At 72.7% G+C, this 55142-nt stretch carries 54 protein-coding genes and 7 tRNA genes (1 of these 61 running past the window's edge); 40 read left to right on the forward strand and 21 right to left on the reverse strand.

The genetic code is table 11. The features are described 5' to 3' along the window. Positions 1 to 160 precede the first annotated feature (160 nt). The gene (locus ABTY04_RS25790; protein WP_352215767.1) at positions 161 to 676 is read right to left on the reverse strand and encodes an HAD domain-containing protein; all 516 of its coding nucleotides are present in this window, start codon (positions 674 to 676) and stop codon (positions 161 to 163) included. An 84-nt stretch (positions 677 to 760) separates the two neighbouring features. On the opposite strand from ABTY04_RS25790, the gene ABTY04_RS25795 reads away from it, so the two are divergent. The 3 genes from ABTY04_RS25795 (at position 761) to ABTY04_RS25805 (ending at position 4410) form a co-directional block, all read left to right on the forward strand. Beyond that, positions 761 to 1312 carry a TetR/AcrR family transcriptional regulator gene (locus ABTY04_RS25795; protein WP_352215768.1) on the forward strand — a complete coding sequence of 184 codons (552 nt, stop codon included), beginning with the start codon at positions 761 to 763 and terminating at the stop codon, positions 1310 to 1312. Between the two features lie 5 nt (positions 1313 to 1317). Continuing rightward, positions 1318 to 2865 (forward strand): MFS transporter, encoded by a 1548-nt coding sequence (locus tag ABTY04_RS25800; protein WP_352215861.1) that lies wholly within the window; start codon positions 1318 to 1320, stop codon positions 2863 to 2865. 69 nt (positions 2866 to 2934) lie between these two features. Continuing rightward, positions 2935 to 4410, forward strand: a complete 1476-nt coding sequence (locus ABTY04_RS25805; protein WP_352215769.1) for a membrane-associated oxidoreductase — start codon at positions 2935 to 2937, stop codon at positions 4408 to 4410. A 9-nt stretch (positions 4411 to 4419) separates the two neighbouring features. Here the strand turns inward: ABTY04_RS25805 and ABTY04_RS25810 are convergent, their stop codons facing one another. After that, positions 4420 to 5049, reverse strand: coding sequence for a lysophospholipid acyltransferase family protein (locus ABTY04_RS25810; RefSeq protein WP_352215770.1), 630 nt, complete (start codon positions 5047 to 5049; stop codon positions 4420 to 4422). A 302-nt stretch (positions 5050 to 5351) separates the two neighbouring features. On the opposite strand from ABTY04_RS25810, the gene ABTY04_RS25815 reads away from it, so the two are divergent. The 3 genes from ABTY04_RS25815 (at position 5352) to ABTY04_RS25825 (ending at position 7743) form a co-directional block, all read left to right on the forward strand. After that, positions 5352 to 6566, forward strand: coding sequence for a glycerophosphodiester phosphodiesterase (locus tag ABTY04_RS25815; protein ID WP_352215771.1), 1215 nt, complete (start codon positions 5352 to 5354; stop codon positions 6564 to 6566). 117 nt (positions 6567 to 6683) lie between these two features. Further along, positions 6684 to 7199, forward strand: a complete 516-nt coding sequence (locus ABTY04_RS25820) for an RNA polymerase sigma factor (RefSeq protein WP_352215862.1) — start codon at positions 6684 to 6686, stop codon at positions 7197 to 7199. A 37-nt stretch (positions 7200 to 7236) separates the two neighbouring features. After that, positions 7237 to 7743, forward strand: a complete 507-nt coding sequence (locus tag ABTY04_RS25825) for a GNAT family N-acetyltransferase (RefSeq protein ID WP_352215863.1) — start codon at positions 7237 to 7239, stop codon at positions 7741 to 7743. On the opposite strand, the gene ABTY04_RS25830 is transcribed toward ABTY04_RS25825, so the two are convergent. Then, positions 7733 to 8203 (reverse strand): hypothetical protein, encoded by a 471-nt coding sequence (locus ABTY04_RS25830; protein WP_502996718.1) that lies wholly within the window; start codon positions 8201 to 8203, stop codon positions 7733 to 7735. The genes ABTY04_RS25825 and ABTY04_RS25830 overlap by 11 nt on opposite strands. Before the next feature lie 7 nt (positions 8204 to 8210). After that, positions 8211 to 8579, reverse strand: coding sequence for a hypothetical protein (locus ABTY04_RS25835; protein ID WP_352215773.1), 369 nt, complete (start codon positions 8577 to 8579; stop codon positions 8211 to 8213). Between the two features lie 606 nt (positions 8580 to 9185). On the opposite strand from ABTY04_RS25835, the gene ABTY04_RS25840 reads away from it, so the two are divergent. From ABTY04_RS25840 to ABTY04_RS25875, 8 genes are all read left to right on the forward strand, one after another. Beyond that, a complete protein-coding gene (locus tag ABTY04_RS25840) occupies positions 9186 to 10250 on the forward strand; it encodes a methionine ABC transporter ATP-binding protein (RefSeq protein ID WP_352215774.1) in 1065 nt (354 codons plus the stop codon). Further along, positions 10247 to 10915 carry a methionine ABC transporter permease gene (locus ABTY04_RS25845; protein WP_352215775.1) on the forward strand — a complete coding sequence of 223 codons (669 nt, stop codon included), beginning with the start codon at positions 10247 to 10249 and terminating at the stop codon, positions 10913 to 10915. Before ABTY04_RS25840 ends, ABTY04_RS25845 begins: the two co-directional genes overlap by 4 nt. A 142-nt stretch (positions 10916 to 11057) precedes the next feature. Then, positions 11058 to 11921, forward strand: a complete 864-nt coding sequence (locus tag ABTY04_RS25850; protein WP_352215776.1) for a MetQ/NlpA family ABC transporter substrate-binding protein — start codon at positions 11058 to 11060, stop codon at positions 11919 to 11921. A gap of 238 nt (positions 11922 to 12159) precedes the next feature. Next, entirely contained in the window at positions 12160 to 12834 is a 675-nt protein-coding gene (locus tag ABTY04_RS25855; protein WP_352215777.1) for a GNAT family N-acetyltransferase, read from the forward strand. Between the two features lie 79 nt (positions 12835 to 12913). Continuing rightward, positions 12914 to 14122 (forward strand): precorrin-6y C5,15-methyltransferase (decarboxylating) subunit CbiE, encoded by a 1209-nt coding sequence (gene cbiE, locus ABTY04_RS25860; RefSeq protein ID WP_352215778.1) that lies wholly within the window; start codon positions 12914 to 12916, stop codon positions 14120 to 14122. Positions 14123 to 14409: 287 nt separating this feature from the next. Beyond that, entirely contained in the window at positions 14410 to 17730 is a 3321-nt protein-coding gene (cobT, locus tag ABTY04_RS25865) for a nicotinate-nucleotide--dimethylbenzimidazole phosphoribosyltransferase (protein WP_352215779.1), read from the forward strand. Positions 17731 to 18211: 481 nt separating this feature from the next. After that, a complete protein-coding gene (gene cobA / locus ABTY04_RS25870; protein ID WP_352215780.1) occupies positions 18212 to 19429 on the forward strand; it encodes a uroporphyrinogen-III C-methyltransferase in 1218 nt (405 codons plus the stop codon). A gap of 59 nt (positions 19430 to 19488) precedes the next feature. After that, positions 19489 to 20334, forward strand: a complete 846-nt coding sequence (locus ABTY04_RS25875) for a TrmH family RNA methyltransferase (protein ID WP_352215781.1) — start codon at positions 19489 to 19491, stop codon at positions 20332 to 20334. Here ABTY04_RS25875 and ABTY04_RS25880 read toward each other — a convergent pair. After that, a complete protein-coding gene (locus ABTY04_RS25880) occupies positions 20331 to 21605 on the reverse strand; it encodes a serine/threonine-protein kinase (RefSeq protein ID WP_352215864.1) in 1275 nt (424 codons plus the stop codon). The genes ABTY04_RS25875 and ABTY04_RS25880 overlap by 4 nt on opposite strands. A gap of 556 nt (positions 21606 to 22161) precedes the next feature. Here ABTY04_RS25880 and ABTY04_RS25885 point away from each other — a divergent pair. From ABTY04_RS25885 to ABTY04_RS25895, 3 genes are all read left to right on the forward strand, one after another. After that, positions 22162 to 22347, forward strand: a complete 186-nt coding sequence (locus tag ABTY04_RS25885) for a hypothetical protein (protein ID WP_352215782.1) — start codon at positions 22162 to 22164, stop codon at positions 22345 to 22347. A 372-nt stretch (positions 22348 to 22719) separates the two neighbouring features. After that, a complete protein-coding gene (locus ABTY04_RS25890) occupies positions 22720 to 23646 on the forward strand; it encodes a phosphotransferase family protein (protein WP_502996719.1) in 927 nt (308 codons plus the stop codon). 65 nt (positions 23647 to 23711) lie between these two features. Further along, complete coding sequence (locus ABTY04_RS25895; RefSeq protein WP_352215784.1) at positions 23712 to 24020, forward strand: TFIIB-type zinc ribbon-containing protein; 309 nt, start codon at positions 23712 to 23714, stop codon at positions 24018 to 24020. Between the two features lie 117 nt (positions 24021 to 24137). Here ABTY04_RS25895 and ABTY04_RS25900 read toward each other — a convergent pair. The 5 genes from ABTY04_RS25900 to ABTY04_RS25920 all read right to left on the reverse strand — a co-directional run bounded on the left by ABTY04_RS25900 (position 24138) and on the right by ABTY04_RS25920 (position 24610). After that, positions 24138 to 24212 (reverse strand) — tRNA-Val (locus ABTY04_RS25900). Positions 24213 to 24260: 48 nt separating this feature from the next. Beyond that, a tRNA-Val gene (locus tag ABTY04_RS25905) sits at positions 24261 to 24332 on the reverse strand. Between the two features lie 19 nt (positions 24333 to 24351). Next, positions 24352 to 24423, reverse strand: a tRNA-Val gene (locus ABTY04_RS25910). A 1-nt stretch (position 24424) separates the two neighbouring features. Beyond that, a tRNA-Cys gene (locus ABTY04_RS25915) sits at positions 24425 to 24498 on the reverse strand. Between the two features lie 39 nt (positions 24499 to 24537). After that, a tRNA-Gly gene (locus ABTY04_RS25920) sits at positions 24538 to 24610 on the reverse strand. 180 nt (positions 24611 to 24790) lie between these two features. On the opposite strand from ABTY04_RS25920, the gene ABTY04_RS25925 reads away from it, so the two are divergent. The 3 genes from ABTY04_RS25925 to ABTY04_RS25935 all read left to right on the forward strand — a co-directional run bounded on the left by ABTY04_RS25925 (position 24791) and on the right by ABTY04_RS25935 (position 27598). Next, complete coding sequence (locus tag ABTY04_RS25925) at positions 24791 to 25846, forward strand: chorismate-binding protein (RefSeq protein WP_352215785.1); 1056 nt, start codon at positions 24791 to 24793, stop codon at positions 25844 to 25846. A 16-nt stretch (positions 25847 to 25862) separates the two neighbouring features. Continuing rightward, the gene (locus ABTY04_RS25930) at positions 25863 to 26684 is read left to right on the forward strand and encodes an aminotransferase class IV (protein ID WP_352215786.1); all 822 of its coding nucleotides are present in this window, start codon (positions 25863 to 25865) and stop codon (positions 26682 to 26684) included. Positions 26685 to 26773: 89 nt separating this feature from the next. Beyond that, the gene (locus tag ABTY04_RS25935; RefSeq protein ID WP_352215787.1) at positions 26774 to 27598 is read left to right on the forward strand and encodes a GNAT family N-acetyltransferase; all 825 of its coding nucleotides are present in this window, start codon (positions 26774 to 26776) and stop codon (positions 27596 to 27598) included. Here ABTY04_RS25935 and ABTY04_RS25940 read toward each other — a convergent pair. Next, positions 27595 to 28089 (reverse strand): DsbA family protein, encoded by a 495-nt coding sequence (locus tag ABTY04_RS25940; RefSeq protein WP_352215788.1) that lies wholly within the window; start codon positions 28087 to 28089, stop codon positions 27595 to 27597. The genes ABTY04_RS25935 and ABTY04_RS25940 overlap by 4 nt on opposite strands. A 171-nt stretch (positions 28090 to 28260) precedes the next feature. Here ABTY04_RS25940 and ABTY04_RS25945 point away from each other — a divergent pair, with 171 nt between their 5' ends. Both ABTY04_RS25945 and ABTY04_RS25950 read left to right on the forward strand, forming a co-directional pair. Beyond that, positions 28261 to 28737 (forward strand): hypothetical protein, encoded by a 477-nt coding sequence (locus tag ABTY04_RS25945; RefSeq protein WP_352215789.1) that lies wholly within the window; start codon positions 28261 to 28263, stop codon positions 28735 to 28737. A gap of 108 nt (positions 28738 to 28845) precedes the next feature. Beyond that, positions 28846 to 29025: a hypothetical protein gene (locus ABTY04_RS25950; protein ID WP_352215790.1), complete on the forward strand. Its 180-nt coding sequence runs from the start codon at positions 28846 to 28848 to the stop codon at positions 29023 to 29025. Here ABTY04_RS25950 and ABTY04_RS25955 read toward each other — a convergent pair. Both ABTY04_RS25955 and ABTY04_RS25960 read right to left on the reverse strand, forming a co-directional pair. Next, complete coding sequence (locus ABTY04_RS25955) at positions 28966 to 29586, reverse strand: CGNR zinc finger domain-containing protein (RefSeq protein ID WP_352215791.1); 621 nt, start codon at positions 29584 to 29586, stop codon at positions 28966 to 28968. The two genes, ABTY04_RS25950 and ABTY04_RS25955, sit on opposite strands and share 60 nt — an antisense overlap. 264 nt (positions 29587 to 29850) lie before the next feature. After that, positions 29851 to 30264 (reverse strand): SsgA family sporulation/cell division regulator, encoded by a 414-nt coding sequence (locus ABTY04_RS25960; RefSeq protein WP_030011909.1) that lies wholly within the window; start codon positions 30262 to 30264, stop codon positions 29851 to 29853. Positions 30265 to 30441: 177 nt separating this feature from the next. Between ABTY04_RS25960 and ABTY04_RS25965 the strand changes: the two genes are divergently transcribed. Together ABTY04_RS25965 and ABTY04_RS25970 are read left to right on the forward strand one after the other, a co-directional pair. Next, the gene (locus ABTY04_RS25965; protein WP_352215792.1) at positions 30442 to 30888 is read left to right on the forward strand and encodes a TIGR02611 family protein; all 447 of its coding nucleotides are present in this window, start codon (positions 30442 to 30444) and stop codon (positions 30886 to 30888) included. Positions 30889 to 30933: 45 nt separating this feature from the next. Continuing rightward, positions 30934 to 31005: transfer RNA gene (locus tag ABTY04_RS25970), tRNA-Val, on the forward strand. Between the two features lie 64 nt (positions 31006 to 31069). Here ABTY04_RS25970 and ABTY04_RS25975 read toward each other — a convergent pair. After that, positions 31070 to 33460 carry an SCO7613 C-terminal domain-containing membrane protein gene (locus tag ABTY04_RS25975; protein WP_352215793.1) on the reverse strand — a complete coding sequence of 797 codons (2391 nt, stop codon included), beginning with the start codon at positions 33458 to 33460 and terminating at the stop codon, positions 31070 to 31072. Between the two features lie 133 nt (positions 33461 to 33593). On the opposite strand from ABTY04_RS25975, the gene ABTY04_RS25980 reads away from it, so the two are divergent. Together ABTY04_RS25980 and ABTY04_RS25985 are read left to right on the forward strand one after the other, a co-directional pair. Further along, positions 33594 to 34082, forward strand: a complete 489-nt coding sequence (locus ABTY04_RS25980) for an SRPBCC family protein (protein WP_352215794.1) — start codon at positions 33594 to 33596, stop codon at positions 34080 to 34082. A 39-nt stretch (positions 34083 to 34121) separates the two neighbouring features. Beyond that, a tRNA-Val gene (locus ABTY04_RS25985) sits at positions 34122 to 34193 on the forward strand. A 61-nt stretch (positions 34194 to 34254) separates the two neighbouring features. On the opposite strand, the gene ABTY04_RS25990 is transcribed toward ABTY04_RS25985, so the two are convergent. Then, the gene (locus tag ABTY04_RS25990; protein ID WP_352215795.1) at positions 34255 to 34980 is read right to left on the reverse strand and encodes a 3'-5' exonuclease; all 726 of its coding nucleotides are present in this window, start codon (positions 34978 to 34980) and stop codon (positions 34255 to 34257) included. Between the two features lie 221 nt (positions 34981 to 35201). Between ABTY04_RS25990 and ABTY04_RS25995 the strand changes: the two genes are divergently transcribed. Both ABTY04_RS25995 and ABTY04_RS26000 read left to right on the forward strand, forming a co-directional pair. Continuing rightward, the gene (locus ABTY04_RS25995) at positions 35202 to 35792 is read left to right on the forward strand and encodes a DUF4365 domain-containing protein (RefSeq protein ID WP_352215796.1); all 591 of its coding nucleotides are present in this window, start codon (positions 35202 to 35204) and stop codon (positions 35790 to 35792) included. After that, complete coding sequence (locus ABTY04_RS26000) at positions 35792 to 37012, forward strand: hypothetical protein (RefSeq protein ID WP_352215797.1); 1221 nt, start codon at positions 35792 to 35794, stop codon at positions 37010 to 37012. Before ABTY04_RS25995 ends, ABTY04_RS26000 begins: the two co-directional genes overlap by 1 nt. A 29-nt stretch (positions 37013 to 37041) precedes the next feature. Here the strand turns inward: ABTY04_RS26000 and ABTY04_RS26005 are convergent, their stop codons facing one another. The 3 genes from ABTY04_RS26005 to ABTY04_RS26015 form a co-directional block, all read right to left on the reverse strand. Continuing rightward, positions 37042 to 38370 (reverse strand): caspase family protein, encoded by a 1329-nt coding sequence (locus ABTY04_RS26005; protein WP_352215798.1) that lies wholly within the window; start codon positions 38368 to 38370, stop codon positions 37042 to 37044. Beyond that, complete coding sequence (locus ABTY04_RS26010; RefSeq protein WP_352215799.1) at positions 38367 to 38717, reverse strand: effector-associated constant component EACC1; 351 nt, start codon at positions 38715 to 38717, stop codon at positions 38367 to 38369. The genes ABTY04_RS26005 and ABTY04_RS26010 overlap by 4 nt, the downstream gene beginning before the upstream one ends. An 88-nt stretch (positions 38718 to 38805) precedes the next feature. After that, complete coding sequence (locus tag ABTY04_RS26015) at positions 38806 to 39474, reverse strand: hypothetical protein (protein ID WP_352215800.1); 669 nt, start codon at positions 39472 to 39474, stop codon at positions 38806 to 38808. A 347-nt stretch (positions 39475 to 39821) separates the two neighbouring features. Between ABTY04_RS26015 and thrS the strand changes: the two genes are divergently transcribed. After that, positions 39822 to 41798 carry a threonine--tRNA ligase gene (gene thrS / locus ABTY04_RS26020; protein ID WP_352215801.1) on the forward strand — a complete coding sequence of 659 codons (1977 nt, stop codon included), beginning with the start codon at positions 39822 to 39824 and terminating at the stop codon, positions 41796 to 41798. 13 nt (positions 41799 to 41811) lie between these two features. On the opposite strand, the gene ABTY04_RS26025 is transcribed toward thrS, so the two are convergent. After that, positions 41812 to 42495, reverse strand: coding sequence for a potassium channel family protein (locus tag ABTY04_RS26025; RefSeq protein WP_352215802.1), 684 nt, complete (start codon positions 42493 to 42495; stop codon positions 41812 to 41814). A 67-nt stretch (positions 42496 to 42562) separates the two neighbouring features. Here ABTY04_RS26025 and ABTY04_RS26030 point away from each other — a divergent pair, with 67 nt between their 5' ends. Continuing rightward, positions 42563 to 43123 carry an HIT family protein gene (locus ABTY04_RS26030; protein ID WP_352215803.1) on the forward strand — a complete coding sequence of 187 codons (561 nt, stop codon included), beginning with the start codon at positions 42563 to 42565 and terminating at the stop codon, positions 43121 to 43123. 56 nt (positions 43124 to 43179) lie between these two features. On the opposite strand, the gene ABTY04_RS26035 is transcribed toward ABTY04_RS26030, so the two are convergent. Beyond that, positions 43180 to 44847 (reverse strand): AbeC-like domain-containing protein, encoded by a 1668-nt coding sequence (locus tag ABTY04_RS26035; RefSeq protein ID WP_352215804.1) that lies wholly within the window; start codon positions 44845 to 44847, stop codon positions 43180 to 43182. 138 nt (positions 44848 to 44985) lie between these two features. Then, positions 44986 to 47181: an elongation factor G-like protein EF-G2 gene (locus ABTY04_RS26040; RefSeq protein ID WP_352215805.1), complete on the reverse strand. Its 2196-nt coding sequence runs from the start codon at positions 47179 to 47181 to the stop codon at positions 44986 to 44988. 242 nt (positions 47182 to 47423) lie between these two features. On the opposite strand from ABTY04_RS26040, the gene pgsA reads away from it, so the two are divergent. The 10 genes from pgsA to ruvB all read left to right on the forward strand — a co-directional run. Then, positions 47424 to 48086 carry a phosphatidylinositol phosphate synthase gene (gene pgsA / locus ABTY04_RS26045; RefSeq protein WP_352215806.1) on the forward strand — a complete coding sequence of 221 codons (663 nt, stop codon included), beginning with the start codon at positions 47424 to 47426 and terminating at the stop codon, positions 48084 to 48086. After that, on the forward strand, positions 48086 to 48991 hold the full coding sequence (locus ABTY04_RS26050; protein ID WP_352215807.1) for a phosphatidylinositol mannoside acyltransferase: 906 nt from the start codon (positions 48086 to 48088) through the stop codon (positions 48989 to 48991). The genes pgsA and ABTY04_RS26050 overlap by 1 nt, the downstream gene beginning before the upstream one ends. Then, on the forward strand, positions 48988 to 50157 hold the full coding sequence (locus ABTY04_RS26055; RefSeq protein WP_352215808.1) for a glycosyltransferase family 4 protein: 1170 nt from the start codon (positions 48988 to 48990) through the stop codon (positions 50155 to 50157). The genes ABTY04_RS26050 and ABTY04_RS26055 overlap by 4 nt, the downstream gene beginning before the upstream one ends. Before the next feature lie 132 nt (positions 50158 to 50289). Next, positions 50290 to 50829 (forward strand): hypothetical protein, encoded by a 540-nt coding sequence (locus tag ABTY04_RS26060; protein ID WP_352215809.1) that lies wholly within the window; start codon positions 50290 to 50292, stop codon positions 50827 to 50829. A 129-nt stretch (positions 50830 to 50958) separates the two neighbouring features. Beyond that, positions 50959 to 51876 carry a pyridoxal 5'-phosphate synthase lyase subunit PdxS gene (gene pdxS, locus ABTY04_RS26065; RefSeq protein WP_030157377.1) on the forward strand — a complete coding sequence of 306 codons (918 nt, stop codon included), beginning with the start codon at positions 50959 to 50961 and terminating at the stop codon, positions 51874 to 51876. A 6-nt stretch (positions 51877 to 51882) separates the two neighbouring features. Continuing rightward, a complete protein-coding gene (pdxT, locus tag ABTY04_RS26070; protein ID WP_352215810.1) occupies positions 51883 to 52473 on the forward strand; it encodes a pyridoxal 5'-phosphate synthase glutaminase subunit PdxT in 591 nt (196 codons plus the stop codon). Positions 52474 to 52530: 57 nt separating this feature from the next. Next, positions 52531 to 53283, forward strand: a complete 753-nt coding sequence (locus tag ABTY04_RS26075; protein WP_352215811.1) for a YebC/PmpR family DNA-binding transcriptional regulator — start codon at positions 52531 to 52533, stop codon at positions 53281 to 53283. A 103-nt stretch (positions 53284 to 53386) separates the two neighbouring features. Then, the gene (ruvC, locus tag ABTY04_RS26080) at positions 53387 to 53917 is read left to right on the forward strand and encodes a crossover junction endodeoxyribonuclease RuvC (RefSeq protein WP_352215812.1); all 531 of its coding nucleotides are present in this window, start codon (positions 53387 to 53389) and stop codon (positions 53915 to 53917) included. Continuing rightward, entirely contained in the window at positions 53914 to 54546 is a 633-nt protein-coding gene (gene ruvA / locus ABTY04_RS26085) for a Holliday junction branch migration protein RuvA (RefSeq protein WP_352215813.1), read from the forward strand. The genes ruvC and ruvA overlap by 4 nt, the downstream gene beginning before the upstream one ends. 324 nt (positions 54547 to 54870) lie before the next feature. Next, a protein-coding gene (gene ruvB / locus ABTY04_RS26090; protein ID WP_030294538.1) for a Holliday junction branch migration DNA helicase RuvB crosses the window boundary here: on the forward strand, positions 54871 to 55142 show its 5' portion. It continues 790 nt past the right edge of the window; 272 of the gene's 1062 nt are visible here — the first part of the coding sequence; its start codon is at positions 54871 to 54873; the stop codon falls past the right edge of the window.

Genomic DNA, 55142 nt, shown 5'->3' on the forward strand with positions numbered 1-55142 from the left:
CGGCATGTTCGTGCAGAGCGGCAAGTTCGTCGCGAAGCGCCGCGGCAAGGACCACACTCACGACATCGCGGTGTATGGCCAGGGCGGCCGGAGCCCACGCTCCGGCCGCCCCTCCGTCGTGTCCGTGCCCGCGTGTTCAGCTCGTCGTCCGGGCCCGCCGTCACGCCGCCCAGTCGGCGAGCCTGTCGAAGTCCGGCCGGGTCAGGCCGATCTGCTCGTCGATGCGCATCAGCAGCGCCCGCGCCGGGTGCCGTTGGTCCACGTACTCCCCGTCCATCGCCGTGATGTCGTCGTCGATCCACGCGAACTCCCGTGCGCCCGCGTACTCCAGGACGTATTGCGTCTTCCAGATGGTGCCGCGCGGGGCCCGCCCGTGCATCTGCGGCCAGTCGATGAAGGGGAGCCGCGGCAGGCCGAGGTGCGGGCCTATCCAGTCGTTCGCCTCGTCCTTCCATGTGGTGGCCCAGACCAGCTCGTACGAGTGCGCCAGCGCGAGCAGCTCCGCGCCGTGGGCGCGGTTCAGCCAGACCCGCAGCGGTTTCCGGCTCTCCGCCTCCGTCCAGCCGGTCGGGCGCATCCGATGGGTGGAGTACCCCTCCGGGCGGCGCTGGGCCCGGGCCGCGTAGGGGTTCAGCGGGCCGTCCACGTCGATCAGGAGCAGGGGCTTGGGTGTCATTCCGGCAGCCTTCCGTTCCGGGCGCCCGAGGGCATCCGATTTTTGAATGAGACATCAACGTCTCATTCGGGGTATGCTTGTCTCATGGCCATGGACCGTGACCAGGTGCTCCGCGACGCCGCAGCCCTGCTCTCCCGCAAATCGACCGCCACGATGGACGAGGTCGCCCGCGCCGCCGGTATCGGGCGCGCGACCCTCCACCGGCACTTCGCCGGGCGCGACGCCCTCGTACGGGCCCTCGAAGAGCTCGGCATCCGCGAGTTCGAGGTGGCCTTCGACAAGGCCCGCCTCGACGAGGGCACGGCCGTCGAAGCGCTGCGCCGGCTCGTCGCCGAGACGGAGCCCGACGCCCAGCTGCTCGCCTTCCTCGTCACCGAGAACCAGCTCTTCGAGGGCGACCAGGTCAACGAGGGATGGGCCCGGCTCGACGCCCGCGTCAGCGCGCTCTTCCGGCGCGGCCAGGAGGAGGGCGACATCCGGATCGACCTGAGCCCCGCCTGGCTCACCGAGGCCCTCTACGGCCTCATCGGCACCTGCGCCTGGGCCGTCATGGACGGCCGGGTCGCCGCCAAGGACTTCCAATACATGATCATCGAGCTGCTGCTCGGTGGCGCACGACGGAGTGTGGAGAAATGAGCCGCATGGAACAGCTGACCCGGGAGAAGGGGACGGAGGCGATCAGCGACAGGGGCGTCAGGGGGCGCTGGCTGGCGCTCTCCGTACTCGTCCTGGCCGTCCTGCTGGTCGCGGTCGACGCCACCGTACTCGGTCTCGCCACGCCCTCGCTCAGCGAGGACCTCAAGCCGTCCGGCACCCAGTTGCTGTGGATCGGCGACATCTACTCGTTCGTCATCGCCGGCCTGCTCGTGTCCATGGGCTCCCTCGGCGACCGGATGGGCCGCAAGAAGCTGCTGCTGCTCGGCGCGACCGCCTTCGGAGCCGTCTCCGTCCTCAGCGCCTACGCCGCCAGCCCCGAGATGATGATCGTGGCCCGGGCCCTGCTCGGCGTGGCCGGCGCGACGCTGATGCCGTCCACCCTCGCGCTGATCCGGAACATATTCCACGACCCCAAGGAGCGCAGCCTCGCCATCGGCATCTGGGGCGCCACCGCCTCGGCCGGCGCCGCCATCGGGCCCGTCGTCGGCGGAGCCCTGCTCCAGCACTTCTGGTGGGGCTCGGTCTTCCTCATCAACCTGCCGGTGATGATCGCCCTGGTCCTCGTCGGCAGCAAGCTGCTGCCCGAATCCAAGAACCCGGTCGCCGGCCCCTGGGACCTGGTCAGCGTCGCCCTCTCGCTCGTCGGGGTCATCGGCGTCGTCTACGCCGTCAAGGAAGTCGCCACCCACGGCGTGACCTGGAGTGTCGCGGCTGCCGCCGTCATCGGCGGGGCGTGCCTGTACGCCTTCGTCCGCCGCCAGTTCAGCCTGCCGTCGCCGCTCCTGGACATGCGGCTCTTCAAGCACCGCGGCTTCTCCGGCGCGGTCCTCGCCGACCTGCTGACCGTCTTCGGCCTCTCCGGCCTCGTCTTCTTCCTCTCCCAGTTCCTCCAGCTCGTCCAGGGCCGCGACCCGCTGGAGGCGGGCCTGGCCGAACTGCCCGCCGCCATCGGTGCAGTGGTCACCGGGCTGATCGCCGGCCGGTACGCCCGCCGCTACTCGGTGCGGTCGATCGTGACCGGCGGCCTCGCGGCCATCGGCCTCGCCCTCGGCGCGCTCACCCTGATCCACAAGGAGAGCGGGTACCCGCTGCTCGGCGCGGCCCTGCTGGCCGTCGGTCTCGGCGCAGGCTTCTCCTTCACCGTCACCGCCGACGTGATCCTCTCCAGCGTCCCGAAGGAGCAGGCGGGCTCGGCCTCGGCCGTCTCCGAGACCGCGTACGAACTCGGCGCGGCCCTCGGCATCGCCCTGCTCGGCTCCGTGGTCACGGGCGTCTACCAGGGCTTCACCGCCCCGGCCCCGGTCCCCGGACCCGTCGCCGAGGCCGCGCACGAATCGCTGGGCGGCGCCGTGGAAGCCGCCAGGGCGGTGGACCCGGCGACCGCGCAGACCATGGTCGGCGCCGCCCAGGACGCCTTCGTGGACGGCCTGCGGCTCGCCTCCGGGGTGGGCGCGGCCGTACTGCTGGCCACGGCGGTGGCCGCCTGGTTCCTGCTCAAGGGGCAGAAGCTCCAGGACGGCATCGCGCACTGATGTCCCGCCAGGGGAGCTCGTCCCGCACGCAGTTGACACCGCGTCGGCGTGCGGGACACCATCCCGGCGATGGAGATCACCGAACTGACCCCGGCCGAACGCCGCGTATGGGATGCCTTCCCGCGGGGCGAAGGCATCGACTTCCGGGAGGGCCCCGACGAGGACGCCTCCGACGGACACGACTGGGGGCCCGAGCGGACCGTGCGCGCCGAGGTGCTCGCCGCCCTCCTGCTCAGCAACCCCGCCCCGTCAGGGCAGGTCCCCGGGGTCAACGTGCGCGGCGTCCGGATCATCGGCAAGCTGGACCTCAAGTACGCGGTCATCGAGCATCCGATCCGGCTGCGCGCCTGCTGGTTCGAGCGCAAACCGCAGCTGTACGGGGCCCGGCTGCGGGCCCTGGTCCTGACCGACTCGGCGCTGCCCGGACTGACCGCTTCCACTCTCAGCGTGGACATCACCCTGCGGCTGAACTGCGCTCGCGTCAGCGGTCCGGTCCGCCTCACGGGGGCCCGGATAGCCGGCGGCCTCTTCCTCCAGGGAGCGGTGATCCGGCCCGGCACCCTCCCCGACGAGGACGGCGAAACCCCGCTCCAGCTCAACCACGCCGAAATAGGCACCGACGTCATCGCCGACGACCTCACCGTCCACGGTCAACTCCGCATCAACGGTGCCACCATCGCCGGCCTGATCAGCCTGGACCGGGCCAAGCTGATCAATCCCGGCGGGATCGCCCTCCACGCCGAGACCGTCTCCGTCGGCACCGATCTGCGCGGCAACCGGCTGGAAGCCGAGGGGATGGTCAACCTCACCGGTGCCCGGATCCCCGGCCAGCTGATCCTCACCCGCGCGCGGCTGTCCAACCCGGACGGGGTGGCGCTGCGTGCCAGCAGCTGCGCGATCGGCGAGTTCTGGCTCCGCAAGTGCCCGCCCATCGAGGGCATCGTCAACCTGCGCCGCAGCCAGCTGGACATGCTCTACGCCGAACCCGACGCCTGGCCGCCCGTGGTCCGCACCGACGGGCTCACTTACCGGGTGCTGCACCCGCACCTGCCCGCCGAGCAGCGGCTGCCCGCCCTGGAGCGGGAGGAGTCGGGCTACCTCCCGTACGCGTACGAGCAGCTCGCCGCGGCCTACCGCATGGTGGGCGACGAGGCGGCGGCCCGTACGGTCCAGCTCGCCAAGCTGCGCCGGCACCGGCGTACGCTGCCCCGCCACGCCAGGCTCTGGGGGCTGCTCCAGGACGCCACCGTCGGCTACGGCTTCCGGCCGCTGCGCGCCGCGGGCTGGTTGCTGGCGCTGCTGCTGACGGGGACCATCGCCTACGGTCTCCACCCGCCGAGGGAGCTCAAGGCGGGGGAGGCGCCGGAATTCAACCCGGTGTTCTACACGATCGACCTGATGCTGCCGATCATCGGCTTCGGCCAGGAGGGGGCCTTCGCGCCGCGCGGCTGGTACCAGTGGCTGTCGTACGTGCTGATCGTGACCGGCTGGGTCCTCGCCACGACGACCGTGGCGGGCGTCAGCCGGTCACTCCAGCGGCAGTAGCCTGCGCGGTCAGGCGGCCTTGGCCTTGGTGGCGTACATGTCGACGTACTCCTGGCCGGAGAGCCGCATGACCTCGGCCATCACCGAGTCGGTGACGGCGCGCAGCACGTAGCGGTCGCGGTCCATGCCCTCGTAGCGGGAGAACTCCATCGGCTCGCCGAAGCGGACGGTGACCCGGCCCGGGCGCGGCATGCCCGCGCCGCCCGGCTGGAGCTTGTCGGTGCCGATCATCGCGAAGGGGACCACGGGGGCGCCGGTCATCAGGGTCAGGCGGGCGATACCGGTGCGGCCGCGGTAGAGGCGGCCGTCGGGGGAGCGGGTGCCCTCGGGGTAGATCCCGAAGATCTTGCCCTCTTCGAGGATCCGGCGGCCGGTCATCAGGGCGGCGACGCCGCCGTTGGCGCCGTCACGGTCGACCGGGATCATGCCGGCCCCGGTGAAGAACCAGGCCATGGCGCGGCCCTTGATGCCCTTGCCCGTCACGTACTCGTCCTTGCCGATGAAGTGGACCGTGCGGTCGCACAACAGCGGAAGGATCATGGAGTCGATGAAGGTGAGGTGGTTGCCCGCCAGGATCACCGGTCCGGACCCCGGAATGTTCTCGATGCCCTCCACCCGGGTGCGGAACATCATGCGCATGACCGGTCCGACAGTGGCCTTGATGAGCGATGTACGGAACAACGTGAGCCCTCCGGCATCGAAACGCGATTTTCGCACCACACGGCGGTAGTGCAGGTGAGGACGATACTCGCGGGTCGGCTCCGAGTGCACATCGGGTTCACGAGATGGATACGCAGTGTTGACTCACGTTTCCGCCATGTTCCCCACAGTCCCACCCCCGCGCCACCCGCCGCTGTCTACGATCGCCGGGCCGAATCGGGCCGCAGCACCCGGAGATCCCGGGTACCGCCCGGCCCTTTCAGACGACAGGAGTGGCACTCATGACGCAGGGTGGGGCAGCACGGCGCACGGTCCTGGGGGCGGCCGTCCTGGCAGCGGGCGGCGCCATGGCCGGACTCCCGGCGGGATCCGCGTCCGCGGCCGGAGCGGCCGGGCCGTCGGACACGGCGGCGGCGGAGGCGGCGGCGGAGGCGGCGTACGCGGCCGACGTGCGCCACGGCGGCGGCTACCGGGACCTCCCCGTCCCGCTGGTCATCGGCCACCGCGGCGCCTGCGGCTACCGGCCCGAGCACACCCTCGGCTCGTACCGGCTCGCCCTCGACCTGGGCGCGGACGTCGTCGAGCAGGACCTGGTGCCCACCAAGGACGGCCACCTGGTGTGCCGTCACGAGAACGAGATCGGCGGCACCACCGATGTCGCCGACCACCCCGAATTCGCCTCCCGGCGGACGACCAAGTCGATCGACGGGGTCGCGGTCACGGGCTGGTTCACCGAGGACTTCACCCTCGCCGAGCTCAAGACCCTGCGGGCGAAGGAACGCATCCCCGCCGTCCGCCAGCGGAACACCCTCTACGACGGCCGGTGGGACGTGCCCACCTTCGAAGAGGTGCTGCGCTGGGCGGACCGGGAGGGCAAGCGGCGCGGCAAGCGGGTCTGGCTGCACGTCGAGACGAAGCACCCCACGTACTTCCGGTCCCTGGGCCTGGGCCTCGAAGAGCCCCTCGCCAAGCTGCTGCGCCGCTACGGCCGCGACGGGCTGGGCGCTCCCCTCTTCCTCCAGTCCTTCGAGCCCTCCAGCATCCAGCGGCTCTCCCGCCTGGTCTCCGCGCCGCGGGTGGTCCTGCTGGGCGCCGCCGGCACCCGGCCCTGGGACTTCGAGCAGGCCAAGGACCCGCGGACGGTGTCGGACCTGGTCAAGCCCGAGGGCCTGAAGTGGATTTCCGGGTTCGCCCAGGGCATCGGCCCCACCATGGACCTGATCCTCCCGCGCGACGCGGCCGGGAAGCTCACCGCCCCGACCGCCCTGGTCAAGGACGCGCACGCCCACGGGCTCGTGCTGCACCCCTACACCGCGCGCAACGAGAACACCTTCCTGCCGGCCGAGTACCGCAAGGGCACCGACCCGGCCGCGTACGGGGACGCCTTCGCGGCCTTCCGGACGTACTTCGAACAGGGCATCGACGGCATCTTCACGGACAACGCGGACACCGGTCTGCTCGCGGCGGAGGCCTTCCGCCCGGGCCGCGGCCGGTAGGCGCGCCTTTCGGACACAACTGCGTCCCACGCGTCAACAGATAAGCGGAATATCACGTACGGGTGGGCTGTGCCGGGCGGGGAAACCGCCGGGCACGGCGCGCGCGTCCCGCCCGGCATGGACCTGCTGAAGGACTCCGACCTCCTGAACGAACTGGGCCCACTCCTCTCCGCCGAGGCGGCCGCGGAGGCCCCGGGTGCCGGCGTGGAGGCGGCCGACCTGGAACAAGCCGTCTGGGTCAGGCTGCTGGAACACGACCCCGCCCCCGCCGAGCCGGCCCGCTGGCTGCGCCGGGCGGTGCGCGCCGAGGCCCGCCTCGCCCGGCGGCGGGCGAGGCGGGAGATCCCGTACGGCTGCCGCCCCGGGAGCGCGGGTGCCGAACCCGAAGACGCCCTGCTGCACGGTGAGGAGAACCGGGCCCTGCGGTCGGCGGTTGCCCGATTGCCCGGACGGTGTCCCGAGCTCATGAGGGCACTTCTTTCGCCCAGAGACCTCACTTACCGTGAAATCGCAGGAGAGTTGGGTATCTCACAAGGAAGTTTGGGACCCGTCCGTTCCCGCTGCCTGGGATGTCTGCGCAGAATGCTCGCGTCAGAGGTTGCGGCTCCCCGCCTTCGGGGAAGGGAGCGGTAGACCAATGGGCTACCAGGTGAGCGGGAGGCATGCGCACATGGGCATGAGCGTGACCATTTCGGCGGCAGTTGCCGAGGACACCGAGCAGATCCTCAAACTGCAGTACCTGGCGTTCCAGCGCGAGGCCGAGCTGTACGGCAACTACCGCATCCAGCCGCTCACCCAGACCCTGGACTCCCTCAAGGCGGAGCTCGAGTCGGACACGGTGCTGGTGGCCCGGCTCGGCGACGAGGTGGTCGGCACCGTGCGCGGCAGCATCGACGAGGACGGCACCGGCAAGATCGCCAAGCTCTGCGTCCACCCGCGCATGCAGGGCCACGGGCTCGGCGCCCGGCTGCTGCGCGCCGTGGAGGAGGCCCTCGCCGGCCGCGGCGAGACGACCCGCTTCCGCCTGCACACGGGCCACAAGAGCGAGTCCAACCTGCGCCTCTACCGCAAGGCCGGCTACGTACAGGTCGGCGGCCGCACGGCTTCCGACGGTGTACGCCTGGTGATCCTGGAGAAGGAGGCCGCCGAGGCGGCCGACTTCGCGGTCAGCGCCTGACGCGCAGCCAGAGCATCCCGGTGATCGGCAGGATCACCGGGATGAACAGGTAGCCCATCCCGAAGTCCGACCAGACCGTCGCGTCCGGGAAGGCCTCGGGGCGCACCAGCGTCCAAGTGCCCACGGCCAGTACGCCGGTCAGCTCGGCGGCGCAGCAGACGCGTGCCGCCTTGCGGGCCGTCTCCCCGCCGCGCACCAGCGAGTACGTGATGAAGGCGTACACGAGGGCGGCCACCGCGGACAGCGAGTAGGCCAGCGGCGCCCGGTCGAACTCGGTGGAGATCTGGTACAGCGAGCGCGAGACCGCGCCGACCGTGATCACCCCGTACAGCCAGACCAGCAGCAGCCCGGGCCCGGAGACCAGCCGCTCGCGCCCACCGGGAGCGCCGGGAGTGGCGGGAATGGCGGGGGAGCCGGGAGTGGCGGGGGAGCCGGCGGGGCCGGCCGGGTCCGCGGTCATGTCGGTGTCAGGCACCGGGGGTCCCCCAGATGTCGTAGAGCCGTACTTCGAGGACGGCCAGGACGACCGCGCCCGCGGCCACCGTCACCGAACCCCACTTGGTCCGCTCGCTCAGCGAGAGCAGCCCGGCGGCCGGGACCGCCGCGAAGGCGCCCACCAGATAGGCCACGAAGATCACCGTGCCCTCGTCGGGCTTGCCGCCCTGAGCCAGCTTCACGACGCCGACCACCACCTGGGCAAGGGCCAGCAGGGTCACCACGCCCATGCCGATGAAGTGCCAGTCCTTGGTCGGCTGGTCCCGCAGGGCGGCGAAACCGCACCAGGCGGCAAGGGCGAGTGCGGCCGCGCCGAGGGCGACCGTCAGGGCGTCGAGCATGCAGCGAGGGTATTACGGGCCGAAAGGCCCGGTGCGCGCGCCCCTGGACCACGGGCCGCAGGGTCCGGCCGCCGACCGCGCCGCCGGCCTGCGGACCGTGGTCTTGACCACAGGGCGCAGCGCTGCCGGGCTCGGCGCGGGTCCGCTCGTACCGGCCCTCTCGGCCCTGTCCGCGCAGGTCAGCGACTGTGGCGCAGCGATGCCGAGGGGTGGCCGGGCTGACTGGTGTTGTCCGGTATGTGGCCGGATTCCGTCCGCTATCCGGACGATTTTGATCGGTGACGGGATACGTCTGCTTTACTTGGGCCCATGACCACGACGAGCAGCCGCACCCTTGCGACCGAGGCGACGATGACGCCCGGTGCTCGTTGTATGTGTCGAATGTGCGCCTTCTGAGGGCCCCTCTCCTGAGTCTCGCGCCCCGAAGCGAGACCGGCCGAGCCCGTCCGCCCCGCCACTGCACAGCAGTACGGACCGGATCGCTCCATGCCCCGCGCATGCGTGAAAACCGCCGGTAAATCCCGGTTCGACCCGTATCGCGTCCCAGATGTATGCCCCGTGCCCGGCACTCCGCTGCGCCGCGCACTCGACAGCGACGGAATTCCTGTGATCACCACATCGGGCCTCACGAAGGTCTACCAGTCCCGTGGCCGCGAGGTCACCGCCCTGGACGGCGTCGACCTGCACGTCCGCGAGGGCGAGGTCTACGGAGTCATCGGCCAGAGCGGCGCCGGCAAGTCCTCCCTGATCCGCTGCGTGAACCTGCTGGAGCGCCCCACCACCGGCACCGTGACCGTCGACGGCGTCGACCTCACGGCACTCGCCGGCCGCGGCCGCCGCGCCGGCAAGGAGCTCCGCGAGGCCCGCAGCCGCATCGGCATGGTCTTCCAGCACTTCAACCTGCTGTCCTCGCGCACCGTCCAGGCCAACATCGAACTGCCCCTGGAGATCCTCGGCGTCTCCGGCCGCGAGCGCTCCCGCAAGGCCCTCGAACTCCTCGGCCTCGTCGGCCTCTCCGACAAGGCCAAGGCCTACCCCGGCCAGCTCTCCGGCGGCCAGAAGCAGCGCGTCGGCATCGCCCGTGCCCTGGCCGGCGACCCCAAGGTGCTGCTCTCCGACGAGGCCACCAGCGCTCTGGACCCCGAGACCACCCGCTCGATCCTCCAGCTGCTGCGCGACCTCAACCAGCAGCTCGGCCTGACCGTCCTGCTCATCACCCACGAGATGGACGTCGTCAAAACCGTCTGCGACTCGGCGGCCCTGATGAAGCGGGGCCGGATCATCGAATCCGGCACCGTCGCCGAACTGCTCGCCACCCCCGGCTCGGAGCTGGCCGCCGAACTCTTCCCCGTCAGCGGCGCCGCCACCGGCCCCGACCGCACGGTCGTCGACGTCACCTTCCACGGCGACGCCGCCACCCAGCCGGTCATCTCCCAGCTGGCGCGGACCTACAACATCGACATCTCGATCCTCGGCGCCGCGATGGACACCGTCGCCGGCCGCCAGATCGGCCGCATGCGCATCGAACTGCCCGGCCGCTACGAGGACAACGTCGTCCCGGTGGGCTTCCTGCGCGAGCAGGGCCTCCAGGTCGAGATCGTCGACGACGCCGAATCCCTTGCCGACACCGACGCCGAGCTCGCCCAGCTCGTCAAGGATGGTGCCCAGTGACCTGGTCCGAGATGCAGCCCCTGCTCACCCAGGGCACGTACGACACCCTCTACATGGTGCTGTGGTCCACCCTGGTGACCGTCCTCGGCGGACTGCCCATCGGCATCCTCCTCGTCCTGACCGACAAGGGCGGCCTCCTGCAGAACCAGCCGCTCAACAAGGTCCTCGGCGTGATCGTGAACATAGGCCGCTCGCTGCCGTTCATCATCCTGCTGATCGCCCTGATCCCGGTCACGACCGCCGTCGTCGGCACCTTCATCGGCCCCACCGCCATGATCGTCCCGCTCGCCATCGGTGCCATCCCCTTCTTCGCCCGCCTCGTCGAGACGGCCGTCCGCGAGGTGGACCACGGTCTGATCGAGGCCGTCGAGTCCATGGGCGGCGGCATCCCGACCATCGTCGGCAAGGTGCTGCTCCCGCAGGCGCTGCCCTCGCTGGCCGCCGGCGTCACCACCACCCTGATCACGCTGACCGGCTACTCCGCCATGGCCGGCGCGGTCGGCGGCGAAGGCCTCGGCTCCAAGGCCATCACCTACGGCTTCCAGCGCTTCGAGACCGGCTTCATGCTCGCCACCGTCGTGGTCCTGATCGCCATCGTCACGGTCATCCAGCTCATCGGCGACGGCGCGGTACGCCTCCTCGCCCGACGCGGCCGGACCGCCTGACCGCCCGACCGGAGCCGGCCGCAGGCCGCAGGCCGCACCAGATTTCCCCACCCCAGAGAGCCCGCACTTGTCGTGCTTGGGCCACCACCCGCAAGAACCGCGCACGACCTGCGCACTTGCACCGCAATGAAAGGCACTCTTCGTGCGTAAGAACGTCAAGCTCACCGCTTTCGCCGCCGCCTCCGCCGCGCTCGCCCTCGGCCTCACCGCCTGCGGCAGCTCCTCGGACCCGTCCTCCGCCAAGGCCGACGGCGGCAAGGCCGACGAGAGCAAGCCGCTCGTCATCGCGGCCTCCCCGAGCCCGCACGCCGACATCCTGAACTTCGTCAAGGACAAGCTCGCGGCCAAGGAAGGCCTCAAGCTGGAGGTGAAGGAGTTCACGGACTACGTGCTCCCCAACACCGCCACGGAGCAGGGCCAGGTCGACGGCAACTACTTCCAGCACAAGCCGTACCTCGACGACTTCAACAAGAAGAACGGCACGCACATCGTGCCCGTCGTGAACGTACACCTGGAGCCCCTCGGCCTCTACTCCAAGAAGGTCAAGGCCCTCGCCGACATCAAGGCCGGCCAGACCATCGCCGTCCCCAACGACACCACCAACGAGGGCCGCGCGCTCCAGCTGCTCGCCGCGAACAACCTGATCACCCTCAAGGAAGGCGTCGGCACGGGCGCCAAGCTGTCCGACATCACCGACAAGAAGGGCCTGGAGTTCAAGGAGCTGGAGGCCGCCACGGTCCCGCGCGCCCTGAACGACGTGGACGCCGCGGTCATCAACGGCAACTACGCCCTTGAGTCCAAGCTCTCGCCCGCCAGGGACGCGCTGGTCCTGGAGAAGGCCGAGGGCAACCCGTACGCCAACTTCCTCGCGGTGAAGGCCGGCAACGAGAAGGACCCGCGGGTCGAGAAGCTCGCCAAGCTCCTGAACTCCGACGAGGTCAAGAAGTTCATCGAGGACAAGTACCAGGGCTCGGTCGTCCCGGCCTTCGGCGCCCCGAAGTCCTGACCCGCTTCCGCCCCGCCCCGGCCCACCGGCCACGGCTCCACCCGGCACCACCTGTGCATACGGCCCCGCACGCCCTCCAGGGCGGGCGGGGCCGCTGCCTGCCCGTTCCCGGGCAGGGGCGGCCATGCACATCGACCCGGCGATGCTGCATGCTGTGGCGGGGCGGCCCCGCACCACCACGCCCCGCAACATCGGTCCCGCACCACGGTCGCCCCACCTCTCAGGCATGGAGCTGCGCATGACTACCACCTTCCCGGACGTCACCATCAGCACGGACCGGCTGGTACTGCGCCCCTTCGACGCGGACGACGTCACCGCGCTCGCCGAGATGATGAACGACGAGCACATCACCGCCTGGACCACCGTGGCGCACCCCTACACCCACGCCGACGCCCACGCCTGGGCCACCCGGCAGTCCCACGCCGAGCGCACCGAGGGCAGGGGCATCGTCTTCGCCGTCGCCGAATTCCTCACCCAGCGCCTCGTCGGCATCGTGCACCTCCAGAACACCAACTGGCGCACCCGGAGCACCGAGGTCGGCTACGTCACCGCCCCCTGGGCCCGCGGCGAGGGCTACGCCAGCGAGTCGGTACTCGCCGTCGTCCAGTGGCTCTTCCGCGACCAGGGCTTCGAACGCCTCGAACTGCGCACCGCCGCCGACAACACCGCCTCCCAGCAGGTGGCCCAGAAGATCGGCTGTATCAGCGAGGGCGTCCTGCGCAATGCGTGGATAGTGCGCACCCAGGACCCCGACGGCTCCTGGACGGACACCCGCACCGACCTCATCGTCTGGAGCCTGGTCCCCGAGGACCTTGAGGACCAGGACGGCTACAACGGCCACGACGCCTACGGATACGGCCTCGGCGCATCGGCGGACACGAGCGGCTACGCCGTCGGCGCCGACTGGAGCTGACCCGATGACCAGGTAGTCTCACCGTGCCCGCCCCTGCCGACGAAGCTTCGCCCGCCCCCACCCCAGGAGACTGACGACGATGGCCGACCGGGTCACGGTGATCGGCTGGGACGGCTCGCCCCTGACCGCGGCGGCCCGGTCCGCGCTCTCCGCCGCCACCCTCGTGGCCGGCGCGGCCCACCACCTCGCACTTCCCGAGGTCCCGCCCACCGCCGAACGCATCCGCCTGGGCAGCCTCGGCCTCGCCGCCCGCCGCATCGCAGGCCACCGCGGCACCGCCGTCGTCTTCGCCGACGGGGACCCCGGCTTCTTCGGCGCCGTACGCACCCTGCGCGCCCCGGAGCACGGCCTTGAGGTCGAGGTCGTCCCCGCCGTGTCCTCCGTCGCCGCCGCCTTCGCCCGCGCCGGCATGCCCTGGGACGACGCCCAGGTCGTCGTCGCCCACCCCCGCACCCTGCGCCGCGCCGTCAACGTCTGCCGCGCCCACGGCAAGGTCGCCGTCCTCACCTCACCCGGCGCCGGCCCCGCCGAACTCGCCCTGCTGCTCGGCGGGGTCCACCGCACCTTCGTCATCTGCGAGGAGCTCGGCACCGACAACGAACAGGTGTCCGTCCTCACCTCGGACCGGGCCGCCGACCACGCCTGGCGCGACCCCAACGTCGTCATCGTCATCGGCGGACAGGTCACCGCCTCCTCCACGGCCGCCGAACCGGCATGGCTGCTCGGCCAGAGCCCCGCCCAGACCGGCCCCCGCGGCTGGGCCCGGCCCCAGGCCGACGGCGGGGAAGGGGAGTCGGCGCAACTGCGCGCCGCCCAGCTCGCCCGCCTCGGCCCGCGCACCGGCGACCTCGTCTGGGACATCGGAACCGGCTCCGGCATCTTCGCCGTGGACGCCGCCGCGTTCGGCGCCGCCGTCATCGCGGTCGACGCCGACCCGCACGCCTGCGAACGCGCAACTGCCGCCGCCCGCAAGCGGGGCGTACAGCTCCAGGTCGTCGCCGGCCGGGCGCCGCACGTACTGGAGGACCTCCCCGAACCCGACGTCGTCCGCATCGGCGGCGGGGGAGCCGAGGTCGTCGCGGCGGTCGCCGACCGCCGCCCCGAACGGATCGTCAGCCACGCGTCCACCCGCGACGAGGCGGAGGCGATCGGCCGCGCGCTCGCCGAGGGCGGCTACACCGTCGAGTGCGCCCTGCTCCAGTCCGTGGGCCTGGACCCCCGTACCTGGAGCGAACAGGACCGTTCCGTCGTGTTCCTCCTGGCAGCCGAACGCCCCGTGAACCGCTAGCGCGAAGGCCGCGGTAGGCTGGCCGATCGTCGTACTGCCCTGGCCGTACTGCCCTGGTTTGGCCGAGCGTGACGGCACCGCAAGACGCGCGACGTGGCGCAGTCCACAGCCGACCATGGCGGTTATGGCCGCCATGGTGGCTAACGGGCGCGACAATGCTTACTGGTTGTCGCGCGGGGCGTGCGAGAGACGGACGTCGCACGGCAACCCCGCACGGCAACGCGGTCCGGCGGCCGCGTGGGCGACCGGGCGATCGAAGAGGCAAAACCGATGGGCGAGGGGTACGCATGACTGACACCGGCCAGGTACCGGGCGAGGGTCTCCCGGACAACGCGGGCATGGTGGATCAGCAGGGCATTCCCGCTCCCATACAGGGCGGCTACGCCTTCCAGGACCTCGTGGACAACCCGGCCGAGCCGGACGAGGAGGAGCTGCTGCTGATGCCGAGCGGCCAGGGTGCGTGGAGCGACCCGCAGGTCGTCCCCCAGGCTCCGGTCTTCCCCGCCCCGGCCTCCTACGGCGACGTGCCCTACGCCGAGTACCCCGAGATGCCGGCCGCGTACGCCGAGCCCGGGTACCCCGGCCAGCCGGGCTTCCCCGACCCCTCCTACGGCGACGCCTCGTACAGCGCGGGCGCGCACGAGGCCGGCGGCCGCGACTCCGGCGCGCTCGACCTCGGCGGCCTCGTGGTCCCGCCCCAGGCTGCCGCCCCGGTGGCCCCGGCAGCGCCCGTGGCCCCCGCACCCGCCCGCCGGCCGCTGCACATGGGCCCGCCCGTGCCCGAGGCCACCGGCGGAGTCGTACGCTCCCTCGCCGACCGGGGCCCGGCCGCGGCCCCCGTCGCAGCCGCCGTGCCCGTGGCCCCCGCCGTGCCCGTGGCGCCCGTCGCCGCTGCCGTGAGCGTGCCGGTGGCGCCCGGCGCGCCGGTTCCGGTGCAGGTGGCCGGGCCGCCGACCATCGGTCCCGAATACCTGGACGTTCCGCGCCCCGAGGCCGCCGCCGTACCGGCCGCGCCGCAGCCGGGCGAGGTCCCGCCGCAGGCCGGTGCGGCGTGGACGGCGGAGCCCGAGCCGGTGGCGGCCCCGGAGCCCGTGGCGGTCCCCGAGGCACCCGTGGCGGCACCCGAGGCCCCTATGGCCGCCGAAGCCCCTGCCGCCCCGGAAGCCCCGCAGCCGGAAGCCGCCGCAGTGGCGGAGCCGATCGCCGAGCCGGTCGCCGTGCCGGAGCCCGAGCCGTTTGCCGTCGTGGTGCCCGAGCCGGCCGCGGAGGCCGCTCCCGCGCCCGTCGAGGCCCCGGCGGCGCCCGCCGTCGAGCCGGAGCCGGTCATGGCCGGGGCCGCGCCGGTGGAAGCACCGGTGGTGGAAGCACCGGCCGCGGAGGCACCCGCAGCCGAGGCGCCGGCCGCGGAGGCACCTGCCGCCGAGGTGCCCGCAGCCGAGGCACCTGCCGCCGAGGCACCGGTGGTGGAGGCACCTGCTGCCGAGGTGCCCGCAGTCGAGGCACCTGCCGCCGAGGCACCGGTGGTGGAGGCACCTGCCGCCGAGGCACCGGTGGTGGAGGCACCTGCCGCCGAGCCGGCCCCCGAGGCCCAGCCGACGGAACCGGTGGTCCAGGCTTCCGAGGCCCCCGAAGCCGCCCCGCCCGCCCCCGCGGCCCCCGCCGCCCCGGAGGCCCCCGTAGCCCCGGAGGCCGCCGCGGTGGCACCCGAGGCCGTCATCGCGGTGGAGCCCGAGACGGCTCCCGAGAACGCCCCCGCGCCGCCGGCCGAGCCGGAAGCCGCGACGCCGGCCGAGCCGGTCGTCGAAGCGGTGGCCGAGCCGGTGGCCGAGGCCGTCCCGGCGGCGGCGCCCGGGGCCGCGCCCGAGCCTTCCGCAGGCGAAGCGGCCCCCGGGTACGCCGACGCCGAGCGCGAGGCCGTCCTGCGCGTCATGCGCGAACGCCGCGACATCCGCAACGGCTTCCGCACCGACCCGATCCCGCACGAGGTGCTGCTCCGCGTCCTGGAGGCCGCGCACCACGCGCCGAGCGTGGGCCACTCCCAGCCCTGGGACTTCGTCGTCATCCGTTCGGCCGACACCCGCCGGACGATGCACGAGCTCGCCCAGCGCCAGCGCGAGGCCTACGCGAAGTCGCTGCCCAAGGGCCGGGCGAAGCAGTTCAAGGAACTCAAGATCGAGGCCATCCTCGACACCCCGGTGAACATCGTCGTCACCGCCGACCCCACCCGCGGCGGCCGCCACACCCTCGGCCGGCACACCCAGCCGCAGATGGCCCCGTACTCCTCGGCCCTCGCCGTCGAGAACCTCTGGCTCGCCGCGCGCGCCGAAGGCCTCGGCGTCGGCTGGGTCAGCTTCTTCGACGAGCGCGAGATGGTCCGCGAGCTCGGCCTGCCGGAGCACCTTGAGGTCGTCGCGTACCTGTGCGTCGGCTACGTCGACGAGTTCCCGGAGGAGCCCGAGCTGGCGCAGGCCGGCTGGTCGAAGCGCCGGCCGCTGGCCTGGGTCGTGCACGAGGAGACGTACGGGCGCCGCGCGCTGCCCGGCGAGGAGCCGCACGACCTGCTCTCCGAGACGGTCGCCAGCATCCGCCCGCTCGACGCGAAGGCGCTGGGCGAGGCGTGGGAGCGCCAGAAGCGCATGACCAAGCCCGCCGGGGCCCTGGGCATGCTCGAAATCATCTCCGCCCAGCTCAGCGGCCTGTCCCGGGTCTGTCCGCCGCCGATCCCGGAGCCGGCCGCGGTCGCGATCTTCGCGGGTGACCACGGGGTCCACGCCCAGGGCGTCACCCCGTGGCCCCAGGAGGTCACCACGCAGATGGTGGCCAACTTCCTGGGCGGCGGAGCGGTCTGCAACGCGTTCGCCAACCAGGTGGGCGCCGAGGTCTGTGTCGTCGACGTCGGCGTCGCGGGCGAGCTCCCGGCCACCCCGGGCCTGCTCCCGCGCAAGGTCCGTCCGGGCACGGCAGACCTCTCCACGGGCCCGGCGATGACCCGCGAGGAGGCCGTCGCGGCCATCGAGGTGGGCATCGAGACGGCCCGCGACCTGGTTGCGGCGGGCAACAAGGCGCTGCTCACCGGGGAGATGGGCATCGCCAACACCACGGTGTCGGCGGCCCTCATCTCGGTCTTCACCGGGGTCGACCCGGCGGAGGTCACCGGGCGCGGCACGGGCATCAACGACGAGACCCACGCCCGCAAGGTCGAGGTCGTACGCCGCGCACTGGAGCTCCACCAGCCGGACCCGGCGGACCCCATCGGCGTCCTCGCGGCCATCGGCGGCCTGGAGCACGCGGCGATCGTCGGCCTCCTGCTGGGCGGAGCCTCCCTGCGCACGCCGGTCATCCTGGACGGCGTCAGCGCCGGCGCGGCCGCCCTGGTGGCCCGCGCCATCGCACCGGAGTCCCTGTCGGCGTGCATCGCGGGCCACCGCAGCGCGGAGCCGGGGCACGTGGCGGCCCTGAACAAGCTCGGCCTGCGCCCGCTGGTGGACCTGGACCTCCGTCTCGGCGAGGGCACGGGTGCACTGCTGGCCCTGCCGCTGGTCCAGAGTGCGGCGCGGGCGATGCACGAGGTCGCCACGTTCGACTCCGCAGGCGTCACGGAGAAGTAGCCGGGCGGGCCTGGTCCGGATCCGGACCAGGCCGCGCCCGACTCCCCGGGCCGCGGCGGAGCCGCGGTCGGGGGTGAGCCGCCGGTCCGTCGCCGGTGCGGGACGGGGCGGCCCTCAAGGGCGCTCCCTTCGGTCGCGTCGCTGCGCGATGGCCTTCGGTCACCCGTGCCGCCCACCCCCGGCGGGAGGGACGCACAGGGGGCCACACCGCCGAGCGGGAGCGTCCGGTCGTCCCGCGTGCCCGTCACCCATGACCGGCGACGCGTCGGATCAGCACGTGCTGTCGCTCCGTCTCCGGCCCGGCTGTGGCCGGTCCGACCGTGCGGTGCGCGTCACCGCCCCCCGGCCTTGGCAGGCAGTCGACGAGCCGTATCGTTGACCCGGACAGTAAAACCGCACGTCACACCGCACCAGACAACGCCAAGCCGCTCCAGCGACGCAGCGGCCCGCAGACACCGCCGCATCAGGAGCTGCAACCGCCATGGCACACCCGGCACACCCCGCCTACCCCGTAGGACTCCGCCTCGCCGGCCGCTGCGTCGTCGTCATCGGCGGCGGTCAGGTCGCCCAGCGCCGGCTGCCCGCGCTCGTCGCGGCCGGCGCCGACGTGCTGCTGATCTCCCCCTCCGCCACGCCCTCCGTGGACGCCATGGCGGAGACCGGCGAGATCCGCTGGGAGCGCCGCCGCTACCGGGAAGGCGACCTGGACGGCGCCTGGTACGCGTTGATCGCGACCCGGGACCGCGCCGCCAATGATGCGGCGTCCGCCGAGGCCGAGAGCCGCCGCGTGTGGTGCGTGCGTGCCGACGACGCCGAGGCGGCCACCGCCTGGACCCCGGCCACGGGCCGCGTCGAGGGCGTCACCGTCGCCGTCCTGAGCGGCAACGACCCCCGCCGCTCGGCCGCCGTCCGCGACGCCGTCGTCGAGGGGCTCAGGGACGGCTCCCTCACGGCCGCCCGCCCGCACACCCCCGGCGTCGCCCTCGTCGGCGGCGGCCCCGGCGACCCCGACCTCATCACCGTCCGCGGACGCCGCCTCCTCGCCGAGGCCGACGTGGTCATCGCCGACCGGCTCGGCCCCCGCGACCTGCTCGACGAACTCCCGCCGCACGTCGAGGTCATCGACGCCGCGAAGATCCCGTACGGCCGCTACATGGCCCAGGAGGCCATCAACAACGCCCTGATCGAGCACGCCAAGGCCGGCAAGGCCGTGGTGCGGCTCAAGGGCGGGGACCCGTACGTCTTCGGCCGCGGCATGGAGGAGCTCCAGGCGCTCGCCGCGGCCGGCATCCCCTGCACCGTCGTCCCCGGCATCTCCAGCTCCATCTCGGTGCCCGGCGCCGTCGGCATCCCGGTCACCCACCGCGGTGTGGCCCACGAGTTCACCGTGGTCAGCGGCCACGTCGGCCCCGACGACCCGCGTTCCCTCGTGGACTGGGCCTCCCTCGCCAAGCTCACCGGCACGCTCGTCATCCTCATGGGCGTCGACAAGATCGGCCTGATCGCCGAGGCCCTGGTCCGGCACGGCCGCTCCGCGGACACCCCCGTCGCGATCGTCCAGGAGGGCACCACCGCCACCCAGCGCCGGGTGGACGCCACCCTCGCCACCGTCGGCGAGACCGTACGGGCGGAAGAGATCCGTCCGCCCGCGGTCATCGTCATCGGCGACGTCGTCGGCGTCGGCACCCCCGGCGCCTGAAACACCCACGCCCCGGCACGGCCGTTGGCACCACACCCAGGACAAGGCAGTATCACCCTGTGGCTGATCTCATCACCGTCGAAGACCCCGACGACCCGCGCCTGCGCGACTACACGGGCCTGACCGACGTCGAACTCCGGCGTCGTCGCGAGCCCGAGGAAGGCCTGTTCATCGCCGAGGGCGAGAAGGTCATCAGACGCGCCAAGGACGCCGGGTACGAGATGCGCTCGATGCTGCTCTCCGCGAAGTGGGTCGACGTCATGCGCGACGTCATCGACGAGCTCCCGGCCCCGGTCTACGCCGTCACCCCGGAGCTCGCCGAACGCGTCACCGGCTACCACGTGCACCGCGGGGCCCTCGCCTCGATGCAGCGCAAGCCGCTGCCGTCGGCCGACGAACTGCTCGCGGAGGAGGGGGCGGGCCACCGGATCGCCGTCTTCGAGGGCTTCGTCGACCACGCCAACCTCGGCGCTGCGTTCCGCAGCGCCGCCGCCCTCGGCATCAGCGCGATACTCCTCTCCCCGGACTGCGCGGACCCGCTCTACCGGCGCGCCATCAAGGTCTCGATGGGGTCGGTCTTCTCGGTTCCGTACGCGCGCCTCGACCAGTGGCCCGCCGACCTGGAGAAGGTCCGCGAGGCCGGCTACCGGATCCTGGCCATGACCCCGAGCGCGAAGGCCACGCCGCTGGACCAGGTCCCGCCGGAGCGCTTCGAGCGGTCCGCCATCATGCTCGGGTCCGAGGGGCACGGCCTGTCCACGTACGCGCTGCGGGCCGCCGACGAGTGGGTCCGGATCCCGATGGCCGAGGGAATCGACTCGCTCAACGTGGCCGCGGCCTCGGCGGTGGCGTTCTACGCGACCCGCCCGCCCCGGGACCGGGCCGCCACCACCCAGGAGGCCTAGAGCTTCTGCGCGGCGGCGATCCCCAGCGCGACGATCAGCGTCACCACGACGAACACGATGAGCCGCTGCCGCATCAGCCGGGGGTCCGGCCGCGAAGGGCGCCGCCCCGTACCCGTCGTCCGAGGGACCGGGCGGCCGCCCGTACGCCCCGCCGTGGGCCGGGAGGACGGGCCGCCGGCGTTCCGCGAGGACGAAGGCCGTGAAGACGAGGGCCGTGAGGACGAGGGCCGCGCCTGCGTTCCGCTGTGCGGGCCCTGCCCGTGGCCCTGAACGCCCTGCCCGCGGCCCGGGTCCGCTGCCTGCGGCGCGGGCGTGGCGCCCGTACGGCGCTCCGTGCGCTGGTCTGCGTACGCATCGGCCCGCTCCGCGAGCCGCTCCGCGAGCCGCTCCGTGGGCCGCTCGGCCCGCGCGCGCTGCGCCGGCGGGCGCCCGTCGGACAGCCCCTGCGCCTCGCGGGCCGCGATCTCCTTCAGCCGCATCGACAGCTGGAGCGTGCTGGGCCGCTCCTCGGGATCCTTGGCCAGGCAGGCCTGTACGAGGGGCGCGAGCGCGTCGGGGACCCCGATCAGGTGCGGCTCCTCGTGCACCACGCGGTACAGCATGACCTCGGAACTGCCGTGCCCGAAGGGCGAGTCGGCGGTCGCCGCGTAGGCGAGGGTGGCGCCCAGCGCGAAGACGTCGGTGGCCGGGGTGACGATGGCACCGCGCACCTGTTCGGGCGCGAGGAAGCCGGGGGAGCCGACGGCCGTGCCCACATGGGTGAGCGTGCTCGCGCCGGTGGCCCAGGCGATCCCGAAGTCGATGATCCGGGGGCCCTTGGGGGACAGAAGAATGTTCGAGGGCTTGAGATCGCGGTGCACGACCCCCGCCTCGTGCACGGCGACCAGTCCCTCGGAGAGCGCGGCCCCGATCGCGGCGATCTGCGCGGCCGTGAGGGGACCCTCCTCGGCCACCTTGTCGTGCAGGGACGGGCCGGGCACGTACTGCGTGGCGAACCACGGCCGCTCCGCCTCCAGGTCCGCGGCCACCAGGCGCGCGGTGCACCCGCCCCGGATCCGGCGCGCGGCGGACACCTCGCGCGCGAAACGCGAACGGAACTCCTGGTCCTCGGCCAGGTCCGGCCGGATCACCTTGAGCGCGACACGCTGTCCGCGCCGGTCCGATCCCAGGTAGACCACGCCCATGCCACCGGCGCCGAGCCGTCGGTGCAGCCTGAATGAGCCGACGACACGCGGGTCCTCGCGCCGGAGCCGCATCATCGCCATGTCCACCCCGCTGACCGGTCGTCCTGTTGACGTGCCCAGCTTACGGACCATCCGCCATGAGTGCTCAGAGGCCGCGCCCTCGTCGGAGGATTCGACCGTCAGCGCGGCACGGCCCACTTGAGGGTTCCTCACCCGTACGGACCCGTGTCCGTACGGCACTTGCCGGTACGGCCAAACGGCCCTCGCGCCAAGGGGATTGAGGCGCTGGTGGGGGTGGTGCGCCGGCGCGCGGCGGGCGAGGGGCGCGTGTGCCGGGCGGGCGGTCAGGGTGATCTTGTGCGTACCCCGTCGGCAGACACACATGCGCGAGGGGTGACGGAAGTGAGCGAAGTCACTACCCTCCGGTCACCCCTTCCGGGAAGACCCCCAGTGCGGGGGAGCGGCCTCCACCCAGGGGAGTACGCGGGGGGTGGCCCCGTCATCCTCCCGGAGGCCTGCCAATGGGTACGAGGGCAGGAGGCCAGGCGCCCTCCGCACGCCTAGTGTTGAAGACAAGCGGCGGGCGGCGCACTCGTCCCCCGAGGTCACAAACCCGCCGCTGCCAATCGACAGGGAGAGGACCATGGCGGACATCGCACGGCACGGACGCAGGGCATTCGCGTTCAACGGCCATGAGTCCGGCACGCGCCATCCACTGGTGGCCGCGGCCATGGTGCTCCCCCTGGCCGCCCTCCTGCTCTTCCTCTTCGGAGGATTCGACCAGGTGGCGGCACAGGCGTCGTCCGTGGGCGTGATGCTGGGGCGCTGAGCGGCGCCCCAGGTCCGGGAGAGCGGCCCGGGCCGGGACATCCGCCTGTCGAACCCCGTGGGGACGGGGGCGCGACGGACGGCTGATGAAGGGTGCTGCCCGTCCGACTGGGGAGTCGGACGGGCGGCACCCTTTCTCATGCCGTCCCGCAGTTCCGTAACCTGCTCCCGAGACGCCAGAGACGGGAGCCGTGGAGCCGCGATGACCCAGGAGCCACTGCCCGCCGCCCTCGCGGCGTACGCCGGTGCGGGGGAGCAGGGCGCCCCGTACGAGCTGCTCGCCGAGCGGGAGGACGGGACCGTCGTGCGCTGCGGCGAGATCGTGGCCAAGGCGCACGCCGGGGACAGCGACCGCGAAGGCCTCGCCGTACGGATGCGCATCGCCGCGGACGAGGCGCTGGCCGGGGTCCTGCTGGCCCCGCTGCACCCCGAGGTCGGCTACCTCGGAGGACGGCCCGTGTCCCTGTGGCCGTACGGGGTCCCGGTCGACCCGGAGCGCCCCGAGGACGCCCCCTGGGAGGCCGCTGCGCGACTGCTGGCGGCCCTGCACCAGGTTCCCGTACACCGGCTGCCGGGCCCGGTCCCGCCGATGCGCGGTCCGGCCAAGCTGGCCCGGGCCCTGCGCCGGCTGGCGCGGTCGACGGGGCCGCACCGGACCGCCGGGCCGGCTGCCGGGTCTCCCGGATCCCCCGGGTCTCCCGGATCTCCCGGCTCCGGCGGGATGGCCGGCCGGATCCCGGCCTCCGGTCCCGCGGGAGCCGCCGGGGCCCGGACCGGTCCCGCCCTCGTGCCCAGCCCCACCGAGGGCCGTCCCGCCGCGGACCTCGTCCGGGCCGCCGCGCGGACCCTGCCCGCCTGGGTGCGGGGAGAGGCGCCGGCGCCGCGGGGCGGGGCGCTGTGCCACGGCGACCTGCACCTCGGGCAGTTGGTCCGGGGACCCGGCCCCGACGGGGGCTGGCGGCTCATCGACGTCGACGACCTCGGCATCGGGACCCCCGCCTGGGATCTGGCCCGGCCCGCCGCCTGGTACGCCGCCGGGCTGCTCGACACCGGAACCTGGGTCGGTTTCCTGGAGTCCTACCGTGCGGCCGGCGGCCCCGCGGCCGGTCCGCCGGGCTCCGACCCCTGGCCGGAACTTGACCTCGCCGCCCGGGCCCTGACCGTACAGACCGCCGCCCTCGCTCTGGCCAAATCGGCAGAAAAGCGCCGCCGACTCGACGACGTGGAACGCCTGATGGTGGAATCCTGTGCCCGAATCGCCACACTCCCGCCCGACTTGGAGGCTCAGCCTCCGTCGTAGGGTGGGCTTCACGCCACCGGGTATGCATCCGGTGTCGAAGCAGACGGCGAGGAGTTGATCCGGTCATGCAGTGTCCGAAGTGTCACGCGATGATGCACACCTACAACCGCAACGGTGTCCAGATCGAGCAGTGCAGCGGCTGCCGCGGCATCTTCCTCGACTACGGCGAGCTGGAGGCGCTGACCCGCCTGGAGTCGCAGTACATCGCCGGCCAGTACGGCCAGGTCCCGCCGCCCGCCGCGCCGCCGGCCCCCTACCCGGCCGCGCACGCCGCTCCCGCCCCCGCCTGGGGCGCCCCGCACCACGGCGGTCACGGCCACGGCCACCACAAGCACCACAAGGGCGGCTTCGGCCGGATGCTCTTCTCCTCCTGATCCCGAGGCGCCCCGGGGCCCCGGCCCCGGGGCCTCACCGCTCCGCCGGGGGCCACCGCGCCACGTGCCCCGTACAACGCAGAAGCCCCGGCCGTCGAGACGGCCGGGGCTTGCGAGTGGTGCGCGATACTGGGATTGAACCAGTGACCTCTTCCGTGTCAGGGAAGCGCTCTCCCGCTGAGCTAATCGCGCGGGCACGGCCATGAAGCCGCAGGTGGAACCGGTACTGCAGGTGCTGCGTGCGCGATACTGGGATTGAACCAGTGACCTCTTCCGTGTCAGGGAAGCGCTCTCCCGCTGAGCTAATCGCGCGGGGATCCTTGCGGATCAGTGGACGATACTGGGATTGAACCAGTGACCTCTTCCGTGTCAGGGAAGCGCTCTCCCGCTGAGCTAATCGTCCTTGGAGGTGGAGACGGGATTTGAACCCGTGTAGACGGCTTTGCAGGCCGTTGCCTCGCCTCTCGGCCACTCCACCATGGAACTGCAGGGGTTTTCGGGAAGATCCCCCACTTCGAGCGGACGACGAGACTCGAACTCGCGACATCCACCTTGGCAAGGTGGTGCTCTACCAACTGAGCTACGTCCGCAGGTCACCGTGTTCGCTCCGGGGTTTTTCCCCTTCGCTCCCTGGCGACGTGTTGAACTCTAGCGGATTCCCGGGCCAGCTCAAAAACGCGTTTCCGCAGCGTGCTGCCGCTCGATCACCACCGGTCACCCGGCGGCCACCTCACCGGCGCCGCGGCGCCGGCGGCCATAGACTCGCAGCCGTGCACGACCTGCTTCCCCTGGCCCGCTTCGGCGGCCTCCTCGCGACCGACCTCCGAGACGTCACCAGCGACCCTTCCGCCCTCGACTCGACGGGCTTCTGGGCGGTGTCCGCAGACTTCGAGGGGCGGCTGGTCTGCGCCCGCTTCGGCGACGTACGTCCCGACCCCGTCCCGGCGCCCGTCGCGGGGGCCTGGCGCGGCCCCGCCGCCGACCGGTGGACCTCCTCCCTCGACCGCGCGGCCTACACGGCCGGCGTACGCCGCATCCGCGAGCACATCGCCGCCGGCGAGGTCTACCAGGCCAACCTCTGCCGCGTGATGTCCGCGCCGCTGCCCGACCCGGCCCGCGCCGACGTCGACGCCCTTACGGCGCTGCTCGCGCGCGGCAACCCGGCCCCGTATGCAGGAACGATTCGCCTCCCGGCCCACGGCGTCGAGATCGCCACCGCCTCCCCCGAGCTGTACCTGCGCCGGGCCGGCCGCCACGTGGAGTCCGGCCCCATCAAGGGCACCGGGGCCACCGTCGCGGACCTCCTGCCCAAGGACCACGCCGAGAACGTGATGATCGTGGACCTCGTACGCAACGACCTCGGCCGGGTCTGCGCCACCGGATCCGTCGCCGTGCCCGAGCTGTGCGCCGTCGAGGAGCACCCGGGCCTGGTCCACCTCGTCTCCACCGTCAGCGGTGAACTCGCCGACGGCGCCGGCTGGCCCGAGCTGCTCGCCGCCACCTTCCCCCCCGGGTCCGTCACCGGTGCGCCCAAGTCCTCCGCACTGCGGATCATCGCGGCCCTCGAAACCGCCCCCCGCGGCCCCTACTGCGGAGGCATCGGCTGGGTCGACGCCGACCGCGGCACCGCCGAGCTCGCCGTCGGCATCCGCACCTTCTGGATCGACCGTCAGGGCCCGGGCGGCCCGCGCCTGCTCTTCGGCACCGGAGCGGGCATCACCTGGGGCTCCGACCCCGAGCGCGAATGGGCCGAGACCGAACTGAAGGCCGCCCGCCTGCTCCGGGTAGCGTCGGGAGCCCACGAGGTGACCGGCACCCCTGGGTGAGCGGAGGGATCGTACGGTGAGGATCTGGCTCGACGGCGCACTGCGGGACGCCGACAGTGCACGCGTGTCCGTGTTCGACCACGGCCTGACCGTCGGCGACGGCGTGTTCGAGACGCTGAAGGCGGAGCGCGGCATGCTCTTCGCGCTCACCCGCCACCTGGACCGGCTGACCCGCTCGGCCCGCGGCCTCGGACTGCCCGACCCCGACCCGGACGAGGTGCGCCGGGCCTGCGCGGCCGTCCTGGAGGCCAATCCGGTCCCGCTCGGCCGGCTGCGCATCACCTACACCGGCGGTCTCTCCCCGCTCGGCTCCGACCGCGGCGCATCCGGGCCCACCCTGGTCGTGGCTCTCGGCGAGACCGCCCGCCGGCCGGACTCCACCGCCGTGATCACGGTGCCCTGGGTCCGCAACGAGCGCTCCGCGGTGGCCGGCCTGAAGACCACCTCGTATGCGGAGAACGTCGTCGGGCTGGCCGCCGCACACCGGGGCGGGGCCTCCGAGGCGCTGTTCGCGAACACCCTCGGGCGGCTGTGCGAGGGCACCGGCTCCAACGTGTTCGTCGTTCTCGACGGAGAGCTGTACACGCCGTCCCTGGACTCCGGCTGCCTGGCGGGCATCACCCGAGCCCTCGTCGTGGAGTGGGCCGGGGCCAAGGAGACGGACCTGCCCTTCGAAGCGCTCGACCAGGCCGAGGAGATCTTCCTGACCTCCACGCTCCGCGACGTGCAGGCCGTCCACCGGGTCGACGGGCGCACGGTGTCGGCCGCGCCGGGACCGGTCACGGCCGAGGCGATGCGGGTCTTCGACGCCCGCTCCGGCGAGGACCTGGACCCGTGAGACGGGTGGGACCGTGACCCGCCGCGCAGCGCCCGAACCGCCCGTATAAAGGCTGTCGCAGGGGCCGCAGGACGGGTAGAACTCGGGTGATGACCACCACCCTGCGGCCGAGCGGGCCGCTACAGCAGAGCAGTGGGGGCGCGCGGTCGCGCCCGTACGAGATCCGGGTCAACAGCAGGCGCGTCGGCGCCCTGCTGGTCGCCTGCGACACGCCCTTCGGGCCGACGGTCGGCGAGATCCGCGACCTCGGCGTCGACGAGCCCGACCGGCGGCGCGGCCGCGCCACCGTCGGGGCGCTCGCCGCCGAGGAAGTGCTGCGCAGCTGGGGCTGCCGCCGCGTCCGGGTCTGCGTACCCGCCGCATCGGCGGGCGGACTGCGCATGGCGCAGGCGCTCGGGTACGCCGAGTACAGCCGCAACATGGCCAAGGACCTCCCCGCGGAGCCGCCCTCACTCCGGGAGGGGGTCGCCGGCCGTCCCATGACGGAGGCCGAGTACGAGGGCTGGCTCGCCCTGGCCATCGACGGCTACACCGCCGACTGGACCAGCCGGGGCATGCCGTACGAGGCCGCGCGGGCGAAGTCGGTGGCCGACCACGAACGGCAGCTGCCGGACGGCCTGGCCACCGCGGGTACCACCCTGTGCGTCCTGGAGGCGCAGGGTGCTCCCGTCGGCCACGTGTGGGTGGCGCCGTCCGGAGACGGCGCGTACGTCTTCGACGTCGCCGTCGCCGAGGAACACCGGGGCCGGGGCCACGGCCGCGACCTGATGCTGCTCGCCGAACGTGCGGCCCTGGCCGGGGGCCACCGCGTCCTCGGGCTCCAGGTCTTCGCCGGCAACACCCCGGCCCTGCGCCTGTACGAGTCCCTCGGCTACCGGACGACCACCGTCAACTACGCCAAGGACCTCCTCTAGGAGGCCAGCAGGCGGTCCGCGATCTCCTCGATGCGGGCGCGCAGACCCTCCTGGCTCTTGCCTCCGTCGAGGCGCTCGCCGTCGATCACGTACGTCGGGGTGCCGGTCACGCCGATCGCCTTGCCCTCGGCCTGGTCGGCGTCGACGATCAGGATGTGCCGGCCGTCGATCAGGGCGGTGTCGAACTCCTCGGCGTCGAGGCCGAGTTCACGCGCCACGTCCAGCAGTACGGCCTCGCCGCGCTCGCCGAGCTCCGCGGTGCGGGCCAGTACGGCCTCCACGTAGGGCCAGGCCCGGCCCTGCTCCGCGGCCTCTTCGGCGGCCTGCGCCGCGGCGAAGGCGTGCTTGTGCTTCTCCAGCGGGAAATGGCGCAGCCGGATGTCCAGCCGGTCGCCGTAGCGGGCCCGCAGGGCGTGTACGTCGTCCAGTGCGCGGTGGCAGTCCGGGCACTGGAGTTCGCACCAGACGTCGAGGATCACGGAATCGGTCATGCGGACAGTCTCCCAGCCGCCGGGCGCCGGCGCCCGGACGCACCCCCCTGAGGAGGAGGCGCGACCCCTGGATCTCCCGGAGATCGGTCCGGGATCCGCTGCGGACATGGCCCGTACGGCGGTGCCCGGTGCAGGATGGAAGGGACAGTTCGCCCACTCCTGGAGGACCGCATGCTTGCCGAGACCATTTGTTCCGCGGTGTCCGCCGCGGGCCTGGGCATCGCCGCGGTGACCGCGTACCGCAAGCGCTTCCTCGCCGCCACCCGCATCGCGGCGTACGCGCTGGTGCCGGTCGCCCTGGTGCTGACGGGCTTCGTGGAGTGGGTGTCCGGGATCGCCTTCGACCCGGCGGTCTGGGTCGGCTTCGGCCTGCTCGGGCTGTCCTGGGTGCTGTTCACGACCACGCGCGCCATCGAGCGCCGCGGCCGCGGCGCGGCGCAGGAGCCGGCCGGGGCGGTCGGTCCGGCGAAGGCCGCCAAGGCCGCCAAGGGGCGCGCCGCGCAGGAGGCCGTGGCCCCGGCCGCGTCCGCCCCCTCGCTCGGGCAGGGCGGCCGTCCGCAGTCCGGGTCCCGGCAGAACGCCGCCCCCGTCGGCCCTGCGGACGACTTCTCCGACATCGAAGCGATTCTGAAGAAGCACGGGATCTGAGGTCCGGGCGCGCGGCGCCGCGAATCTGACAGGAAGGGGTGAACTCCCGCGCCAAGGCTGGCGTGTTGAAGGCCGGACGAGGGCGCCCTGCGCCATCATCGCCCCGACATGCTCGACACATCGCAGGGCGACCCGCCGGCTCCCGCACCGGCCCCGGTCCCCGCCCCCGTTGCCGAGGAGCCGCGAGGCTGCCTCTTCGCGCTCTCCCAGCCGCCCCTGATGATCTTCCTAGGGGTGATCGGCACCCTGTTGCTGCTGGCTGCCGTGCACGACCTTTTCCTGCTCTGACGGTCCCGCGTCGGCCTCCTTGCGCCGGGCCCGGTACGCCGCCACGTGCAGCCGGTTCCCGCAGGTGCGGCTGTCGCAGTAGCGCCGCGAGCGGTTGCGGGACAGGTCCACGAAGGCCCGCCGGCAGTCGGGGGCCTCGCAGCGGCGCAGGCGCTCCTGCTCGCCGGAGACCACGATGAAGGCCAGCGCCATGCCGCCGTCGGCCGCCAGGTGGTCGCCCAGCGAGGCGCCCGGCGCGAAGTAGTGGACGTGCCAGTCGTAGCCGTCGTGGTCGGTCAGCTGCGGGGTGGTGCCGGCGGTCGCCACCAGCTCGTTGATCAGTCCGGCCGCGGTCCTGGGGTTGGGCGCCCCGAAGACCTGGGCGAACTTGCCGCGCACCGTCCGCACCCCGGCGAGGTCGCGGGCGCCGAGCTCGCCGACGTCACTGATCTCGTACTCGCGTACGAACTCGCGCAGCGAGCCGATGTCCGCCAGCCCGTCGGGCTGCTCGGCCTCGGCCGCGGTGTTCACCAGCGCGACGACGACGTCGAGCGCGCGACGGGTGTCGTGGGGAATCTGCACGGTGGTCGCTCCCTGGGGCCGGGCCTGCGGCGACGGACCAGTGCCGCCGCTGGGGGCCGACTCTAGCCGTCCCCGGGCGGCGCCGGGAGGCACCGCTGCTGCGACTGCGTCACGCAGACGGGCGCCGTCCTCGCGGGTGGCTCCCGCGAGAACAGCGCCGGCACTGCCGTATGTGGTTTTTGTCCAGCCCGCACCGTCGCCCCGAGTCGGACGGTGCGGAGTGGCCCCCGGCGCGTGCCGGGAGAGGCTCCGTGGGAGCCTGGCTCAGCTTTCGGCCAGGATGTGGGAGAGCTCTTTGTCGAGGTCGAAGTGCCGGTGTTCGGTCCCGGGTGGAACCGCGGCGTCCGTCCGCTTGAGGAACGATTCGAGTGCGCGGGCGGGCGCTTCGAGGAGTGCTTCTCCCTCCGGTGAGCTCAGGGCGATGCAGACGACCCCCTGACCGTGGCTGCGGGACGGCCAGACGCGGACGTCTCCGGTTCCGGTGGGCCGGTGGAGGCCCTCTGCGAGGAGGTCTCGGGCGAATACCCATTCGACCGTCTCCTCGGCGCCGGTGTGGAAGGTGGCGTGCACGGCGTAGGGATCGGCCGTGTCATACCGCAGGCCCGCCGGGACAGGCAGGGAGGACTCGCTCGACACAACGAGGCGCAGGTGCAGCTCGCAGCTGACCGTGGTGTTCATAAGCGCCAGGGCCTTTCGCTCAGTGTGCGCTCGGGGATTCGCACGTCGGCGAAATCGACATGCCACCTACGGTGCCGTTGTAAACCCCTCTGACCGTTTTGCGGACCTCTGGGTCCCTCGGACGGCGGATCCAAACCACCATTCACGTGTGCTTCCGGCTCCGGTAGATTCGGGCCCATGAATACGGGGAGTGACCGCGGGACCGACGAGTCCGCAGCCGAGGACGCCGCTCAGCAGACCACGGAAGAAACGCCGCACGTATCGAAGGCTCCCGCCTTCATCAAGTCGCGCCGCACCCTGCACCTCAGCTGGCAGGTCGGCGTCTTCATCGTCGGCCTCGCCGTCATCGGCGCCGGCGTCGCCATGCTCGTCCTGCCCGGCCCCGGCTGGGTCGCGATCTTCGCGGGCCTGGCGATCTGGGCCACCGAGTTCGCCTGGGCGTCGCTCGTGCTGCGCTGGACCAAGCGCAAGGTCACCGAGGCCGCCCAGAAGGCGCTCGACCCGAAGGTCCGCCGCCGCAACATCATCCTGACCGGCGCCGGGCTCGTCATCGCCGGCGCGCTGATCGGCTTCTACCTGTGGAAGTACGGCCTCACGATGCCCTGGGACCTCAAGGATCAGTGATGGTCGGGACCACCGCTCACATGGGGTAATGTTTGCGGTGCGTCCGGGCGATTAGCTCAGTGGGAGAGCACTTCGTTCACACCGAAGGGGTCACTGGTTCGAACCCAGTATCGCCCACCCGGACCGAGGGCCCGGAGACTTCCAAGTCTCCGGGCCCTCGGCGTTTCCCCCTCGTCCGCCGTCACCGGAGCCGGCGGACGGCCGCCCGCAGCCGCCGCGCGTCCCGCAGCCGCTTCTCGTACGTCGCCCCCACCGCCAGGAGCAGCAGCCCCGCCAGCGCCGGCGGCAGCCAGCGCGGCAGGGCGTCGACGACCTGGACGACGTACGGAGCCAGCTCGTGCAGGGCCACCGCCGCGAGGACGCCGCCGCCGAGCAGCAGCGGGGCCTGCAGCCGCCGGTGCGCCCCCAGCAGGGTCACCGCCAGCGCCGCCACGCCCAGCAGCAGCGGCCGCAGCCAGTGCGGGTCGCCCCAGGCGGCGATCAGGCTCGGCAGCAGGGTCGCGGCCAGCCCCGGCCCGTACGCCGTCCAGGACGAGGCCCCCGCGTCCCGGTGGCGGCGCAGGAAGCCCACCGCGAGCGCGGGCACCGTCACCGGCAGCGTGTACGCCTCCGGCACCCCCACCCCGGACGCCGACAGCCGGATCCACGTCGCCGCCACGAACAGGACCCCGGCCGCCCAGCCGAGCCCGCGCCGCTCCGCACGGACCGCCGCACCCGCGCAGACCACCCCGGCCAGCGCGCACACCAGCGCCGCCCGCGCCGGCTCCCCGACCGGAAGGAGCAGCGCCGCCGCGCCGACCGCCGCCGCCGCGGCCTCCGCCGGGATCCGCACCCGGCCCAGGTGCGGGCCGAGCGCCGCCACCGCCGCCGGGACCGTCAGCAGCGGCAGCGCCCACCAGGACACCGCGAGCCCCCACAAAGCTGCCAGCGCCGCCGCCGTGGCCGCCGCGTACCCGACGGCCAGCACCGCCGCGCCGGCCCGCACGGGCAGCGCAGCGGACCTGTACGCGGCCCCCGCCGCGCAGCCCGCGCCCAGCAGCCCGAACACCGCGAAGGTGGCCGTACGGCCGTCCAGCGCGGCCACCGACAGGTTCAGCGCACCCACCACGGCGCACACCGCGGCCGCGTACCCCGGACCGCCCGCGACCCGCAGCGCGCACACCCCGGCCGCCGCCGTCACCGCCAGCTGCACCGCGAGCACCGCCGCCACCGGCAGCCCGGACAGCAGCGGCGCCGTGAACAGCCCCGCCCAGCCGAGGACCACCGCGATCACACCCGGCTCCGGTCGTGGCAGCACCCGCGCCAGCCACCCGGCCGCCCCTGCCGCGACCAGCAGGGTCACCGCGGCCGCCGGGCCCGGCCCGTACGCCTCCCGGGGCGGGGTCGTCGCCGCCCACACCTCGCCCAGCACCCCGGTCCGGAACCCCAGCGAGCCCACCGCGGGCAGCAGCGCCGACAGCGTGGCGACCGCGGCCACCCCCGCCCCGGCCCGGGCCAGGCCGCGCCGTACCGCCGCCGGGAGCCCGGTCGCCCGTACCGCCGCCAGCAGCGGCAGGGCGAGCAGCAGGAAGACCGCCACGGCCCACTCCCGCGACAGCCCGGGCCGGACCGGGCCGCCGGCCGCCGCCACCGCCGCGAGGCCGCCGGCGACCGCGGCAGCCGTTGCCGCCGCCGTTGCCGCCGTCGCCGACGACTCCCGCCAGGCCACCCCGACGCCCAGCGCCGCACACCCCGCCAGCAGCAGCGCCGGACCGGCCGCCGCGGCCGCCGAACCGGCCTGCGCGGACTCCGCGAGCCCGCTCAGCAGGGCCCCCGCCCCCAGAACGGCCGCGCTCACCGCCGCCGGGCCGCACACCGACGCCCGCGCACGGACCCCCGGCGCCGTCAGCACGAGCGCCGCGTCCAGTGCCGCCGTCGCCAGCAGCGCCCAGCCGACCCCCACCGGGCCCGCCGCCGAGGCCACCGCCGCCACCGGCAGCGGGAGCTGCGCCGTCAGCACCGCCACCGGCAGCGGCACCACCAGCCCCGGCAGCAGCAGGGCGTACCCCGCCCACAGCGCCGCCAGTACCGCCGCCGCCCCCGCTGCGTAAGCGGCGGCGTCGGCCCCCGCCCCGGCGACCGCGTACACCGCGTACGCGTCCAGCACCGTCAGCAGCAGCCCCACCGACGCCACCGCCTCGGCCGTCGACCGCAGCCCCCGGCGCAGCAGCAGCGCAGGCGCGCCCAGCGCGGCCGCCGTCACCACCGCCAGTACCGCCGAGCGTCCGGCGACCCCCAGAGACCCCCAGCTGACCAGGGTGAACGCCAGCGCGGCCACGGCGAGCAGCACCGCACCCAAGGTCAGCAGCACGTTCTGCGCACCCGGAGCCGAGGCCTCCTGCGGGCGGGCGGGGGAGCCCGGCACCGAGCCGTTCGGCGCCCAGGCGCCCGCTGCCGGCACCGGCAGCCGCAGCAGCCAGTCCCGCCGGGCCAGCAAATACAGGCGCCGGGCGTCGAGTTGGGCCAGTTCCCGGTCGATGAGCGCCAGCTCCTGGGCGGGCGGCAGGGGCATGCTGGGTGGTGGAGATGCCATGCTCCGCAGTGTGGTGCCCGTCACGCCGTCAGGACATGGGCGTGCGTACTCAGATCCGCCCTGAGTACGCACGGACGGAGTGGATGTGCGAGAGCGGGCCCCGCGCGCCGCCCGGCCGGTCCAGACTGGCGTCATGGACCGCAGCCACGGGGACCGCTGGAACCGCTACCGCTTCCGCAGTGTGTGGGATCTCGACGCCCCGCCCGCGCGGGTCTACTCCGTACTCGAACAGGCCGGCGACTACCCCCGCTGGTGGCCGCAGGTCCGTGCGGTCGAGGAGGTGGACGGGTACGGCGGCACCCTCCGGATCCGCTCCGTCCTTCCGTACGAGATCCGGACGACCGCCACCGAACTGCTCCGCGATCCCGGGCGGGGCCTGCTGGAGGCGGCCCTGCACGGCGACATCGAAGGCTGGGCGCGGTGGACCGTACGAGCGCGCCGGGGACCGGGGAGGAGCGGGACGCGGGCGCTGTACGAGCAGGAGGTCGAAGTGCGCAGCCCCCTGCTGCGGCGCCTCGCGCTCCCCGCGCGGCCCGTGTTCCGGCTCAACCACGCCCTGATGATGCGGGCCGGGCGGCAGGCCCTCGCGGCCCGTTTGGCGGCCCCGCCGGAAGCGGTTTGAACCAGACCCCGTGCCTCTTGTATTGTTCAACCCGTTCCCGGGCGATTAGCTCAGCGGGAGAGCACTTCGTTCACACCGAAGGGGTCACTGGTTCGATCCCAGTATCGCCCACCGGGTCAGGCCGGTCCGTCCTACGACGGACCGGCCTTCCGCATGTCCGGGGGCCGTTGCCCTACGCCGCCGCGGGCAGCTCCGGGCGCAGCGGCCAGTGCGGATCCACCGGCTCCGGCGTCCCCTGGCGCGCGAACCACGCCTGCAGCCCGCGCGCCTGTGCCGCGTGCCACACCGCCTGGAGCGTGTGCAGTTCCGCCGGCGTCAGCCGCTCCAGCCGGGCCGCGAACCGGCGCCCCACCGCCCGTACGACCTCCAGCGAGGCCAGCGCGTCCGCCGCGGCGTCGTGCGCGCCCTCCAGCTCTATCCCGTAGTGCGCGCACAGATCCGTCAGCGTCCGGCGGCCCTTGCGGTACCGGTCCAGGTGCTTGTCCAGCACCCGCGGATCCAGCACCGTCAGCGGCCGGTTGTCCAGATAGCGCGCCAGCGTCGACGCCCGGTGCCGGCGCAACTCCCGGTCCAGCAGCGTCAGGTCGAACGGCGCGTTCATCACCACCACCGGCCGGCCGGCTACCTGCTGCTCCCCGAGTGCACGCGCTATCTCCTCCACGACCGGCGCGGGCCACCGCCCGTTGCGCTGGAGGTGCTCATCCGTCAGACCGTGCACTTCCGTGGCGCCCGGGGGCACCGGAATACCGGGATTGACCAGCCAGCGGGTGGAGCGGACCCGGCCGCCCGCACACTCCTGCACGATGAGAGCGGCGGACACGATCCGGTCCTGCTCCACGTCCACCCCGGTCGTCTCCGTGTCGAATGCGGCCAGCGGCCCCTCGTACCAGCGCGTCATGGCGAACTCCTCGTCCCCGATCGGCAGATGGGGCGCACCCGGGCACCGCCGCCTCGGAACGCCGCCCCTGCCCGAATCGGTGATACCCGGCCTGTTTGCGCCGTACGCCGTTTGCGGGCCGTCCGGTACGGAGACAACCCCCCTGGGGGACCGCACACATGACCGGTCATCACCCCGTCCACCCTCATTCGGCAGAGCCCGGAAGGCATGGGGAGCCGGCCATGGCGCTCGCGCAGCCCGAACCGGGCGGGATGCTGCAAGGGCGGATCGATCCGCGCGGTGAGGCGCGGGCCCGACCGCTGCGCGGCACTCTCGCCACCACCGCCTGCATGGAGACCCTCCAGGTGGGATACCTGCACGCCGTCGCCGCGGCGGCCGGCTGCTCGCTCTCCCAGCCCTTTCCGGACAACGGCATCGACTGGCAGGTCAACCACGGCGCGCCCGAACACGTCGTCGACGACGAGGTCACCATCAAGGTGCAGTTGAAGGCGACCTACCAGATACCGCCCGGACCGCCCGGGCCCACGTTCGCCTTCACCCTGGACAACGAGCACCTGGTGAAACTGGCCCGCACACCGGTCGCCGTCCACAAGATCCTCGTCGTGATGCTCGTTCCGCGGGACCGCGACCAGTGGCTCGCCGCCGGCCACGACCGGCTCGACCTGCGGCACTGCTGCTACTGGACCAACCTCGCCGGGCACCCCGTGACCGGCCGGCGCCGGACCACCGTACGGATCCCGACCGCGCGGATCTTCGACGACCGGGCGCTGTGCGAGATCATGACCCGGGTCGGGTCGGGAGGGACACCCTGATGCACTGGCACCCGCAGCACCTCGAACCGCTGTCGTCCCCGGACTTCGCTCCGGGCGCGCCCGATCCCGCGCAGGTCGATCCCCAGGTGCTGGGGGCACTGCTGCACCGGCACGGGTGGCTGCGGCGCGGCGGCGCCGCGGGCCGCTACGGGCGCTGGACCGCGCCCGGACACGCCGGGACCAGCCTGCTCGTCCCCGAGAACCGGACCTTCCCCGACTGCGCCGACCTGCTGGACGAGGCGCTGACCGCGCTCTCGCGCAGCGCGCTGCCCTCCGCGCGGGAGGTGCTGTACGGACTGGGCGTGCCCAGTGACGAGGTCCGCTGGGAGCGCGAGATCCCGGAGGGGCCGTACGGATTCCAGGGCGAGGCCGCATGGAGCGTGCAGGAGCAGCTGCGCTCGGCCGCCCGCCGGCTGCTGCTGGCCGGAGCCCTGGCCGACCGGGCCCGCGCCGGGTACTACGGCGCCCGCCACCGCGCCCAGGCCGAACGGGCCCTGGACGGCGTCCTGGTGGGGCCCGCCCCGGGCGGGCGGCGGCTCGCTGCGTACGTACCCGTGGACGGCGGCCGGGGGATGGTGACGCGGCTGCACCACGCCCTGCACGCGGCCCGCGAGGCGGTGGACTACCAGCGCGCCACCGGCGGCATGGAGGCCTTCGACGCCGCCGTGGCGGCGGGCGTCAGCCGGGAACTCGCCGACGCGCTGATCGCCCTCGTACGGGGTTCGGAAGGGGCACGGATCGCGTTGGCCTGGGCGCCTGCGGCCGGGATCCCGGCCGGGTGCGCGGCCCGGCCGGAGCCGGTGGAGTTCTCGCCGGGGGACCTGCCGGTGCTGCGCGAGGCGGCGGCGCGATACACCCGGGACGAGCCGGCGGTCCCGGTCCGGGTGGCGGGGGCCGTGGTCCGGATGCGGCGCTCGGCCCCGGGCGGCGGGGGGAGCGTCCGGCTGCGGGTGCTGTCGGGGGCGGAGGTGCCGTACGTGAGGGCCGCGCTCGACGAAGAGGCGTACCGGATCGCCGTCCACGCCCACCTCGCCGGACTTCCCGTCCGGGTCAGCGGCCGGCTGTCGCGGCGCGGCGGCTTCCGCAGGCTGGCGGACGCCTCGGACGTGGCGCCCGTACCGCTGGACGAGGTGGAGCGGGACCGGCTGATGAAGTCCCTGGACGCGGCCTTCGACCCCGAGGACGTACTGCCCTCGGACGACGAGGGGGACAGGACCTGAAGGGGCTGCCGGGACTTTGACGACAGGGCCTAGGCGAACCACCCGGGGTTGCGCTCGCGGAGCCCGACCAGGGCGGGCACGCACTCGGTCAGGGATTTCTGGAGCAGGCACCCGCCGGACTCCGTCAACTTCACCGTGCGGCCTCCGAACGTGGCGGCCGTGGTGACGAGGAGGACGTCCTCGCTGCTTCCTCCCTGATCGGTGACGGTCACCACGCGCTCCGTACGGGTCGAGACGGCCGCGGTGAGGCCGCTGAGCCGGGAGTACGGGACCCTCAGGAGCTCCGGGGAGTTCAGTACGCACAGGTGCGTATCGGTGAAGACCACGTTGTGGGACCTGCTGGTGGTGGCGTACCCGATCAGCTGCTCCCCCTCGGTCATGCCGCACCGCTTCGGCAGCCCGCGCATCCCCCAGCGCAGGCGCCCGGAGCGGGGGGCGCGTGCGAGGCCCTGGAGCGTCAGGACCAGACGCAGGGCCTCCACCCAGCGGTCGGGGCCGGCCGCCACGGCGATGGCCTCGTCCAGAGGCGCGTTGACCCGGGCGGGGGCGGCCGGACGCTCGGGGGCGCGGGGCACCGGAGCCGGCTCCGGGTCCGGGGCCGGAGGCCGGGGGGCTCTGTTGCGTACGAAGGGGTAGGCGCCGGCGCCTGCCGCCTTGCTGCACTCCTCCGGCAGGGGGAGCCCCGCACCCCTCATCCGGCGGCGCACCTCCAGGAAGAGGTCGGTCAGTCCCAGGACCGGCTCGGCACCGGGGACACCGTCGCGCACGGCGGCCAGCAGGAATCCGGTGAAGGCGCTGTACTCGTCCCCCTTGGGTGCCAAGGAGCGCCGGTCCGCCGGAGCCGAGGACAGCGAGTACACGCCTTTGGCCCGCAGCTGTTCGGTGATCAGCCGGGACTCGGAGCCCATCAGGTCGGCGTGCGCCCGGCCGCTGTAACAGCAGTCCGTGATCACGATCTTGACTTTGGCGCGGGACTTCCTGATCGGGTCCGCCACATAGGAGTACGGCAGGCTGGTCCAGGGCTTGTCGGGGTCGCTCGCCGTGAGCGTGACGTGGAAATCGCCGTCGTCCCGGGCGAGCAGTCCGTGGCCGCTGTAGTAGACGAGCAGCGCGTCCTCGGCCTCCTCGGCGGCTGCCGTGACCGGCCGCATGATCTCCTCGGGCTGCAGGGGATCGTCCACCAGCTTCACGTCCCATGCCGTGAGGCCGCCCCGTGCCTCCTCGGCGAGGACGGCCGCGAGGCCGCGGATGTTGCGCCGGGAGTGCGGGATCGGCCTGAGGTCACCCGAGGCGTAGGCGGCGGTGCCGATCAGTACGGCGCGGGCGGAGGGCAGAGCCGGGACGGAGGGGCCGTTCACGGACCGTCCAGCTCGCGCACGATACGCACTGCCACCTCGTCCGGGTCATCGAGACGCGAGGCATCGATCTCGACCGTCTTCTTCCCGTTGCTCACACGGATGCGTACGTGCCTGCGCCGGATGCCGGCCCAGGTGCCCAGGGAGGCCGCGACCGCGGTCAGCACGCCCCGCGGTTCGAGCAGCAGGTGGAGGGCCTCCGTCACCGGGCCCATCTCACCGCCCTGGTCCGGCGCCCGCTGAGCGGTGATGGTGACCCCGCCGAGCTCCTGGTCCCGGCGCAGCCACTCCTCCAGCCGCCGCAGCTCCTCGCCCGTCTCGTCGCCGGCCAGGCCCACCCGCACGTCCATGGAGTCCCCCTGAGGATGCTCAACTCGCAGGCCGCACATGCTAGTCACGCCCGGCGGGGCCGGCGGTGCATTCGCCACAAGAGACCGCCTACGGGTGGGCGGACCGGGTCGCGGGCGGGTCCCCCACGAGAAGGCTGACGGGGTCGCCCCGCTCGACCGTGACCGGGACCCCTCCGGCGATCTGCTCCAGCCGGGCCCTGAACTCCTTCGAGGCGGCGCCCTCGGCGGTACTGGTCACCACGAGCCCGGAGGCGTCCGGCGCGGGCGAGAAGGTGTAGAGGGGGAAGGCGGGCCGGCCCTGGTCGGCGGTGAGCCGGCCGATCGCGGCGTCCAGGGCGCGCCGGGTGTAGCGGGCCACGTAGAGGTCCGCCCGGCCCGGGTCGACGGAGGGGTCGGCCTTCCGGGCGGCCTCCAGCAGCTCGCCGCCGCGCCCGAGGTCGGTGACGCAGAGAGCCACCCGGCCGGGCGGCCGGTCCGTGATCTGGGTGGAGTAGACGTCCGCGAAGGCGCCGCGCCCCTGCGCGCCGACGGCCTGCGAGAGGCGTGTGGCCTCGGGGGTGTTCGCGGGGGTGCCGTTGATCCGGGTGGGCGGGGTGTCGGGCGCACCGGACGCGGGGCCGGGGCACGCGGGGCCCGCCTGGCCGGCCGGGGGCGGCGGAGCCGCCGGGGCAGACCCGGTGGCGGCGCCTCCGCAGCCGGTGAGCAGGGCCGCGGTGGCGGCGGCAAGGCAGGCGAGCGTGACGGCGGCTGGACGCATGATCCCTCGATCCCCTTGGATCCCGGGTGCTTCGGGCACCTCTGGGACGCACCGGACCGCGAACCGGTTCCCGCGCCCGTACCCGCCTCCGCCGCCTCCGCGGCGCGGCCCGGGAAGACCTCCCCCGGCGCGGGGATGCCGCCGAAGCGGATCAGCTCCGCCTCCACGGCGTACGCGGCCCGGCCGATCCGGTGCGCGGCGGACGCCGGGGCGTCCGGGATTTCCCCAGGCCCCGCACGCGGGGCACGGATGCCCGGCGGATATCCGTTTAGCGGCCCGGCCGCTCGGCTCGGTACGATTCAGACGCGCAGCGTTTGCTGTCGCGTTCCCTGAGTCAGGAGAGTCCGGTGTCAGACGTCCGTGTGATCATCCAACGCGATTCCGAGCGGGACGAGCGCGTGGTGGCCACGGGCACTACGGCGGCCGAGCTCTTCGCCGGCGAGCGCACCATCGTCGCCGCGCGCGTTGCGGGCGAGCTGAAGGACCTCTCGTACGAGGTGAAGGACGGCGAGACCGTCGAGCCGGTGGAGATCTCCTCCGAGGACGGCCTGAACATCCTGCGCCACTCGACCGCGCACGTCATGGCGCAGGCCGTGCAGGAGCTGTTCCCCGAGGCCAAGCTGGGCATCGGCCCGCCGGTCCAGAACGGCTTCTACTACGACTTCGACGTGGCGAAGCCCTTCACCCCCGATGACCTCAAGGCCATCGAGAAGAAGATGCAGGAGATCCAGAAGCGCGGCCAGCGCTTCGCCCGCCGCGTCGTCACCGACGAGGCTGCCCGCGAGGAGCTCGCCGACGAGCCGTACAAGCTGGAGCTCATCGGCATCAAGGGCTCCGCGTCGACCGACGACGGTGCGAACGTCGAGGTGGGCGGCGGCGAGCTGACCATCTACGACAACCTGGACGCCAAGACCGGCGAGCTGTGCTGGAAGGACCTCTGCCGCGGTCCCCACCTGCCCACCACCCGCAACATCCCGGCGTTCAAGCTGATGCGCAACGCGGCCGCCTACTGGCGCGGCAGCGAGAAGAACCCGATGCTCCAGCGCATCTACGGCACCGCCTGGCCCTCGAAGGACGAGCTGAAGGCCCACCTCGACTTCCTCGCCGAGGCCGAGAAGCGAGACCACCGCAAGCTCGGCAACGAGCTGGACCTCTTCTCCATCCCGGACGAGATCGGCTCCGGTCTGGCCGTTTTCCACCCGCGCGGCGGCATCATCCGCCGCACCATGGAGGACTACTCGCGCCGCCGGCACGAGGAAGAGGGCTACGAGTTCGTCTACTCCCCGCACGCCACCAAGGGCGCCCTCTTCGAGAAGAGCGGCCACCTGGACTGGTACGCGGAGGGCATGTACCCCCCCATGCAGCTCGACGGTGGTACCGACTACTACCTCAAGCCCATGAACTGCCCGATGCACAACCTGATCTTCGACGCGCGCGGCCGCTCCTACCGCGAACTGCCGCTGCGCCTGTTCGAGTTCGGCACCGTGTACCGGTACGAGAAGTCGGGCGTCGTGCACGGCCTGACCCGTGCCCGCGGCTTCACCCAGGACGACGCGCACATCTACTGCACCCGTGAGCAGATGGCCGAGGAGCTCGACCGCACCCTCACCTTCGTGCTGAACCTGCTGCGCGACTACGGTCTGACCGACTTCTACCTGGAGCTGTCCACCAAGGACCCGGAGAAGTTCGTCGGCTCGGACGAGGTCTGGGAGGAGGCCACCGCGGTCCTCCAGCAGGTGGCCGAGAAGCAGGGCCTCCCGCTGACCCCCGACCCGGGCGGCGCGGCCTTCTACGGCCCGAAGATCTCCGTGCAGGCGCGCGACGCCATCGGCCGTACCTGGCAGATGTCGACCGTCCAGCTGGACTTCAACCTGCCGGAGCGGTTCAACCTCGAATACACCGCGCCCGACGGCTCCCGCCAGCGCCCGGTCATGATCCACCGCGCGCTGTTCGGCTCCATCGAGCGGTTCTTCGCGGTGCTGCTGGAGCACTACGCGGGCGCCATGCCGCCGTGGCTGGCCCCGGTCCAGGCCGTCGGCATCCCGATCGGCGACGGGCACGTCGAGTACCTGCAGGAGTTCGCCGCCGAGGCGAAGAAGAAGGGCCTGCGGGTCGAGGTGGACGCCTCCTCCGACCGCATGCAGAAGAAGATCCGCAACCACCAGAAGCTCAAGGTCCCGTTCATGATCATCGTCGGTGACGAGGACATGGCCGCGGGCACCGTCTCCTTCCGCTACCGCGACGGTTCGCAGGAGAACGGCATCGCCAAGGACGAGGCGCTGGCCAAGCTGGTCAAGGTCGTCGAGGACCGCGTCCAGGTCTGATCGGCGCAGGAGCTCATCGAGGGGCCCCCGGGGAACTTTCGTTCCCCGGGGGCCCCTCCTCGCCCTCCCGGCGGAAGACCCCGATGAGCCAGGACGAGAACGAGCCCGTCACGGAGCCCAGCAGGGCCACGCCGAAGCCCATCAGGCCGATCGCGATCATCCTCCCCGCCACGGTCACCGGGGCCACGTCGCCGTAGCCGACGGTCGTCAGCGTCTGGCATACGCACCAGACCGAGTCCCAGAACGTATGGATCGGGGACTGAGGGTCCTGCTGCTCGCTGTGGTAGATGCCGAGCGAGGCGGAGAACCCCAGCAGCACTGTCGAGAGCCCGGTGTACGTCATCACGCGCGGGTACAGGGAGCGGCGCGGGCGGTCCCTCTTGGCCTGGATGGCGTCGTGGACCTTGACCATGCGCAGCGGTCGCAGCGTCGGCAGGAGCACGATCACGGTGTCCAGCCAGTGGCGGCGGACGAACCGCAGGGGTCGCTGCCCGCTCAGCGCGAACCGCACCAGGTAGTCGACGATGAAGCAGAGCCAGGTCAGCAGGACCATGAGACCGCCGATGTCGCGCCAGGGCTCGGTGTGGGCGAGCACGCGGGCCGCGTACCCGGCGAGGAACACCAGAGAGGCGTAGAAGAGGGGTAGCTCGGTACGGTGCTCCCAGGCGACGTCACGGGTTTCGGCTTCTTCGTGCATGGGCCCAGCATCGCGGCCGTGCCACCGGTCCTTGCCCCGGCGACACACCCTCCAGGGGCAAGGTCATATGCTGCATCTCATGACGACTGAGCCGGAGCAGCAGATCGGTGTGGGCACGCAGGACGCGTTCCAGCGTCTGTGGACGCCCCACCGGATGGCGTACATCCAGGGGGAGAACAAGCCGACCGGTCCGGAGGCCGGGGACGGCTGTCCCTTCTGCGGGATTCCGGACATGTCCGACCAGGACGGCCTGATCGTGGCGCGGGGCAGGCACGTCTACGCCGTGCTGAACCTGTACCCGTACAACGGCGGCCACCTGATGGTGGTCCCGTACCGGCACGTCGCGGACTACACGGAGCTGGACGCCGCCGAGACGGCCGAGCTGGCCGACCTGACGAAGCGGGCCATGATCGCGCTGCGCAAGGCGTCCGGGGCGCACGGGTTCAACATCGGCATGAACCAGGGCGCGGCCGCGGGCGCCGGCATCGCCGCGCACCTGCACCAGCACATCGTGCCCCGCTGGGGCGGCGACACGAACTTCATGCCGGTCGTCGGGCACACCAAGGTGCTGCCCCAACTCCTCGCGGACACCCGCCAGATGCTCGCCGACGCCTGGCCCCACGACTAGCAGGACCGGCCCCGGCCGGCCGGCGCTTTCGGCGCCGCCCGGCCGGTACGGGACACCTACGCGTCGTACACGTCGGCCTTGCGCGGGGCCGCGTCCTGTACGAGGCCGCTGACGACCATCGAGCGGTTGCTGAAGCGGTCGATGTCGGCGCCGTTCTCGTCCAGGACCCGCAGCGCGGCCGCGTGCACCGCACGCAGGACCGGGGTCGCGGCGCGCATCGCGTCGTCGGCCATGAAGCGGTGGCGCCAGGGCTGGCCCGCCCAGACGTGGCGCAGGCCGAAGGGCTCGGGCAGGACCAGCTTGCCGCCGAAGAAGTCGAGGACCGGCGGGAACCAGGTCAGCGGAGCACGGACCGCCAGGCGGACCACCTCCTGGGCGTCCACCAGCGGCAGGGGCCGCTCCACGGTCTCCCAGAACCGGACGGACTTGGGGACCTCGACGGTCGGGGCCGCGGACTTGCTGGTGAACAGGCCGTCCACCGGTCCGAGCGCGTGGCCGGTCACCTCCACGCGGAGGGTCTTGTAGAGCACGGTGACCGTCACCAGCATGGTGATCACCAGCTGGCCGTCCCAGAGCGGGTACTGGATGCCGAGGTAGTGCCGGTTGCCGCCGCTGAACTGCTGCTCGTTGCAGATCCGGGTGATCTCGTGCGGCTTGACCAGGAAGGTGTCCACGTCCGCGCCGCTGGGCCGGGCCACTTCCTTGGCGCCTTCGCCGACCGGGGTGACGATCCAGTGCTGGATCGACGCGGGCGGCAGGCCGCCGGTGTGCAGGGGGCCGCGCTCCAGCTTGCGCAGCTCGGTGTCGATCGCCCGTATGACGTCCCAGCTGCGGAACGGGTGGATCTCCATGCCCTCCGTCTTGGGGGCGAGCTCCTCGGCCATCTGCCAGCTGCCCCAGCGGGTGCCCATGCCGAGGATGCCCTTGGGGCCGGCGTAGAACACGGAGTTGCTGCGGTCCTCGGCGGTCAGCTTGGCCAGCGAGTGGCGCAGGTCCTCGCGGGCCTTCTCGTCGGGGTTGCCCGGCACCGCCTCCGGGATCTTGGCGCCGATGCCGCTGCCCGCGAGCAGTCCGTCCCAGCGTGAGCGCATGTCGGCGGCGGTGGCCTCGCAGATCCGGCGGGCGAGGAGCCAGCCGACGGCAGGCACGATGATCATGCCGCGCACGTACAGGCCGGCGAAGCCGGTGAACGGCAGCCGGAACATGAGGACGGCCGCCACGACGGCGATGCCGACGAGGACCAGGGTGCCCAGCCAGGACGCGTGCTTCTCCTGGCTCTTGGCCAGCATCTTGCGGAGCTGGAACAGGCCCAGCCACAGCAGCAGCCCGGGCAGGAACAGCACGCCGGCGACGAGCATGATCAGGCGCAGTTTGCGGTCGCGCTCCTTGCGGATGCGGGAGGCGGCCAGGCAGTGCTCGACGACGGTCTGCGGATCGAGGCCGAAGGACTGGATCAGTGGCTTGCGCCCGGCGGCGAGGGTGCGGGCCTCGACGGCACGGCAGAAAGCCTCGCCCAGGTTGGGCTCGAAGAGCGAGATCTTGGGCGGTTTGACCACCGACTCGTGGTACTCGTTGTTGGCCTTGAGTATCGCCGACAGCTTGGTGTCCTTGCCGCCGTCCCGGTACGCGGCCGAGGCGAGGGCGTTGGTCGCCGCGGTCTGGCCGCCGGCCCCCTGCAGGGGGATCTGTGCCCCGGGCCTGAAGTCGAATCCGTCGTCCGCCACCGCTGCCCCCATCGCTGTGCGTTGTGCTGTTTTGCCGCGCACATGAGCCTATCGGCGTATCCCTTCCCATGGTCATGGGACAGGGAAATGCCGCCCACCGCAAGACCGTTGGGTGGGCGGCTCCTGGCGCTCTCTCGGTCAGGTTCCCTTCTCGGCCTGTTCCCGCACCTTTTCCGCGATCTGCGGCGGCATGGGCTCGTGCCGGGCGTAGGCGCGGGTGAACCGGCCCGTGCCGTGCGACACCGAGCGCAGTTCGACGGCGTACCGGCCGATCTCGATCTCGGGGATCTCCGCGCGGACCCGGGTGCGGCCCGTGCCGGCCTGTTCGGTGCCGACGACGCGGCCCCGGCGGCCGGCCAGGTCGCTCATGACGGGGCCGACGTACTCGTCCGGCACGAGGACGGCGAGCTCGGCGACCGGTTCGAGGAGGTGGATGACGGCCTCGGCGGCGGCTTCGCGCAGGGCGAGGGCGCCGGCGGTCTGGAAGGCGGCGTCGGAGGAGTCCACCGAGTGAGCCTTGCCGTCGAGGAGGGTGATGCGGATGTCGACCAGCGGATAGCCGGCCGAGACCCCGCGGGCGGCCTGGGTGCGGACGCCCTTCTCGACGGACGGGATGAACTGGCGGGGCACGGAGCCGCCGACGACCTTGTCGACGAACTCGATGCCGCTGCCGGGCGGGAGCGGTTCGACCTCGATCTCGCAGATGGCGAACTGGCCGTGCCCGCCGGACTGTTTGACGTGGCGGCCGCGGCCGGCGGCCTTCGCGCCGAAGGTCTCGCGCAGGCTCACCTTGTGCGGGACGGGGTCGACCTGGACCCCGTAGCGGGTGCGCAGCCGTTCGAGGGCGACGTCCTGGTGGGCCTCGCCGAGGCACCACAGGACGACCTGGTGGGTGTGCGGGTTCTGTTCGAGCCGCATCGTCGGGTCCTCGGCGACGAGCCGGGCCAGGCCCTGGGAGAGCTTGTCCTCGTCGGCCTTGCTGTGGGCCTCGATGGCGAGGGGGAGCAGCGGGTCCGGCATCGGCCAGGGAGCCATGAGGAGCGGCCGGTCCTTGTCCGAGAGGGTGTCGCCGGTCTCGGCGCGGGTGAGTTTGGCCACGCAGGCGAGGTCGCCGGCGATGGCCCGGGTGAGGGTGCGCTGCTGTTTGCCGAACGGGGAGGACACGGCGCCGATGCGCTCGTCCACGTCGTGGTCCTCGTGCCCCCGGTCGGCCAGGCCGTGCCCGCTGACGTGCACGGTCTCCTCGGGACGCAGGGTGCCGGAGAAGACCCGGACGAGGGAGACGCGGCCGACGTAGGGGTCGGAGGAGGTCTTGACGACCTCGGCGACGAGCGGCCCGTCGGGGTCGCAGGTGACGGCCGGGCGCTCGGCGCCGTCCGGGGCGGTGACGGCGACGGCGGCGCGTTCCAGGGGGGTGGGGAAGCCGCCGGTGATCAGTTCCAGGAGCTCGACGGTGCCGAGGCCCTGGCGGGCGCCGTCGGTGGTGGGGGCGGCCATCAGGACCGGGTGGAAGGTGCCGCGGGCCACGGCGCGCTCAAGGTCGTCGACGAGCGTCTTGACGTCGATGTCCTCACCGCCGAGGTAGCGGTCCATGAGGCTCTCGTCCTCGCTCTCGGCGATGATCCCCTCGATGAGGCGGGCGCGGGCGTCGGAGATGAGGGCGAGCTCGTCGGGTGCGGGGTCGCGCTCCACACGCTCCCCGGAGGTGTAGTCGTACACGCGCCGGGAGAGCAGCCCGAGGAGTCCCGCGACCGGGGAGTGCCCGTCGGGGCCGGGAGGCCCGTACAGGGGCAGGTAGAGCGGGATGACGGCGTCGGGGTCCTCGGCGCCGAAGATCTCGCCGCAGACGGTGGCCATCTGCGCATAGTCGGCGCGGGCTGCCTCCAGATGGGTGACGACGATGGCGCGGGGCATGCCGACGGCCTCGCACTCGTCCCAGACCATGCGGGTCGCGCCGTCGATGCCGTCGGAGGACGAGACGACGAAAAGGGCCGCGTCCGCGGCGCGCAGACCGGCCCTGAGCTCGCCGACGAAGTCGGCGTATCCGGGGGTGTCCAGGATATTGATCTTGATTCCGCCCCATTCGACGGGGACGAGGGACAGCTGTACGGACCGCTGCTGCCGGTGTTCGATCTCGTCGTAGTCGGAGACGGCGGTGCCGTCCTCGACCCGGCCCGCCCGGTTGACGGCGCCGGCCGTCAGGGCGAGGGCCTCGACCAGCGTGGTCTTGCCGGCTCCACTGTGGCCGACCAGCACGACGTTCCGTACGGACGACGGGCGGTCGGCCGTCGGTGCCCTGCCGGCGGCTCCGGCTTGGTGTGATGTGGCTCCCATGATGCTCGTGCCTCCCGGTGTGACGGTGAGGAGGTTGATCGGGGTCCTTCGAGCTTTGCACTGGCGTCACACTGCGTCCATACGTAGTACCCGGCGCGGTCCGGTGCGTGTCGGGGGCACGGACCGGCGATTGCCTGGCGCGAACCGGTGGGTGCGCGGCGGTGGGCGCCCGGGGCGCTGGCTACGATGGGCCAGCCGGTGGCCGATGGGGCCGTTCGGCCCAGCGACCCTCCGGGAAGGCCATGCTGAACAAGTACGCGCGTGCATTCTTCACGCGTGTTCTCACGCCATTCGCCGCTTTTCTCCTTCGGCGGGGGGTGAGCCCGGACGCGGTCACCCTGATCGGCACGGCCGGAGTGGTGGCGGGAGCGCTGGTCTTCTTCCCCCGGGGAGAGTTCTTCTGGGGCACGATCACCATCACGCTGTTCGTGTTCTCCGACCTGGTGGACGGGAACATGGCCCGCCAGGCGGGCATCTCCAGCCGCTGGGGCGCTTTCCTCGACTCGACGCTCGACCGGGTGGCCGACGCGGCGATCTTCGGCGGCTTCGCGCTCTGGTACGCGGGCTCCGGGAACGACAACGTGCTCTGCGCGGTGGCGATCTTCTGCCTGGCCAGCGGCCAGGTGGTCTCGTACACGAAGGCCCGCGGCGAGTCGATAGGGCTGCCCGTCGCCGTCAACGGGCTCATCGAGCGCGCCGAGCGGCTGGTGATCTCGCTGGTCGCGGCCGGTCTGTCCGGGCTGGCGACCTTCGGGGTGCCCTCGTGGATCGAGGTGCTGCTGCCCGTCGCACTGTGGATCGTCGCCGTGGGCTCGCTGATCACGCTGGTCCAGCGGGTGGTCACCGTACGCCGTGAGGCAGCGGAGGCCGACGCGGCCGCCGTGGCCGAGGGCGGCGCTGCCTGATGGGCGCGGCGCAGGACAAGCTGGTCGACGGCCTGTACGGGCTCGGCTGGGCCGGGGTGAAGAAGCTGCCGGAGCCGGCTGCGGTGGCCCTGGGCCGCCGGATCGCCGACTACGCGTGGAAGAAGCGCGGCAAGAGCGTGCTGCGGCTGGAGTCGAACCTGGCCCGCGTCGTGCCGGACGCCGGGCCGGAGCGGCTGCGGGAGCTCTCGCAGGCCGGCATGCGCTCGTACATGCGCTACTGGATGGAGTCCTTCCGGCTGCCGGCCATGGACCCCGAGCGCTTCGGCACGGATGTCGACCTCACGGACGACCACATCCTGCGCGAGGCCGTGGCCTCCGGGCGCGGTGTGATCGCCGCCCTGCCGCACCTGGCCAACTGGGACCTCGCCGGCGCCTGGGTCACCGGGCACCTGGGCGTCCCGTTCACCACCGTCGCGGAGCGGCTCAAGCCCGAATCGCTGTACGACCGCTTCGTCGCCTACCGGGAGAGCCTGGGCATGGAGGTGCTGCCGCACAACGGCGCCTCCTCCTTCGGGACCCTCGCCCGCCGGCTCCGCTCCGGCGGCCTGATCTGCCTGGTCGCGGACCGGGACCTGTCGGCCTCCGGCGTCGAGGTGGACTTCTTCGGCTCGACGGCGCGGATGCCGGCCGGGCCGGCGCTGCTGGCGCAGCAGACGGGCGCGGTGCTGCTGCCCGTCACGCTGTACTACGGCGAGACGCCGTACCTGCGCGGCCGGATCCACCCCGAGGTGCCGGTCCCGAAGACCGGGACCCGGGCCGAGAAGACGGCCGCCATGACCCAGGCGATGGCCGACGCCTTCGCCCAGGGGATCGCCGAGCACCCGGAGGACTGGCACATGCTGCAGCGGCTGTGGCTGGACGACCTGGAGGAGCGCTCCTCGTGAAGATCGGCATTGTCTGCCCGTACTCCTGGGACGTGCCCGGCGGCGTCCAGTTCCACATCCGGGACCTCGCGGAGCACCTGATCCGCCTCGGCCACGAGGTGTCGGTGCTGGCTCCGGCGGACGACGAGACGCCGCTGCCGCCGTACGTGGTCTCTGCGGGGCGGGCGGTGCCGGTGCCGTACAACGGGTCGGTGGCCCGGCTGAACTTCGGCTTCCTGTCGGCGGCGCGGGTGCGTCGCTGGCTGCACGACGGCGTCTTCGACGTGATCCACATCCACGAACCGACCTCGCCGTCGCTGGGACTGCTGACCTGCTGGGCCGCGCAGGGCCCGATCGTGGCCACGTTCCACACCTCGAACCCGCGCTCGCGGGCCATGATCGCCGCGTACCCGATCCTCCAGCCGGCGCTGGAGAAGATCAGTGCGCGGATCGCGGTGAGCGAGTACGCGCGCCGCACGCTCGTGGAGCACCTGGGCGGGGACGCCGTGGTGATCCCGAACGGGGTGGACGTGGACTTCTTCGCCTCGGCCGAGCCGAAGGCGGAGTGGGGCGGCCGGACCCTCGGCTTCATCGGCCGGATCGACGAGCCCCGCAAGGGCCTCCCGGTCCTCATGGCGGCGTTCCCCAAGATCGTGGAGGCCTGCCCCGACGTACGGCTCCTCGTGGCGGGCCGCGGCGACGAGGAGGAGGCCGTGTCCTCCCTGCCCGCCGACCTGCGCGCGCGGGTGGAGTTCCTCGGCATGGTCTCGGACGAGGACAAGGCGCGGCTGCTGCGCAGCGTTGACGTGTACGTGGCCCCGAACACGGGCGGCGAGAGTTTCGGCATCATCCTGGTCGAGGCGCTGTCGGCGGGTGCCGCGGTGCTGGCCTCCGACCTGGACGCGTTCGCCCAGGTCCTGGACCAGGGGGCGGCGGGGGAGCTGTTCGCCAACGAGGACGCGGACGCGCTCGCCGCCGGCGCGGTGGCCCTGCTGCGCGACCCGGTCCGCCGCGCGGAACTCAGCGCCCACGGCTCCGCGCACGTACGCCGGTTCGACTGGTCGACGGTCGGAGCCGACATCCTGGCGGTCTACGAAACCGTGACGGACGGCGCGGCGGCGGTGGCCACGGACGAACGCGTCCCCCTGCGCACCCGCCTGGGCCTCACCCGGGACCCGTCGGCCTGACGGACCCCCCGCGGCGTCCCCAGGGCCCACCGCGTCCGCAGGGCCCACCGCGTCGGCCCGGCCCGCCGCGTCCGCCCGGCCCGCCAGGGCCGACAGGGGCGGGGGCCGCGGTACGCGGTATTGTCGCGGGCCGTGATCGAAACCCTTGTCTGGACCGCCCTGGCGCTCGGCGTCATCGGGGTCTACCTCAGCTGGACCGCCGGACGGCTGGACCGGCTGCACTCGCGGATGGACGCCGCCCGCGCCGCGCTCGACGCGCAGCTCGTGCGGCGTGCCTCGGTGGTGCTCGAAGTGGCCACCTCAGGAGTACTCGACCCTGCCTCCTCGCTCGTCCTGTACGAGGCCGCCCACGGCGCCCGCCAGGCCGAGGAGGAGCACCGCGAGGTCGCCGAGAGCGAGCTCAGCCAGGCGCTGCGCGCGGTGTTCTCCGATGCCGCCCAGGTCGAGGTGCTCAAGGCCGCCCCGGGCGGCGAGGCCGCCGCCGGGGAGCTGGCCGCGGCCGTCCGGCGGGTGCCCATGGCGCGGCGCTTCCACAACGACGCCGTACGGGCCGCCCGCGCACTGCGCCGGCACCGCAAGGTCCGCTGGTTCCGGCTGGCCGGCCATGCCCCCTTCCCGCTCGCCTTCGAAATGGACGATGAGCCTCCGGTGGATCTTGCCGACCGGCCCTAGTTGTACCCGAAGGCCAAGTCGAAAGGGGCCACCGGCTCCTCATTGGCCCTTGCGGTGGACTGGTCGGGGACGGTTTCCTCGGCGGAGTACCACCGCAGCACCCGTCTTCCCTTCGAGTGAGGTCAATCCGTGAGCACGCTTCCCTCCACCCCGCAGTCCGCTGAGTCCGCGATCGGCACCTCCCGCGTCAAGCGCGGCATGGCCGAGCAGCTCAAGGGCGGCGTGATCATGGACGTGGTCAACGCCGAGCAGGCGAAGATCGCCGAGGACGCCGGCGCCGTGGCCGTCATGGCCCTGGAGCGGGTCCCTGCCGACATCCGCAAGGACGGCGGCGTCGCGCGCATGTCGGACCCGAACATGATCGAAGAGATCATCGAGGCGGTCTCGATCCCCGTCATGGCCAAGTCCCGCATCGGCCACTTCGTCGAGGCGCAGGTCCTGCAGTCCCTCGGTGTCGACTACATCGACGAGTCCGAGGTCCTGACCCCGGCCGACGAGGTCAACCACTCCGACAAGTGGGCGTTCACCACCCCCTTCGTCTGCGGTGCCACCAACCTGGGCGAGGCCCTGCGCCGCATCGCCGAGGGCGCGGCCATGATCCGCTCGAAGGGCGAGGCCGGCACCGGCAACGTCGTCGAGGCCGTCCGCCACCTGCGCCAGATCAAGAACGAGATCGCCAAGCTGCGCGGCTTCGACAACAACGAGCTGTACGCCGCCGCCAAGGAGCTGCGCGCCCCGTACGAGCTCGTCAAGGAGGTCGCCGAGCTCGGCAAGCTCCCGGTGGTGCTGTTCTCCGCCGGTGGCGTCGCCACCCCGGCCGACGCCGCCCTGATGCGCCAGCTCGGTGCCGAGGGCGTCTTCGTCGGCTCCGGCATCTTCAAGTCGGGCGACCCGGCCAAGCGCGCCGCCGCCATCGTGAAGGCCACCACCTTCTACGACGACCCGAAGATCATCGCGGACGCCTCCCGCAACCTGGGCGAGGCCATGGTCGGCATCAACTGCGACACCCTGCCCGAGGCCGAGCGCTACGCCAACCGCGGCTGGTAATCGGACATGACCACCCCCGTTATCGGTGTCCTGGCCCTCCAGGGCGATGTACGGGAGCACCTGATCGCCCTGGCCGCGGCGGACGCCGTGGCCAGGCCGGTCCGGCGTCCCGAGGAGCTCGCCGAGGTCGACGCCCTGGTGATCCCCGGCGGCGAGTCCACGACCATGTCGAAGCTCGCCGTCCTGTTCGGCATGCTGGAGCCGCTGCGCGAGCGCGTGCGGGCCGGGATGCCCGTGTACGGCACCTGCGCCGGCATGATCATGCTCGCCGACAAGCTGCTCGACGGCCGCGAGGACCAGGAGACGCTCGGCGGCATCGACATGATCGTCCGCCGCAACGCCTTCGGCCGCCAGAACGAGTCCTTCGAGGCCCGGATCGACTTCGCCGGCATCGACGGCGGCCCGGTCGAGGGCGTCTTCATCCGCGCCCCGTGGGTCGAGTCGGTCGGCGCCGCCGCCGAGGTGCTCGCCACGTACGACGGCCACACCGTCGCCGTGCGCCAGGGTAATGTCCTCGCCACCTCGTTCCACCCGGAGCTGACCGGCGACGACCGCGTCCACGCGTACTTCGTCGACATGGTGCGCGCGGGGCTGTAATCAGGTCCCGGTAGGATCTGAGGTGAACACTGTTGGTGACGCGAAGGAGACAGGCGGATGTCCGGCCACTCTAAATGGGCTACGACGAAGCACAAGAAGGCCGTGATCGATGCCAAGCGCGGCAAGCTCTTCGCGAAGCTGATCAAGAACATCGAGGTCGCGGCCCGTATGGGCGGTGCCGACATCGAGGGCAACCCGACCCTCTTCGACGCCGTGCAGAAGGCGAAGAAGCAGTCGGTCCCGAACAAGAACATCGACTCCGCGGTCAAGCGCGGCGGCGGCCTCGAGGCCGGCGGCGCCGACTACGAGACGATCATGTACGAAGGCTACGGCCCGAACGGTGTCGCGGTGCTCATCGAGTGCCTCACCGACAACCGCAACCGCGCCGCCTCCGACGTCCGCGTCGCCATGACCCGCAACGGCGGCTCGATGGCCGACCCGGGCTCGGTCTCGTACCTGTTCAACCGCAAGGGCGTCATCCTCCTGCCCAAGGCCGAGCTGTCCGAGGACGACGTGCTCGACGCGGTCCTGGAAGCCGGTGCCGAAGAGGTCAACGACAACGGCGAGACCTGGGAGATCATCAGCGAGGCCACCGACCTGGTCGCGGTCCGCACCGCGCTCCAGGAAGCCGGCATCGACTACGACTCCGCCGACTCCAGCTTCGTCCCGACCATGCAGGTCGAGCTCGACGAGGACGGCGCGCGCAAGATCTTCAAGCTGATCGACGCGCTGGAGGACAGCGACGACGTGCAGAACGTCTTCGCCAACTTCGACGTCTCCGACGAGGTCATGGAGAAGGTCGACGCCTGATCGGGCATCAGCGGCGGGCCGACGGGGACACACCCCGTCGGCCCGCTGCTTTGTCAGTGCCACCGGATAGCCTGCACGCACTGGCGATCGAAGGAGGGGCGGGGTGCGCGTACTCGGCGTGGACCCGGGGCTGACCCGGTGCGGTGTCGGCGTGGTCGAGGGCGTCGCCGGCCGTCCCCTCACCATGATCGGCGTGGGGGTGGTACGCACCGCCGTGGACACGGAGTTGGGGCACCGGCTCGTCGCGATCGAGGCGGGCATCGAGGAATGGCTCGATGAGTACCGGCCCGAAGTCGTCGCCGTGGAGCGGGTGTTCAGCCAGCACAACGTCAGTACGGTGATGGGGACCGCCCAGGCGAGCGCCGTTGCCATGCTGTGCGCGGCGCGCCGCGGGATACCCGTCGCCCTGCACACCCCCAGTGAGGTCAAGGCCGCCGTCACCGGCACCGGCCGGGCCGACAAGGCACAGGTCGGGGCGATGGTGACCCGGCTGCTGCGGCTCTCCGCCCCGCCCAAACCCGCCGACGCCGCGGACGCCCTCGCCCTCGCCGTCTGCCACATCTGGCGGGCCCCCGCCCAGAACCGCCTCCAGCAGGCGGTCGCCCTGCATGCCTCGAAAGGCCGCCCCTCATGATCGCCTTCGTCAGCGGCCCGGTCGCCGCACTCGCCCCCACCCAGGCCGTGATCGAGGTCGGGGGAGTGGGCATGGCCGTGCAGTGCACGCCGGGTACCGTCTCCGGCCTGCGGATCGGGGAGACGGCGCGGCTGGCCACCTCCCTGGTGGTACGGGAGGACTCGCTGACGCTGTACGGCTTCGCCGACGACGACGAGCGGCAGGTCTTCGAACTGCTCCAGACCGCGAGCGGGGTCGGACCGCGCCTCGCCCAGGCGATGCTGGGGGTGCACAGCCCGGACGCGCTGCGCCTCGCCGTCTCCACGGGGGACGAGAAATCCCTGATGGCCGTGCCCGGCATCGGGAAGAAGGGGGCCCAGAAGCTGCTGCTTGAGCTCAAGGACAAGCTGGGCCAGCCGCTCGGTACCGGAGCGCTGGTCGGGGCCCAGCGGGCCGCCGCGTCCGGGCCCGCCCCCTGGACCGAGCAGCTCGCCGCCGCGCTGATCGGCCTCGGCTATGCCTCGCGGGAGGCGGAGGACGCGGTCTCGGCGGTGACGCCGCAGGCGGAGGAGGCCATCGCCGCCGGCGGTTCGGCCCCGGTCCCGCAGCTCCTGCGCGCGGCCCTCCAGTCCTTGAACCGCGCCCGCTGATCCTTGAACCGCGCCCGCTGACCGGCCCGTTGCCCGCGGGCGGGCTGCTGCGCGGGGCCTGCCCCTCCCCGCCCTTCCACCGTTCTCCCCCAGACTCCGTCCGGGGGGACCCCCAGCCTCGATCACCGGCGCGGCTCGGAAGCCGGTACCGGTCACTGCGCGGTGCTCCGCGACCACGCCTCGATCGCCGGCGGGGCCGGATGTGCCCCCGGGAAACGGTAGAGGGCGGGCGGGGAGGGGAGGGGCACCGTGCAGCCGCAGCCACCGCACCCGGCAGGGGACCCGGACCGACCACCGCAACGACGCAGAAGGCAGACTGACACCGTGAACTGGGATGACGAGAGCGACGACCGGATCGTGGCGGCCGCCGCCGACGGGGAGGACACCGCCGTCGAGGCGGCCCTGCGCCCCAAGGACCTCGGCGAGTTCGTCGGTCAGGAGAAGGTCCGCCAGCAGCTGGACCTCGTCCTCAAGGCGGCCCGCCAGCGCGGGGCCACCGCCGACCACGTCCTGCTCTCCGGCGCGCCCGGCCTCGGCAAGACCACACTGTCAATGATCATCGCCGCCGAGATGGGCGCGCCGATCCGGATCACCTC

The organism is Streptomyces sp. NPDC097981 (assembly GCF_040302565.1).
Lineage (GTDB): Bacteria > Actinomycetota > Actinomycetes > Streptomycetales > Streptomycetaceae > Streptomyces.

Coding starts and splice junctions, on each gene's coding strand:
- cbiE (WP_352215778.1), top strand. CDS start 12,914: ATGGCCGACCGGGTCACGGTGATCGGCTGGGACGGCTCGCCCCTGACC.
- ABTY04_RS25835 (WP_352215773.1), bottom strand. CDS start 8,579: ATGCTCGACGCCCTGACGGTCGCCCTCGGCGCGGCCGCACTCGCCCTT.
- ABTY04_RS26010 (WP_352215799.1), bottom strand. CDS start 38,717: ATGGACGTGCGGGTGGGCCTGGCCGGCGACGAGACGGGCGAGGAGCTG.
- ABTY04_RS26025 (WP_352215802.1), bottom strand. CDS start 42,495: ATGCACGAAGAAGCCGAAACCCGTGACGTCGCCTGGGAGCACCGTACC.
- ABTY04_RS25790 (WP_352215767.1), bottom strand. CDS start 676: ATGACACCCAAGCCCCTGCTCCTGATCGACGTGGACGGCCCGCTGAAC.
- ABTY04_RS25975 (WP_352215793.1), bottom strand. CDS start 33,460: ATGGCATCTCCACCACCCAGCATGCCCCTGCCGCCCGCCCAGGAGCTG.
- ABTY04_RS25980 (WP_352215794.1), top strand. CDS start 33,594: ATGGACCGCAGCCACGGGGACCGCTGGAACCGCTACCGCTTCCGCAGT.
- ABTY04_RS25945 (WP_352215789.1), top strand. CDS start 28,261: ATGCTTGCCGAGACCATTTGTTCCGCGGTGTCCGCCGCGGGCCTGGGC.
- ABTY04_RS25990 (WP_352215795.1), bottom strand. CDS start 34,980: ATGACGCGCTGGTACGAGGGGCCGCTGGCCGCATTCGACACGGAGACG.
- pdxT (WP_352215810.1), top strand. CDS start 51,883: ATGACCACCCCCGTTATCGGTGTCCTGGCCCTCCAGGGCGATGTACGG.
- ruvA (WP_352215813.1), top strand. CDS start 53,914: ATGATCGCCTTCGTCAGCGGCCCGGTCGCCGCACTCGCCCCCACCCAG.
- ABTY04_RS25810 (WP_352215770.1), bottom strand. CDS start 5,049: ATGCGCATGATGTTCCGCACCCGGGTGGAGGGCATCGAGAACATTCCG.
- pgsA (WP_352215806.1), top strand. CDS start 47,424: ATGCTGAACAAGTACGCGCGTGCATTCTTCACGCGTGTTCTCACGCCA.
- ABTY04_RS25815 (WP_352215771.1), top strand. CDS start 5,352: ATGACGCAGGGTGGGGCAGCACGGCGCACGGTCCTGGGGGCGGCCGTC.
- ABTY04_RS25950 (WP_352215790.1), top strand. CDS start 28,846: ATGCTCGACACATCGCAGGGCGACCCGCCGGCTCCCGCACCGGCCCCG.
- ABTY04_RS25935 (WP_352215787.1), top strand. CDS start 26,774: ATGACCACCACCCTGCGGCCGAGCGGGCCGCTACAGCAGAGCAGTGGG.
- ABTY04_RS25895 (WP_352215784.1), top strand. CDS start 23,712: ATGCAGTGTCCGAAGTGTCACGCGATGATGCACACCTACAACCGCAAC.
- ABTY04_RS25965 (WP_352215792.1), top strand. CDS start 30,442: ATGAATACGGGGAGTGACCGCGGGACCGACGAGTCCGCAGCCGAGGAC.
- ABTY04_RS25820 (WP_352215862.1), top strand. CDS start 6,684: ATGGACCTGCTGAAGGACTCCGACCTCCTGAACGAACTGGGCCCACTC.
- cobA (WP_352215780.1), top strand. CDS start 18,212: ATGGCACACCCGGCACACCCCGCCTACCCCGTAGGACTCCGCCTCGCC.
- ABTY04_RS25940 (WP_352215788.1), bottom strand. CDS start 28,089: ATGACCGATTCCGTGATCCTCGACGTCTGGTGCGAACTCCAGTGCCCG.
- ABTY04_RS26075 (WP_352215811.1), top strand. CDS start 52,531: ATGTCCGGCCACTCTAAATGGGCTACGACGAAGCACAAGAAGGCCGTG.
- ABTY04_RS25805 (WP_352215769.1), top strand. CDS start 2,935: ATGGAGATCACCGAACTGACCCCGGCCGAACGCCGCGTATGGGATGCC.
- ABTY04_RS25795 (WP_352215768.1), top strand. CDS start 761: ATGGCCATGGACCGTGACCAGGTGCTCCGCGACGCCGCAGCCCTGCTC.
- ABTY04_RS25830 (WP_502996718.1), bottom strand. CDS start 8,203: ATGACCGCGGACCCGGCCGGCCCCGCCGGCTCCCCCGCCACTCCCGGC.
- ABTY04_RS25855 (WP_352215777.1), top strand. CDS start 12,160: ATGACTACCACCTTCCCGGACGTCACCATCAGCACGGACCGGCTGGTA.
- ABTY04_RS25885 (WP_352215782.1), top strand. CDS start 22,162: ATGGCGGACATCGCACGGCACGGACGCAGGGCATTCGCGTTCAACGGC.
- ABTY04_RS26000 (WP_352215797.1), top strand. CDS start 35,792: ATGCACTGGCACCCGCAGCACCTCGAACCGCTGTCGTCCCCGGACTTC.
- ABTY04_RS25800 (WP_352215861.1), top strand. CDS start 1,318: ATGGAACAGCTGACCCGGGAGAAGGGGACGGAGGCGATCAGCGACAGG.
- ABTY04_RS25890 (WP_502996719.1), top strand. CDS start 22,720: ATGCGCATCGCCGCGGACGAGGCGCTGGCCGGGGTCCTGCTGGCCCCG.
- ABTY04_RS26040 (WP_352215805.1), bottom strand. CDS start 47,181: ATGGGAGCCACATCACACCAAGCCGGAGCCGCCGGCAGGGCACCGACG.
- ABTY04_RS26050 (WP_352215807.1), top strand. CDS start 48,086: ATGGGCGCGGCGCAGGACAAGCTGGTCGACGGCCTGTACGGGCTCGGC.
- ABTY04_RS26015 (WP_352215800.1), bottom strand. CDS start 39,474: ATGCGTCCAGCCGCCGTCACGCTCGCCTGCCTTGCCGCCGCCACCGCG.
- ABTY04_RS25960 (WP_030011909.1), bottom strand. CDS start 30,264: ATGAACACCACGGTCAGCTGCGAGCTGCACCTGCGCCTCGTTGTGTCG.
- ABTY04_RS26030 (WP_352215803.1), top strand. CDS start 42,563: ATGCTGCATCTCATGACGACTGAGCCGGAGCAGCAGATCGGTGTGGGC.
- ABTY04_RS25825 (WP_352215863.1), top strand. CDS start 7,237: ATGGGCATGAGCGTGACCATTTCGGCGGCAGTTGCCGAGGACACCGAG.
- cobT (WP_352215779.1), top strand. CDS start 14,410: ATGACTGACACCGGCCAGGTACCGGGCGAGGGTCTCCCGGACAACGCG.
- ABTY04_RS25995 (WP_352215796.1), top strand. CDS start 35,202: ATGGCGCTCGCGCAGCCCGAACCGGGCGGGATGCTGCAAGGGCGGATC.